This window comes from Pseudooceanicola nanhaiensis, assembly GCF_020171315.1.
Taxonomy (GTDB): Bacteria; Pseudomonadota; Alphaproteobacteria; order Rhodobacterales; family Rhodobacteraceae; genus Pseudooceanicola; species Pseudooceanicola nanhaiensis_A.
Map to the genome: position 1 here is coordinate 1 of NZ_JAIUZP010000017.1, position 56,116 is coordinate 56,116.

50 protein-coding genes (1 of these 50 cut by a window edge) are annotated in these 56,116 nt (G+C 65.8%); 19 read left to right on the plus strand and 31 right to left on the minus strand.

Features of this window, described 5'->3' with window-relative positions; translation table 11 throughout:
- Positions 1–347: 347 nt before the first annotated feature.
- Positions 348–1,211, minus strand: a complete 864-nt coding sequence (locus tag LCM32_RS20775; RefSeq protein ID WP_224822998.1) for a LysR substrate-binding domain-containing protein — start codon at positions 1,209–1,211, stop codon at positions 348–350.
- Between the two features lie 508 nt (positions 1,212–1,719).
- Between LCM32_RS20775 and LCM32_RS20780 the strand changes: the two genes are divergently transcribed.
- Positions 1,720–2,562, plus strand: coding sequence for a class I SAM-dependent methyltransferase (locus LCM32_RS20780; protein WP_224822999.1), 843 nt, complete (start codon positions 1,720–1,722; stop codon positions 2,560–2,562).
- A gap of 112 nt (positions 2,563–2,674) precedes the next feature.
- Here the strand turns inward: LCM32_RS20780 and LCM32_RS20785 are convergent, their stop codons facing one another.
- Together LCM32_RS20785 and LCM32_RS20790 are read right to left on the minus strand one after the other, a co-directional pair.
- Complete coding sequence (locus tag LCM32_RS20785; protein ID WP_224823000.1) at positions 2,675–3,466, minus strand: class I SAM-dependent methyltransferase; 792 nt, start codon at positions 3,464–3,466, stop codon at positions 2,675–2,677.
- 365 nt (positions 3,467–3,831) lie between these two features.
- Positions 3,832–4,521 carry a winged helix-turn-helix transcriptional regulator gene (locus tag LCM32_RS20790; protein ID WP_224823001.1) on the minus strand — a complete coding sequence of 230 codons (690 nt, stop codon included), beginning with the start codon at positions 4,519–4,521 and terminating at the stop codon, positions 3,832–3,834.
- 207 nt (positions 4,522–4,728) lie between these two features.
- Between LCM32_RS20790 and LCM32_RS20795 the strand changes: the two genes are divergently transcribed.
- The gene (locus LCM32_RS20795; RefSeq protein WP_224823002.1) at positions 4,729–6,174 is read left to right on the plus strand and encodes an FAD-binding oxidoreductase; all 1,446 of its coding nucleotides are present in this window, start codon (positions 4,729–4,731) and stop codon (positions 6,172–6,174) included.
- A gap of 94 nt (positions 6,175–6,268) precedes the next feature.
- Complete coding sequence (locus LCM32_RS20800) at positions 6,269–6,643, plus strand: group I truncated hemoglobin (RefSeq protein WP_224823003.1); 375 nt, start codon at positions 6,269–6,271, stop codon at positions 6,641–6,643.
- Between the two features lie 341 nt (positions 6,644–6,984).
- On the opposite strand, the gene LCM32_RS20805 is transcribed toward LCM32_RS20800, so the two are convergent.
- Complete coding sequence (locus tag LCM32_RS20805) at positions 6,985–8,106, minus strand: quercetin 2,3-dioxygenase (RefSeq protein ID WP_224823004.1); 1,122 nt, start codon at positions 8,104–8,106, stop codon at positions 6,985–6,987.
- Between the two features lie 100 nt (positions 8,107–8,206).
- Here LCM32_RS20805 and LCM32_RS20810 point away from each other — a divergent pair, with 100 nt between their 5' ends.
- The 5 genes from LCM32_RS20810 to LCM32_RS20830 all read left to right on the plus strand — a co-directional run bounded on the left by LCM32_RS20810 (position 8,207) and on the right by LCM32_RS20830 (position 11,559).
- The gene (locus tag LCM32_RS20810) at positions 8,207–9,085 is read left to right on the plus strand and encodes a LysR substrate-binding domain-containing protein (RefSeq protein WP_224823005.1); all 879 of its coding nucleotides are present in this window, start codon (positions 8,207–8,209) and stop codon (positions 9,083–9,085) included.
- A gap of 187 nt (positions 9,086–9,272) precedes the next feature.
- The gene (locus LCM32_RS20815) at positions 9,273–9,728 is read left to right on the plus strand and encodes a GNAT family N-acetyltransferase (RefSeq protein WP_224823006.1); all 456 of its coding nucleotides are present in this window, start codon (positions 9,273–9,275) and stop codon (positions 9,726–9,728) included.
- Positions 9,729–9,967: 239 nt separating this feature from the next.
- The gene (locus LCM32_RS20820; protein ID WP_224823007.1) at positions 9,968–10,255 is read left to right on the plus strand and encodes an ArsR/SmtB family transcription factor; all 288 of its coding nucleotides are present in this window, start codon (positions 9,968–9,970) and stop codon (positions 10,253–10,255) included.
- Positions 10,252–11,310, plus strand: a complete 1,059-nt coding sequence (locus LCM32_RS20825) for a permease (RefSeq protein ID WP_224823008.1) — start codon at positions 10,252–10,254, stop codon at positions 11,308–11,310. Before LCM32_RS20820 ends, LCM32_RS20825 begins: the two co-directional genes overlap by 4 nt.
- A gap of 12 nt (positions 11,311–11,322) precedes the next feature.
- Positions 11,323–11,559 carry a thioredoxin family protein gene (locus tag LCM32_RS20830; protein ID WP_224823009.1) on the plus strand — a complete coding sequence of 79 codons (237 nt, stop codon included), beginning with the start codon at positions 11,323–11,325 and terminating at the stop codon, positions 11,557–11,559.
- A 150-nt stretch (positions 11,560–11,709) separates the two neighbouring features.
- Here the strand turns inward: LCM32_RS20830 and LCM32_RS20835 are convergent, their stop codons facing one another.
- The 3 genes from LCM32_RS20835 to ggt form a co-directional block, all read right to left on the minus strand.
- Entirely contained in the window at positions 11,710–12,291 is a 582-nt protein-coding gene (locus tag LCM32_RS20835; RefSeq protein ID WP_224823010.1) for a DUF1190 domain-containing protein, read from the minus strand.
- Positions 12,292–12,331: 40 nt separating this feature from the next.
- A complete protein-coding gene (locus LCM32_RS20840) occupies positions 12,332–13,546 on the minus strand; it encodes a glutathionylspermidine synthase family protein (protein ID WP_224823011.1) in 1,215 nt (404 codons plus the stop codon).
- 99 nt (positions 13,547–13,645) lie between these two features.
- Positions 13,646–15,433 carry a gamma-glutamyltransferase gene (gene ggt / locus LCM32_RS20845; RefSeq protein WP_224823012.1) on the minus strand — a complete coding sequence of 596 codons (1,788 nt, stop codon included), beginning with the start codon at positions 15,431–15,433 and terminating at the stop codon, positions 13,646–13,648.
- A gap of 236 nt (positions 15,434–15,669) precedes the next feature.
- On the opposite strand from ggt, the gene LCM32_RS20850 reads away from it, so the two are divergent.
- Positions 15,670–16,740 carry a Fic family protein gene (locus LCM32_RS20850; RefSeq protein ID WP_224823013.1) on the plus strand — a complete coding sequence of 357 codons (1,071 nt, stop codon included), beginning with the start codon at positions 15,670–15,672 and terminating at the stop codon, positions 16,738–16,740.
- A 110-nt stretch (positions 16,741–16,850) separates the two neighbouring features.
- Here LCM32_RS20850 and LCM32_RS20855 read toward each other — a convergent pair whose 3' ends face one another.
- The 3 genes from LCM32_RS20855 to repA all read right to left on the minus strand — a co-directional run bounded on the left by LCM32_RS20855 (position 16,851) and on the right by repA (position 20,338).
- Positions 16,851–17,987, minus strand: a complete 1,137-nt coding sequence (locus LCM32_RS20855; RefSeq protein ID WP_224823014.1) for a helix-turn-helix domain-containing protein — start codon at positions 17,985–17,987, stop codon at positions 16,851–16,853.
- A 223-nt stretch (positions 17,988–18,210) separates the two neighbouring features.
- Positions 18,211–19,146: a plasmid partitioning protein RepB gene (gene repB, locus LCM32_RS20860; protein WP_224823015.1), complete on the minus strand. Its 936-nt coding sequence runs from the start codon at positions 19,144–19,146 to the stop codon at positions 18,211–18,213.
- On the minus strand, positions 19,136–20,338 hold the full coding sequence (gene repA, locus LCM32_RS20865; RefSeq protein ID WP_224823016.1) for a plasmid partitioning protein RepA: 1,203 nt from the start codon (positions 20,336–20,338) through the stop codon (positions 19,136–19,138). Before repA ends, repB begins: the two co-directional genes overlap by 11 nt.
- Before the next feature lie 577 nt (positions 20,339–20,915).
- Here repA and LCM32_RS20870 point away from each other — a divergent pair.
- A complete protein-coding gene (locus LCM32_RS20870) occupies positions 20,916–22,535 on the plus strand; it encodes a Na/Pi cotransporter family protein (protein ID WP_224823017.1) in 1,620 nt (539 codons plus the stop codon).
- Positions 22,536–22,585: 50 nt separating this feature from the next.
- Here the strand turns inward: LCM32_RS20870 and LCM32_RS20875 are convergent, their stop codons facing one another.
- The 7 genes from LCM32_RS20875 to LCM32_RS20905 form a co-directional block, all read right to left on the minus strand.
- Complete coding sequence (locus LCM32_RS20875) at positions 22,586–23,797, minus strand: M24 family metallopeptidase (RefSeq protein ID WP_224823018.1); 1,212 nt, start codon at positions 23,795–23,797, stop codon at positions 22,586–22,588.
- Positions 23,794–25,029, minus strand: a complete 1,236-nt coding sequence (locus LCM32_RS20880) for a M20 family metallopeptidase (protein WP_224823019.1) — start codon at positions 25,027–25,029, stop codon at positions 23,794–23,796. The genes LCM32_RS20875 and LCM32_RS20880 overlap by 4 nt, the downstream gene beginning before the upstream one ends.
- Complete coding sequence (locus LCM32_RS20885; protein ID WP_224823020.1) at positions 25,026–26,714, minus strand: dipeptide ABC transporter ATP-binding protein; 1,689 nt, start codon at positions 26,712–26,714, stop codon at positions 25,026–25,028. The genes LCM32_RS20880 and LCM32_RS20885 overlap by 4 nt, the downstream gene beginning before the upstream one ends.
- Complete coding sequence (locus LCM32_RS20890; RefSeq protein ID WP_224823021.1) at positions 26,714–27,532, minus strand: ABC transporter permease; 819 nt, start codon at positions 27,530–27,532, stop codon at positions 26,714–26,716. Before LCM32_RS20890 ends, LCM32_RS20885 begins: the two co-directional genes overlap by 1 nt.
- A complete protein-coding gene (locus LCM32_RS20895) occupies positions 27,525–28,475 on the minus strand; it encodes an ABC transporter permease (protein ID WP_224823022.1) in 951 nt (316 codons plus the stop codon). Before LCM32_RS20895 ends, LCM32_RS20890 begins: the two co-directional genes overlap by 8 nt.
- 10 nt (positions 28,476–28,485) lie before the next feature.
- Positions 28,486–30,027: an ABC transporter substrate-binding protein gene (locus tag LCM32_RS20900; protein ID WP_224823023.1), complete on the minus strand. Its 1,542-nt coding sequence runs from the start codon at positions 30,025–30,027 to the stop codon at positions 28,486–28,488.
- Positions 30,028–30,089: 62 nt separating this feature from the next.
- Positions 30,090–31,268: a M24 family metallopeptidase gene (locus LCM32_RS20905; RefSeq protein WP_224823024.1), complete on the minus strand. Its 1,179-nt coding sequence runs from the start codon at positions 31,266–31,268 to the stop codon at positions 30,090–30,092.
- 182 nt (positions 31,269–31,450) lie between these two features.
- Between LCM32_RS20905 and LCM32_RS20910 the strand changes: the two genes are divergently transcribed.
- From LCM32_RS20910 to LCM32_RS20925, 4 genes are all read left to right on the plus strand, one after another.
- The gene (locus LCM32_RS20910; RefSeq protein ID WP_224823025.1) at positions 31,451–32,101 is read left to right on the plus strand and encodes a GntR family transcriptional regulator; all 651 of its coding nucleotides are present in this window, start codon (positions 31,451–31,453) and stop codon (positions 32,099–32,101) included.
- Positions 32,098–33,399 carry a Zn-dependent hydrolase gene (locus tag LCM32_RS20915; protein ID WP_224823026.1) on the plus strand — a complete coding sequence of 434 codons (1,302 nt, stop codon included), beginning with the start codon at positions 32,098–32,100 and terminating at the stop codon, positions 33,397–33,399. The genes LCM32_RS20910 and LCM32_RS20915 overlap by 4 nt, the downstream gene beginning before the upstream one ends.
- 140 nt (positions 33,400–33,539) lie before the next feature.
- Positions 33,540–34,244 (plus strand): type 1 glutamine amidotransferase, encoded by a 705-nt coding sequence (locus LCM32_RS20920; RefSeq protein WP_224823027.1) that lies wholly within the window; start codon positions 33,540–33,542, stop codon positions 34,242–34,244.
- A 3-nt stretch (positions 34,245–34,247) separates the two neighbouring features.
- Positions 34,248–35,384 (plus strand): M24 family metallopeptidase, encoded by a 1,137-nt coding sequence (locus LCM32_RS20925; RefSeq protein ID WP_224823028.1) that lies wholly within the window; start codon positions 34,248–34,250, stop codon positions 35,382–35,384.
- A 101-nt stretch (positions 35,385–35,485) separates the two neighbouring features.
- Here the strand turns inward: LCM32_RS20925 and LCM32_RS20930 are convergent, their stop codons facing one another.
- The 7 genes from LCM32_RS20930 to LCM32_RS20960 form a co-directional block, all read right to left on the minus strand.
- Complete coding sequence (locus tag LCM32_RS20930; RefSeq protein WP_224823029.1) at positions 35,486–36,979, minus strand: M81 family metallopeptidase; 1,494 nt, start codon at positions 36,977–36,979, stop codon at positions 35,486–35,488.
- A 144-nt stretch (positions 36,980–37,123) separates the two neighbouring features.
- Positions 37,124–37,936, minus strand: a complete 813-nt coding sequence (gene hisN, locus LCM32_RS20935) for a histidinol-phosphatase (RefSeq protein ID WP_224823030.1) — start codon at positions 37,934–37,936, stop codon at positions 37,124–37,126.
- On the minus strand, positions 37,933–38,706 hold the full coding sequence (locus LCM32_RS20940) for a DeoR/GlpR family DNA-binding transcription regulator (RefSeq protein WP_224823031.1): 774 nt from the start codon (positions 38,704–38,706) through the stop codon (positions 37,933–37,935). The genes hisN and LCM32_RS20940 overlap by 4 nt, the downstream gene beginning before the upstream one ends.
- Positions 38,707–38,718: 12 nt before the next feature.
- Entirely contained in the window at positions 38,719–39,780 is a 1,062-nt protein-coding gene (locus LCM32_RS20945) for an ABC transporter ATP-binding protein (protein ID WP_224823032.1), read from the minus strand.
- Positions 39,781–39,802: 22 nt separating this feature from the next.
- The gene (locus LCM32_RS20950; protein WP_224823033.1) at positions 39,803–40,687 is read right to left on the minus strand and encodes a carbohydrate ABC transporter permease; all 885 of its coding nucleotides are present in this window, start codon (positions 40,685–40,687) and stop codon (positions 39,803–39,805) included.
- A complete protein-coding gene (locus tag LCM32_RS20955) occupies positions 40,687–41,589 on the minus strand; it encodes a carbohydrate ABC transporter permease (protein WP_224823034.1) in 903 nt (300 codons plus the stop codon). Before LCM32_RS20955 ends, LCM32_RS20950 begins: the two co-directional genes overlap by 1 nt.
- A 68-nt stretch (positions 41,590–41,657) precedes the next feature.
- Positions 41,658–42,959, minus strand: coding sequence for an ABC transporter substrate-binding protein (locus LCM32_RS20960; RefSeq protein WP_224823035.1), 1,302 nt, complete (start codon positions 42,957–42,959; stop codon positions 41,658–41,660).
- A 324-nt stretch (positions 42,960–43,283) separates the two neighbouring features.
- Between LCM32_RS20960 and LCM32_RS20965 the strand changes: the two genes are divergently transcribed.
- Positions 43,284–44,054 carry a phosphodiesterase gene (locus tag LCM32_RS20965; RefSeq protein ID WP_224823036.1) on the plus strand — a complete coding sequence of 257 codons (771 nt, stop codon included), beginning with the start codon at positions 43,284–43,286 and terminating at the stop codon, positions 44,052–44,054.
- Between the two features lie 27 nt (positions 44,055–44,081).
- Here LCM32_RS20965 and LCM32_RS20970 read toward each other — a convergent pair whose 3' ends face one another.
- The 6 genes from LCM32_RS20970 to LCM32_RS20995 all read right to left on the minus strand — a co-directional run bounded on the left by LCM32_RS20970 (position 44,082) and on the right by LCM32_RS20995 (position 50,953).
- On the minus strand, positions 44,082–44,870 hold the full coding sequence (locus tag LCM32_RS20970) for an undecaprenyl-diphosphate phosphatase (protein WP_224823037.1): 789 nt from the start codon (positions 44,868–44,870) through the stop codon (positions 44,082–44,084).
- A gap of 97 nt (positions 44,871–44,967) precedes the next feature.
- Positions 44,968–47,001, minus strand: a complete 2,034-nt coding sequence (locus LCM32_RS20975) for a bifunctional DedA family/phosphatase PAP2 family protein (RefSeq protein ID WP_224823038.1) — start codon at positions 46,999–47,001, stop codon at positions 44,968–44,970.
- A gap of 213 nt (positions 47,002–47,214) precedes the next feature.
- Positions 47,215–48,066 (minus strand): VOC family protein, encoded by an 852-nt coding sequence (locus tag LCM32_RS20980; RefSeq protein WP_224823039.1) that lies wholly within the window; start codon positions 48,064–48,066, stop codon positions 47,215–47,217.
- A 14-nt stretch (positions 48,067–48,080) separates the two neighbouring features.
- On the minus strand, positions 48,081–48,530 hold the full coding sequence (locus LCM32_RS20985; protein ID WP_224823040.1) for a DoxX family protein: 450 nt from the start codon (positions 48,528–48,530) through the stop codon (positions 48,081–48,083).
- Between the two features lie 80 nt (positions 48,531–48,610).
- Positions 48,611–48,922: a hypothetical protein gene (locus LCM32_RS20990; protein WP_224823041.1), complete on the minus strand. Its 312-nt coding sequence runs from the start codon at positions 48,920–48,922 to the stop codon at positions 48,611–48,613.
- A 156-nt stretch (positions 48,923–49,078) separates the two neighbouring features.
- On the minus strand, positions 49,079–50,953 hold the full coding sequence (locus LCM32_RS20995) for an amidohydrolase (protein WP_224823042.1): 1,875 nt from the start codon (positions 50,951–50,953) through the stop codon (positions 49,079–49,081).
- Between the two features lie 366 nt (positions 50,954–51,319).
- On the opposite strand from LCM32_RS20995, the gene LCM32_RS21000 reads away from it, so the two are divergent.
- Positions 51,320–51,622, plus strand: coding sequence for a hypothetical protein (locus LCM32_RS21000; RefSeq protein ID WP_224823043.1), 303 nt, complete (start codon positions 51,320–51,322; stop codon positions 51,620–51,622).
- The gene (locus LCM32_RS21005; RefSeq protein ID WP_224823044.1) at positions 51,619–52,812 is read left to right on the plus strand and encodes an HlyD family secretion protein; all 1,194 of its coding nucleotides are present in this window, start codon (positions 51,619–51,621) and stop codon (positions 52,810–52,812) included. The genes LCM32_RS21000 and LCM32_RS21005 overlap by 4 nt, the downstream gene beginning before the upstream one ends.
- A 204-nt stretch (positions 52,813–53,016) precedes the next feature.
- Here the strand turns inward: LCM32_RS21005 and LCM32_RS21010 are convergent, their stop codons facing one another.
- Positions 53,017–53,289 (minus strand): hypothetical protein, encoded by a 273-nt coding sequence (locus LCM32_RS21010; RefSeq protein ID WP_224823045.1) that lies wholly within the window; start codon positions 53,287–53,289, stop codon positions 53,017–53,019.
- 113 nt (positions 53,290–53,402) lie between these two features.
- Here LCM32_RS21010 and LCM32_RS21015 point away from each other — a divergent pair, with 113 nt between their 5' ends.
- Both LCM32_RS21015 and LCM32_RS21020 read left to right on the plus strand, forming a co-directional pair.
- Complete coding sequence (locus tag LCM32_RS21015; protein WP_224823046.1) at positions 53,403–54,290, plus strand: ArgP/LysG family DNA-binding transcriptional regulator; 888 nt, start codon at positions 53,403–53,405, stop codon at positions 54,288–54,290.
- Positions 54,291–54,509: 219 nt separating this feature from the next.
- Positions 54,510–56,116, plus strand: partial view of a DUF3604 domain-containing protein gene (locus LCM32_RS21020; protein WP_224823047.1) — the 5' portion only. It continues 313 nt past the right edge of the window; 1,607 of the gene's 1,920 nt are visible here — the first part of the coding sequence; its start codon is at positions 54,510–54,512; its stop codon lies beyond the right edge, outside the window.

Below are 56,116 nucleotides of genomic sequence, written 5' to 3' on the forward strand. Positions count from 1 at the left end.
CCGCCCCCACACGAGCCTCGACGGGCTTACCCCGTGGGAGTATCACCAACGGTCAATAGAGGACCAAATCCTGAACAGAGCGAACTAAAAAACGCGGACACTACGGGGAGCAGGTCACGCGCTGCAGCATCGTGAACTGGAACTGAAGGACAGCTCTGGGCCGTTCACGTCGGCTCGAACGCAGGGCAAGGGCGGGAAGCGGAAGTTCGCTGCGCGAAGTACGAGCGTCGGCAATGCGCAGAAGCAGCCTTTCACTGTCGGGCCCAGCGAGCCAAATGCCGCACACGAGCCTGCATTCTACGAAATCCCCAAGAACTGTGGAAACCGTTTCGCTCGTCCACGAGTTGCTACGCCAGACCCTCAAGCCACTTGATAAAGGCAGCGGTTGCCGGGCGCGGCTTCCAGGGAGGTGTCACGATGAAGAACTGATTGGTATAGTCGATCGGTATTGGCGCAACCTTGAGCGTTCCGCGTTGCACCTGAGCCCTTACGTCGCATTCAGCCTCCAGGACCAGCCCCACTCCCTCTTCCCCGGCTCGGACTTTCAGCGAAGGATTGCCCAAGTCCAACGTGCGGATGTGACTGGTATCAATGCCGCAGTGCTCAAGCACTGCTCTTTCCCAGAGCGCGTCTTCGGGGAACAACCAAGGCACAATGTTCCAATCAGTTGTGGGATCATCAACGAGGGAAGGCGACGCATAGGCTCGAATGGCCGTGTCCAGAAGAAGTCGTGATCTCAATCCCGGCCAATTTCCACGCCCCGCTCGGACTGCCAGATCGAGACCTTCCGCCACCAGGTCCACTGCAGCATCTGACGGCATGAACGAGACCTCGATTTGCGGATGCTCGCTCCAGAACGAAGCGATTTCTGGAAAGATTACGGCCTCGGCAAAGAGGGCCGTAGTCGTGACGCGAACTGGTCGGTTCGCGCCCTTTTCCTGAAGGAATTCCACCCCTTCCGCTATTGCCGCGAAGCCGACAGTCAGTGCCCGCGCCAGTTCGTGTCCCTCGAGCGTCAGGCTCACGCCACGTGGAGATCGATCCACGAGCTTCAAACCAATGTGCTCTTCGAGGGCCCGCACCTGCTGCGCTATAGCGGCATGGGTCACGTTCAGTGACCGAGCGGCTTCCGAGAAGCTCTTGGACTGGGCGACAGCCTCGAATGCCTTCAGAGCCGTCAGTGACGGGAGTTTGGTCCAGTCAAGCACCATGCTGATACCTCAGCTTTCAGCATTATAGAATTCCAGACTCAGAGTGTCGCAAGCAATATGCGACATATCCACTGAACATTAGACTTTCAGGGGACAAAAATGATATCCGTGAATACAGACCTGTTACGTGCAATGTCAGCTTTTGATGCGAGCGGACGCCCGCGACCCGGCCAGCGCGACACTCTTCGCCCGCCGCGCACGCTGCGGCGCCGGGAGCGTGCCTCTTCAGTTTCATTTGTCTTTCTGTCCTGGTGTAGTCTGCGCGCGCTTCATCTTTCCATGCCCGGGCCAAGGATCGCCAGAGACTGATGAGCCTCCATTGGGCCAAGAGCTGAATTTCAGGGCGATAGGTCCAACGGCCGCAATTCGCCGGGACCGACGGCGCATCTTGGGGGGCTCGCGTGCGCACCGAGCCGTAGCGCCGCATGTCCGGTTCGCACCCCATCTACGAGATGCTGCTTTTGGCATGAATACCTGCTATCCTGACCGAAAAAAGGGACAGCGTGTCATGGAAGCTAACAAGGCACAGGCTGACTACTGGACCTCACCCGCCGGCCTCAAGTGGATTGAACATGAACATGCTCTGGATACCGCGATGGCCGGTATGCTGGGCATGATGCTCGATACCGCAGACATTTCCTCAACGGATCGCATCATCGACATAGGGTGCGGAACTGGAGCGAGCACCCTCGAAGCGGCCCGACGGGTTCCAACCGGCAAGGTACTCGGGGTGGATATCTCTGAACCGCTTCTTGCGCGCGCTGCCCGCAGGGCAAAGGCGGAAGGCATGCAAAATGCGTCGTTCCTATTGGCCGATGCTCAAACGCATGACTTTTCGGCCCAACCTTTCGATCTTCTCGTGTCCCGATTGGGCATGAGCTTCTTTTCCGACACGGTCGCGGCGCTGAAGAATCTATCCAATTCACTGAGCGATGGCGGGGCAATGATCTTCGTTTGCTGGGCTTCGGTGGGGATGAACCCTTGGTTTGAGATTCCGAAACAAGCGGCAGAGGAAAGGCTGGGGCCACAGCCCAAAGGGGACCCCACCGCCCCAGGACCGACGGCCTTTCAGGATTGTGATCGTGTCGCCGAGCTGATGGTACGTGCAGGCGTCTCCAATATCGAAGCACGTCCAGTGGACGTTGTCCTCACACCTCCGGGCGGGGTTGCGGGCGCGGCGCGCGCAGCAAGCAAGGTCGGTCCCGCGGCGCGGATCATGAAAGCCTATGACGGGACGAAAGCGGATGAGGATGCCATTGAAGGCGCCGTCAGAGACGCCTTCGAGGAATTCGCAGCGGGCGATGTGGCACGGGTTCCCGCGGTGGTCAATTTATTCAGCTGCTCGCGCTGACTTGGCGACCGAAAATCTGCCGCTTAGCACCCCTCACTCCTCAAAGGGGCCAGCATCGCAGCACCGTCGCCAGACACTCATGGGTAACGGCATGCCGCTCCGGAGGCGTACGTTACCTGTGTCCGAGCGCGACATGCACCGCATCCGGGTAGACCAGCCTGTCGCCCCGCTCGTAGGGGGCCATCTCGGTCTCAACATCTTCGATCAGGGCAGCTTTCCGGTCGTCGGGAAGGGCATCGAATGCATCCGCGATTGGCATCGAGCCGAGATGAAGTGGAACGAACACGCGCGCCGCAGGTACGTCGATGCTAAGTTCCTGCCTGACGATCCGCACCTCCGAGAAGCCGGCCTCGCCGAGCTGGGCCGACAGCTCGTCCGCGGAAGGGGTCTGCCTCTGCGCCCGCTGCTTGCTTGCGATCTCTGGAGAGATATGGCGCTCCACGGCCTTGCACACGGCCCTGGTATAGGGGCTGTGCCCATCCCAGATAGAGAGGCCCATGCGTCCGCCCGGAGCCAAAACGCGCCGGGATTCGGCTAGAGCAGCAGGTTTGTCGGGGAAATAGTGGTAGCCGTGTTGCGACATGACGACGTCAACCGACCCGCTTGGCAGACCGCTGTCGGATGCGTCCCGTTCAAGCCATTCGATATCCTGCCCAACCGCGAGGCTTTTTGCCTTGGCAATCATGGCGGCGTTGACGTCGAGGCCTGTGACGGTTCCGCCGGGTGCCACCATGTCCCGGGACATCCTGGTCGTCACGCCCGTGCCGCAGGCGACGTCAAGCACGTTCTCGCCCGGCCGGAGCGCAAGCAGTTCCATCAGGGCTTCGGCCCAGCGTCCGAACCAGAGAGGCACCATGACCGTTTCATAGATTTCGGGCGCAGAGCCGGCCAATTGAAACGCCATTCGCCTTCCTCCCGATCAAGTGGCAGCTCAGCATCGCCGAGGCCGATCTTCCTTCCCGAATACCACAGGATGTCTGCATTGTCCGCATCAGCCACATTCGGCCCCGATTTTGCTGCGCCAGGCCTTGAACGTCCGTTTCGGGAAAGCCGCGCTGCGGCGGTGGATGCCTTGGGAATTGTCCGGCGGGGGCCGAAACGCGCCCTACGCTGCGCCTTGGGCTTGCGTCAGCAGAACGCGAAAAGCAGCCGGTTGCCCCGCGGGCAAGTGGGCGAGGGACACGGATGCTAAGGCGGAAGAGGCAGCGGGGCCCCCGGCCCGGGCTTCATCGGTGCAGCCTGCGCGGAGCGGCGGAGTGCCGACAATGCCTAAGACGCCAGCTTCCGTTCCTTGGCGAAGGGGCTCAGCCCCAGCCAACTCTGCATGGCGGTGGCGACCGCTTTGGGCCCGGTAAGCTCCAGCTTGTCGGCAGACTGAGAGACCGTTGTCAGCCCCATCCAGATCGCGGTCATGGTCCGCAGATCGGTTTCCACGTAGAGATCGACATCGAACCCCGGATCGGCCAGGCAGAGGTCCACCTCGCCGGTTTCCTCGACGATCAGCCACCAGGATCTCTTGCCGGCGGAGAGCTCGGGGAAGCGGAAGTTCAGCACGGTGCGCCCGGGCGGCAGCGGGGATGGGTCGAGATTGCGGCGCATGTCCCACATCAGGAGAGAGACATCGAGCCGTTCAAGGGAGGGTTCGGACTCGACCCACTTCTGGCCCCAGATCCCGAAGGCTTCGACGATCGGCAGCAAGTCCCGTCCTGCCGGTGTCAGAAGGTAGTCGACCGCTTGGGACCGCGGCACCGGCTGCCTCTCGACGATGCCGGCCGCCTCCAGTTCCCGCAGGCGCTGTGCCAGAAGGGACCGCGACATCCGCGGCACGCCGCGCCGGATGTCGTTGAACCGGGTCGAGCCCGCCACCAGTTCCCGGACGACGACCATGGTCCATCGCGTACAGAGCACTTCGGCGGCCATGGCGACGGGACAGAACTGGAAATAGCTGGCGTTGGACATTGCTGACCTCCTCACTGGCTTGTCTCAGAATAGCAGGTTTCCCCTGAAAAGTCGCAAGTCCAGTTTCTGGACCGGCTGGTCCAGTCCCGACACTGGTTCTGAAAGAGAGCCACCCGCATCCTCTTCCCGAGCGGTCGGACTAGGCTGATCGACGAAGGGTCTGCCCTGTCCGAAAGGGCCGTTCCAACACCAGAGTCGGAGGTAGTGATGAAAGACCAAATTCAAATGAACGACCTGAGCGGGGGACAGACGGTGATCGGCGCGGAGGCGTTGGAGCCGCTGGCGGCCGCATTGCGCGGTACCCTCCTGCAAGAGGGTGATCCGGGGTTCGATCCTGCACGCGCCATCTGGAACGGGATGATCGACCGGAAGCCGTCCCTGATCGTGCAGGCCGCCGGACCTGCCGACATCCGTGCCGCGGTGGATTTCGCGCGGACCAACGGGTTGCGCATGGCCATCCGCGCCGGCGGGCACCAGATCGCGGGGCTTGCCGTCGAAGAAGGCTCCATGATGCTGGATCTGTCCGCCATGCGGTCGGTCCGGGTGGACGCCAAGGCCGGCACCGTGAGGGTGGAGCCGGGCGCGACCCTTGGCGATCTCGATCACGAGACGCAGGCCTTCGGTCTGGCCGTACCGGTCGGGGTGAATTCGACGACCGGCATCGCCGGGCTGACCCTTGGCGGCGGCTTCGGCTGGATCACGCGCAAGTACGGCATGACGATCGACAACCTGATCTCCGCCGATGTGGTCCTGGCCAACGGGGAATGTGTCCGGGCCTCCGCGCAGGAGAACCCCGATCTGTTCTGGGCCCTGCGCGGCGGTGGCGGCAACTTCGGTGTCGTCAGCTCGTTCGAGTTCCGTGCCCATCCTGTCGGGCCAGAGGTCCTGTCCGGCCTTGTCATCCACCCGTTCGAGGCGGCGGCAGACCTGCTGCCGAAGTTCCAGGAGCTGTGCGACCGGGCCCCGGATGACCTGACGATCTGGTCGGTGCTGCGCAAGGCGCCCCCGCTGCCGTTCCTTCCGGAGGACTGGCATGGGCGCGAGGTCCTGATCTTTGCCGCCTGCTATGCGGGCGACATGGCGGAGGGCGAGGCCGCCATGCGTGAGCTGCGGGCCCTCGGCACGCCGATCGTGGACGTCATCGGCCCGCATCCGTTCACCGGCTGGCAAGCCGCCTTCGATCCGCTGCTGGCGCCCGGGGCGCGCAACTACTGGAAAAGCCGCGACTTCCTGCGCCTCGGCGCCGGGACGATCGGGGCCATCCTCGACGCGGTCGGCGATCTGCCGGATCCACAGAGCGAGGTGTTCATCGCGCATGTCGGCGGCGCCATGGCCCGCGTGGCGGCGGATGCGACGGCCTACCCGCAACGGGCGGGGCACTTCGTCATGAATGTCCACACCCGCTGGGACGACCCTGTGAAGGACACCGCCTGCATCGACTGGGCGCGGCAGCTGTTCCGTGACACCGCCGCCGATGCGGCCCCCAGCGTCTATGTGAACTTCATGCCCGAGGATGAACCCGACCGTCTCGGCGAGGCCTATGGCGGCAACATGCAGCGCCTGCAGGAGATCAAGGCGCGGTACGACCCGGGCAACCTGCTCCGGGTCAACCACAACATCCGGCCCATGCTCGCGCAACAGGCGGCCCAGTGATCGCGGCGTGATCCCAGTGTGATCCCGGCGCGGGCCTGCTGTCAGGCCTGCGTCTCCTCCCCAAGCGACGATCCTCAGCCAGGAGGCAAGACAGATGGAACAGACACTCTACACCCGTCTCGGTGGTCAGCCGGGCATCAAAGCCCTGGTCGACGACATCATCGAGGCCCACATGACCAACCCCACGCTTGGTCCGCGCTTCCTGCCCTATCGGGAAAGACCCGGCGATCTGGACGCAGCCAAGGCGCATCTTTGCGAATTTCTGGGGGCGGGGTCCGGGGGGCCGGAGGCCTACACCGGGCTGGACATGGTGGCGGCGCATCGTGGCATGAACATCAGTGCGGCCGAATACATGGCGGCCTTGGACGATATCATGGCCACCCTGGCCAATCATGAGATTGATGACCAGACCTGCAAGGATGTCCTGATGATCAGCTTCACGCTGAAGTCCGACATCATCGGGCAGTAACCAGACCGCACTCCTGCGGTCGTTCGGGCTGCCTGGATCGCCACGCTGCGCCTCGCTCGAGTGGCAGCGATGGGTTGGCCCCTTCATCCGCCGCATCAGGCGCGAAGGTCGGCTCTGGGCCAGGAGCGTCGTGACGTGCTTCCTGACTGGTCAGGCGACCTGCCCCAGAGCCTCATGATTTCTTAGAGCCCGCTATAGCCAATGATTGCCGAAGCCGATGCACCGCGCGAAGCGAACCTGTTGGCGCGTACGTTAGGGATGATCATCACGCAAACTGCGATCGGCCCCGGCGGAGGAAGGGCTCGCCTCATAGGCGGGCACTTCCTCCGCCGCACTTGCGGTCAGTCGTGAACCACCAGAACATTCAGATCCAGTTCGTCCATATGCGCCATGACCCGATCGAACCGGAACGCAGGCGGCTCTACCGGGAAGACGTGGATATCCGTCGGGTCCCCGATGTAGCGGAAAAATGGCTCGAAGACCGCAGGGACAAGCCAGCCGAAGAACTTGGTGTAGGGGGTGTCCAGGCGGTAGCTGTGAACCGTGCCCGCCGTCACCTGGCAAAAGTCACCGGGGTGCAGGGTCAGCTCCTGACCGTTGACCCATAGCGTCATCCGGCCTTCGAGACAGAAGAAGTTCTCGGTATGGTGCTTGTGGTAGTGCCACGGGATCGGGTGTCCGGCGGGGCCTTCGGTCATCACCGAGAAGAATGAACCGTCCGTCGAGGCGGATGTCTGCAGGAAAGAGAAGAGCTGATCGGCCGCCACCAGACGTTCCCCTTCGCCTTCCATGAGCACGTAGGGGCGGCGCTCTCCCGGTACGCCACGCTCGGTCACCAGGACGGGCTCGGCCGCAGGCAGGTCTCCCGCCCAAGTCACATCTGCGACCTGCGCGGCCGCGTCCAGGCGGTCCTGTCCGATCGTCAGGTCAGGCGCGTCAGGCTGGACCGGACGGGAAAACGGCGCACCGAGCGCCTCGTAGAACCCAGCGAGACCTGACCCGATGGACCAGGTGAGGACGCGCGTGCGCCAACTCTTCATGCGATAGCCGTGGACGGTCCCGGCAGGGACATAGGCGTAGTCCCCGGCCGTCAACAGGTGGACCTTGCCATCGAGATGGAGTTCCAGCCGACCGGCCATGACATAGAGCGCTTCCTCCGTTTCGTCATGGCGATGCAGCGGCAGGCCCGCCTCCATGGATCCCGTCAGAACTGCGGCCTGGCAATCGCCACCGGTGTCCTGGGGCCGCGCGATCAGCGTCGCGACATGACCGCCGATCAGGTGGTGCTCGCCCTCTCCGTCACGGAGCGCGTAAAGTTCAGGCCTGCCAGGCAGTTGACCATTGGCCTGCGCAAAGGGGATCTGCCCCAGCGGTGCATCCGCAAGGGCGACGTCGCCCGTGATCGCGGCGGCAGCCCCGCCGATCGCTGCGTTTCGAAAGAAGGTCCTGCGTGTCAGTTTCATGCCGTGTCCTAAGCATTTGATCGTTTCGAGCCGTGGGTATCGCGCAAGACAAATAAGGTATAATAGGTATTTCTGACCCAATGATCACGGATACTGATTTATGGAGCTTCGCCAGCTACGCTATTTCACGGTTCTCGCTGAAACCCTGCATTTCGGGCTGGCAGCCGAACGGCTGAACATCGTTCAGCCGGCCCTGTCGATGCAGATCAAGAAGCTCGAAGAGGAACTGGGGGTGGCGCTGTTTGCCAGATCAAAGCGCAAGGTCGCGCTCACCCACGCCGGCGACCTGTTTCGACAGGAGGCCCGCCGCTGTCTGCACCACGCCGAGCAGGCCCAATCCATTGCCCGTGCGGCACATCAGGGGATGGTCGGCACGCTTCGGCTTGGCATATCGTCGGGCGCGGTTGACTCCGGTGTCCTCAGAACGGTGATGCAGTCGTTTCGCGCGACCAGTCCAAAGCTCTTGGTTGAACCGGTCGAGATCCATCCGGCACAAGCCCCTGCCGCAGTGCTGGGGGGTGATCTCGACGCGGCCCTGGCCACGGTCGCCTCACTGACCGTACCTGACGGACTGTCGATGCAGGAGATGATCGCACAGTCAGCGGTCGTGGTTCTGCCCGACAATCACCCCCTCGCTGCGGGAGAGGACATCTCGCCCGATGACTTGCGGGGCGAAACCTTCATTGGGTTTGCCGGACCGGATGATATGTCCGGCCTCTCACTGACAGCGGGCGTCTTGGGGTATTGGCCGGCATCCTACCGGACCGTCAGCAACCCCTCGATGACCGTGGGCCTTGTTGCTGCGGGGCTTGGGGTTGCCATCATTCCTGAGGTCATGGCGCGTTCGGAAGCCGGCGCGGTCTTTCGAACGCTCAGGGACAGGACCTACGATCTCGACGTCACCTTGATATGGGCGCAGGATCAAAATCCCAGCGCAGCGGCCGCAATCAGGCGCATGCTGGATGGCGTTCCAAGCTGAGAGAGGCTCGCCGCACGTTCGGCATGTCGAAGGTCGTTGCTATTCCAATCGTCTCCACCAGTAGGCATCGTATCGTCATGCCTCGACCAGAGACCTCGGCGAAGATGCGCCGCCCTTTAAGCGCTTGCACATGGCTGCCACGTGGTTGAAGCTGAAGAGGAAATTTAACTCTCAATGGATACCAGGAATGCCGCGCCTCGCCATTCGACGCGCAACGCCGGCAGACGCCGATGTCGTTGCTGAACTCGTTTTCTCGCTGCTCGATGAGTTGTCCGGTGGGAAGGCTCCCGAAAAGGACGAAGTGCTGCGGCGAACGCGCATTGTTCTCGACTCTGATCGAGTGACTGCGCTTCTGGCCATTGAGGAGGATGTTCCGATCGGGGTGATCACTCTGAATGACTGCATGGCGATCTATGCGGGTGGCCCGTTCGGCCAGATTTCCGAATTTTACGTCGCTCCCGACAAGAGATCCCAAGGTGTCGCGCCACAACTCCTGCGCGCCGCCAAGGATGAGGGGCGGACCCGCGAATGGACGCGTCTCGAGGTTGGGGCCCCCTCTCAGCCGAAATGGAGCAGGTCCCTCGCATTCTACCTCGCCAATGGCTTCGAGGAGGTGGGCCCACGACTGCGGATTTCCATCTAGGGACCAGCGGGCACTGGAACCTGTTCGTTGTGGCCCGCATGCGAGACTTCTCTCCTCCTGACAGGAGAGCCGACTGATCAACGCGACAGAGGCGTCCTGAGGTCACAGCGCCACCCTGCGAGAAGACACGCTGGCGTCACCCGCCATGACCGGCGTGTCGCGATGACACGTGCTTCGCGGGTCCCCGCTCCTTGACATGGGTCAAGGAATATATGCGCGATCGCGCATATGATGTTTTCATGCAAGCTGTTCTGAACGCCATCTCTGATCCGACGCGCCGTGCCGCACTGGCCCTGTTGCAGGGCGGTGAAGAGTGCTGCGTTTGCGAACTCATGACACGGTTGAACGCGAGCCAAAGCCGGATGTCCCGCCACATGAAAATGCTTCAGGACGCCGGGCTCGTCATCGGCCGGAGAGATGCGAAATGGGTTCGCTATCGCAGGAACCGGGATCTGGCGCCGGAATTTGCAGCCGTCATCGACGCGGTATTGGCCGCCGAAAGACCCCTTGAGGAGGACATGGCATGAGTGCTGAAACACATGGCAGCATTGCCCGGCACGGCGTTCCCGAGTGGGTCTGGTATGTTGGCCTACCGGTGGCCGCAGGCGTATGGTGGCTGCTCTACAACCAGCTGATCCCGTTCTCCGAATGGGTAACGTCGCTCTTCCCGGTCGCTCCGGACAGTCACACCGGCGAGGCCATCGCCTTTTTCGTCTACGATGTGCCCAAGGTCCTGCTGCTGCTCACCGGCATCGTCTTTGTCACGGGTGTCCTGCGCAGCTGGTTCAGCCCGGAAAAGACCCGCGCTATCCTCGCCGGGAAACGGGAGTTCGCGGGCTATCCGCTCGCCGCGCTGCTGGGTGTCTTTACACCGTTTTGCTCGTGCTCTTCGGTGCCTCTCTTCATCGGCTTCGTCTCTGCCGGGATCCCGCTTGGCGTCACCTTCTCCTTTCTGATCGCGGGGCCGATGGTGGGTCCCGTAGGGCTGGGCCTGCTCTATGCGCTCGTTGGCTGGAAGATCGCCACCATCTACCTGGTGTTCGGCTTCAGCATCGCCACGGTCGCAGGCTTCGTCCTTGGTCGGATGGGGCTGGAACGCTACTTGCAGGACTGGGTGCGCGAGCTGAACGCGGGCCCGCCTGCCGACCTGCCGGACGAACGACTGACACTGGTCGACCGGTTGAAGATCGGGCTGGAACAGGTGCGCGAGATCGTCGGAAAGGTCTGGTTCTGGGTGCTGGCCGGCATCGGCATCGGCGCGGCGATCCACGGCTACGTTCCCGAGGAGATGATGCTGAGGGTCATGGGCGGCGAAGCGTGGTGGTCCGTGCCGGCCGCCGTGATCGTGGGGGTGCCGATGTACACCAACGCGGCAGGTGTCATCCCCATCGTCGAGGCGCTGTTGGGCAAGGGGGCCGCCCTGGGCACGACGCTTGCCTTCATGATGTCGGTGATCGCCCTGTCCCTGCCCGAGATGATCATCCTCAAGCAGGTGCTGACCTTTCGCCTGATCGGGATCTTTCTCGCCGTGGTCGCGGCCGGGATCCTTGCCACGGGCTACCTGTTCAACCTTATCCTCTGAAAGGCAAAAGCCATGAAAACCGTCAAGGTCTACGGCCCCGGCTGCAAGCGCTGCGAAGCCACCGAAACGCTGGTGCGAGACACCGCATTGAAGCTCGGAATCGAGGTCGACGTGGAGAAAGTGACAGACGCGAAGTCCATCGCCATGGCAGGCGTCATGTCCACGCCCGGCCTGAGCGTCGACGGCAAGCTGGTCCATGCCGGAGGGGTGCCGGATGCCGCGAAGCTTGAGGACTGGCTGAGCGCCTGAGGGGGCTGCCGCGACGTGTCCGGGGATGGGCCTCTTTCACTGCATCCTGACGGGCCGACAGCTGGCGATTGGGTCTCTATCGAGAAAGACGGATGATCAGCACTGCCGTGGCCGGTATCAGGCCAGCCCAAGCCCCGCTTTGCACCAGGCTCAGCCGCCGAAGCTGCTGCGCCCGCTCCCGGACGATCCGAAGCCGCCGCGCGACGAGGCGGTGGCGCGCGACATCGGGGCCTTGCCCACCGTCGACGTCGGCCGGACGAATTGCGAGGTGTTCAGCTTCGCCGAACCGGAGTTGGTCGAGAAGGTGGTCGAGCGCGACGCATTGGTGAAACGCCCGTCCGGCGTTTTGTAGAGCGGCTGTGCCGCCGCCATGCCCGAACGGCCCCCCAGCATGTTGCCCATCAGGTAGCCCGCGAGCAGCGGCATGAAGATGCTGCCCGACCCGCCGGAGGTGGCTTGCGCCTCGCTGCCGCAGGCGCCCTGGCCATGCTGTTCCTCGCAGACGGCGAGGCTGTCATAGCGCGGTGCGGCCTCGACATGCAGGGCCTCCGCCTCGCTGAAGGCGGTCTCGCAATCCTGCTGCGAGAACATGCCGCCGGACCGCGACTGGTCCACGCAGCTTTGCAGGTCGGGGAAGGCCGAGGCATCCACCTGCTCCTCGCGGCAGCCCGCGAGGGTGAAGGCAGCGGCGCCGACGATCGCGATGGCCACGTGTTTCGAGCGTTTGGTCATTTTACTCCTCCTTCTGCCGACAGATCGGCGGGGGCGCGGATCAGGCGGTGATGAAATGGGGTTTGAAGCGCGACAGGTCCTGCGTGATCCGCGACCGGTCCTCGCGGAGGCCGATGCCCGCACAGCTCTGCCCGACGATCCAGGCGCCCACCACGGGGCGGAAGCCGTCGAATTCAGGCAGCGGGGCATAGGCCTGCAGCACGCGGGGCTGCTCCGCGTAATCGGTGTTCTGGGAGGCCTCGATCACCTCGCCGCCCCGGTGGATCGAGACAGAGGCGCCTTCGCGCGACAGGATCGGTTTCAGGACATGCCCGGCCTCCAGCTGGGCTGCTGCCCGGGCAAAGGCCTCGGCCTGCGGGCCGCGACCGGCCTCTGCCTCGGCGACATCGGCCTCGAAGAAGGCGGGCAGCAGGTTGGGATGGCCCTCGAACATCTGCCAGAGCACCGGCAGGAGCCCCTTGTTCGACAGCAGCGCCTTCCATGCGGGTTCGAGGAACAGGCAGCCGGAGCCCATGATATCCGCGGCATAGTCGTCGCGCAGCAGGTCTTCCCACGGGTAGAGCTTGAAGAGCACCCCGATCCGTCGATCCTCGTCATCGACGAAATGCCCCTCGGCGCTGATCCCGATCTTGTCGAGGTCGCAGTAATGCGCCCCCAGACCGGCCTCGCGCGCGGCCCAGCCCATGGCCTCGACCGTGCCGTAGTCCTCGGGATTGCCCGCGGCGGCGGTGAAATGCAGGTCGCTGCCGGGCGCGAAGACCTCGCCGAAACGGGCCACAAGCGCCTCGTGGAGGCCGTTGAACTGGTCCGTCCCCTCGGGCAGGACACCGGCAGCCAGCTGATCCTCCAGCCACTGCCACTGAAACGCCGCGCTCTCATAGAGCGAGGTGGGCGTGTCGGCGTTGTACTCCAGCAGCTTGGCCGGGGACTGCCCGTCATAGGCGAAGTCGAAACGGCCATAGATCTCGGGATCGCCGTCGCGCCAGCTGGCCGCGATCAGGTCGCGGTGCGCCTCGGGAATGGCCAGTCGGTCCATCAGCTCTTCGCTGGCGACGATCTCGGCCACGGCCTCGCGGCACAGGCCGTGCAGTTCGGTGGCCGGGTCCTCCAGATCCTGCTCGATCTGGTCGAGCGAGAATTCATAGGCGGATGTCTCGTCCCAATAGGGTTCCCCATGCATATCGGCAAAGGTGAACCCGACCTCCCGGGCGTGGTCCCGCCAGTGGGGTCGTTCGGGCAGGATGATCTTTTGCATTGGTGGCTCCCCGGTCCTCCGGGGCGATATAGGCGGTCCGGGCCCCGACAACCAGACGCGATGGTGAATTCCGAACCGGGGCGTGGCGCAACAGCCCCCCTACTCCCCAAGCGCGATCCCCTCGCGCCGGGGATCGGCCCCGCCGGTCAGCCCCCCCTGCCCTATCGCGATCAGGTGCAGCCCACTGGTCAGCGCCCGGACCGAGGTCTTGTAGCCAGCCGCCTGCAGGGGTGCCTCCAGCGCGGCAGCGGCGGTCCCCTCCTCCAGCTCGAAGGTTCCGAAGCGGTTCAGCAGGTGCGGCGCGGCCACCGCCTGCTGCGGGTCCATGCCGAAATCGAGCGTGTTGATGATCGCCTGCGCGACATAGCCGATGATCTGGCTGCCCCCGGGCGAGCCCACCACGAGGCGCGGCGCGCCGTCCTGCATCACGATGGTCGGCGCCATGGAGGACCGCGGGCGCTTGCCCGGCTCCAGCCGGTTGGCGATGGGGCGGCCCGCGTCATGGGTGCGGAAGGAGAAATCCGTCAGCTCGTTGTTCAGCAGGAAGCCCCGCACGAAGAGCCGCGAACCGAAGGCATTCTCGATCGTCGTGGTCATGGAGAGCGCATTGCCCGCGCTGTCCACGATGGAGATATGCGAGGTCGAGGGCAGCTCCAGCGCCGCGTCATCGCCCCAGAGCATGGCGTGATCCCATCCCGGTTCGCCGGGCAGGGCCTCCTCCAGCGCCCGGTCGGGCGAAAGCTGCCCTGCCCGCTCCGCAAGGTAGGGCGCCGCGACCAACCCTTTCAGCGGCAGGGGCACGAAATCGCTGTCGGCGATGTAGCGGCCGCGATCCGCGAAGGCGAGGCGCGAGGCATCCCCGATCAGCGTCCACGCGGCCGGGCTTTCGGGCCCCAGTGCCGCAAGGTCCGTGCCCTCCAGCATACCGAGGATCTGCCCCACGGTCAGCGCGCCCGAGGAGGGCGGCCCCATGCCGCAGACCTCCGCCGCGCGATAGGGCACGCAGACCGGCGGTCGTTCGATCACCCGGTAGGTATCGAAATCCTGAGCCGAGAGCAGGCCGCCCTCCGCCTGCACCCGTTCCACGATCGCCTGCGCGATGGGGCCGTCGTAGAAGGCCGCACTGCCGCGCTGCGCAAGGGCACGCAGCACCTGCGCGTAGTCGGGATTTCGCAGCACATCGCCCGCCGCAATCGCCGTGCCGCCAGGGTAGAAGTACTCCGCCGTCTCCGGGAAGCGGCGCAGCCTGTCCTCCGGCTCCTCCGCGACGAGGGAGGCCAGCCGCGGCGTGACGGTGAACCCCTCCTCCGCGAGCCGGATCGCGGGATCGAAGAGCCCGGCCCAGTCCTGCGTGCCCCAGCGATCATGTGCCGCCTGCAACAGCGCGGGAGTGCCGGGCGTGCCGACGGAGCGCCCCCCCACGACCGCGTCGTAGAAGCCGAGCGGCGCGCCGGTGTCATCGAGGAAATGCGTGGGCCGTGCCGCCAGCGGTGCCGTCTCGCGCCCGTCGAGCGTGGTCAACGCGCCGGATGCGGCATCGTACCAGACGAGGAAAGCCCCGCCGCCGAGGCCCGAGGATTGCGGCTCCACCAGCCCGAGGACCGCCTGCACCGCGATCATCGCATCTGCCGCACTGCCCCCCCGGCGCAGCACATCTGCGCCCGCTTCCACGGCCAACGGATGCGCGGCAGCGACCATCCAATCGTCTGCGGTGACCGGCAGCCCCTGCCCCTTGAGGTCCAAGGCCTCCTGCGCGGCGGGGCTGAGCCTGACGAAGGCGGTCTCCTCGGTGGCCGCCTCGGGCGCCACCGCGTCGGCGGATTGCTGGGCGAGTGCCGGCGCGGCCAACAGTCCCGCAATCACCAGTGCCATAAACCGTGTCGTCATACCGCCCTCCTCGCCTCTGCGTTCTGACATCAGCTTGCGGTGTCCCGGCGCATCGGGCAACCACCGATGCTCTCCTGCGGCGGAGCCATGCCGCTGGCCCGGGGCCCCTCATATGTCACGGAACAGGTACCGGCCGATGAGGCAGGAGAAGCCCGAGGCGCAATGAGGCGATTGAACCATCCTATTCGCATCAAAAAAACTTGATTTATGAGGCGAAAAAGCGGATCAATCCCCTCATGCAGATCTGGAACACCTCCGCCTGGCCCCACTTCCGACACGACCCGGCCGCGACCGAGGCCCCCCTGGCCCGCGTCATGGGGCGGCTTGGCGCGATTGACGGGCTGCATGCGGGCCTTGCCCCCGACGACCGCGCAGAGATCTTCTTGCGCGCTGTCACCGGCGAGGCGCTCGCCAGTTTCGCGATTGAAGGGGCCCCCCTGTCCTCGGCCGAGATCGAGGCCTCCGTCGTGGCCTCGCTCGCCCATCGGCAGGCCCTGCCCCAGCGACGCAGCGACGCGATTGCAGAGCTGATGCTGGAGGCCCGCGCCGGTGATCCCCCGCTGACGGCCGCTATCCTGCATCACTGGCATGACCTGCTGTTTCACGGGATCGAGGTCGAGGACCGCGGCCAATGGCGCAGCTTCCCCATGGAAATCGTACGCGGCCCCAGTGGCCGGCGCGAGGATGTGCTCTACACCGCGCCCCCGCCCGAGCGCGTGGCTGACGAGATGTCCCAATTCTTCGACTGGCTTGAGACGGATCGCCACCCCCTGCCCCTGCGCGCGGCCATCGCGCATCTGTGGTTTGAATCGATCCACCCCTTCTCTGACGGCAACGGCCGGATCGGCCGGGCGATCATGGAGCATGTCTTTGCCCGCGAAGGCGCCCTGCCCTTCTCCCTGTCCCGGCAGATCGAAGCCGACAAGCGCGGCTATTACGCGGCGCTGCAGGCCGGGCGGCAGGTCTCGGGCGCGATCATCGATGCGACGCCCTTCGTGGTCTGGCTGCTGGAAAGGCTCGACGCTGGCGTGACGGAGGCCGAGCGCGAGGCGCGGTTTCTGGTGCGTCGCAATGCGTTCTTTGCGGCCCAAACGGATTTGCCGGATCGGGCGCTGGCGGTGGTGCGGCGTCTCTTTCAGGAAGGCGAGGAGCGGATCGCCCTTGGGCTTTCTGCTGGTCCCTACGGCAAGATCGCCCGCGTCTCACCCGCCACAGCGACGCGCGATCTGGCGGAGTTGGAGCGGCGCGGGATCATCACCCGGGCGCCGGAAGGCGGGCGTTCGACGCGCTACTTCCTGAACTGGTAAGAGCGTTGCGGTGGTAGTCCCCGACATGAGGGCTTCAGGAAGTTGGCCATGGCCAACAAGACTCTGCCCCGACCGACGACGTTACCTGAACCATGGTCTTCGACCGGCTTTCAGCACAGTTGGCCATGGCCAACTCGCTCACTTCTTTCGCCCCGCAGCATGGCCTGAAGATATCCGTCCGGCCGTTCGATCTCGTGTGCCTTCGATGCAAGCTGATCGAGCGACCGAAGCGTCGCAAAAAGCCCGTGAGAGCGAAGAGCGGCGATGAGGGTGCCTTGCCCTATTCTCAGCATGGCTGCGAAGTCGTGCAGGATGGTCCTGAGAGCCTGTGGCGTTTTCGGCGGTTCCGGGTAAAACATCGAAAGTGTCGGCAGATCGGGCCAGACATCGACTGCGGTGACATCGCCCCTTTTTTCAGGATCTGAATTTTCTGGTTCTTTGTGCCGGTCATTTCGTCCGTCCGTGGCGGTCATCTTAGCTGTCTTGACGGCACTCTGAGGCTCGACCGCGTCCTGCATTGCTTGCTCGGCGGGTGGCGTCTCCACGGGGTCCAGAAGCGCGGCCAGGTCATCCATCATCCGGATCGCTTCCTGCCGGGTCAGGCCGACGCGGCGCAGGCTGTTGCGCAGCCCCTCAACGAAGGCCGCCGTGGCCTGATCGAGGTCCAGCGCAAGGCACCGCGCGCGCAGCTTGTGAATGCAGGCCTTCAGGCCCTTCAGTTCCTCTGCTTCGCGGCGGCGGGACTCTGCGCGGGCCAGAAGCTCTTCCGACCGGGCGAGGAGGGGGGACAGATCCAGCCCGAAGGCGCCGATGGTCTTGCCGCCGCGCTGGACCGGGAACCGCTTGCCATTCGCGCTGTCGCGCCGGGCCAGCAGGCCGATCTCCTCGAAGCGTTCCAGGTGACGGCGCAGCTGGCGCTCGGTGATGCCCTTGGCGCGGAAGCACAGCGTCTCGTTGGCCGCGTAGACCGTCAGCAGGGTGAGCGGCGTGATCGGCAGCTCGGCCCCCGTCTTGGGCTCCTTGCAGGGCAGGCAGCTGAGCAGCGCATCCAGCACCATGACACCCGAGGCGCGGAGGCCCAGGTCTCGGGCCAGCGTATTGACCGCGGCCATCAGGTCACGTCGCCGGACGGCCTTGAAGTAGGGTTGCTGCGCAATCGTTCCAAGCCCCGCGAAGGCAGCGCCCTGCGGGTGAGCACAGTGCGACTGTGCCTCGGCCGAGATGGCCGAACCTCTGATCTCTTCCATGTGATTTCAGCAGGCAAAGCGTCGCCGTTCACCGAAATGGTGTTGCAGGATCCAAGCTTTGGGGGTACCAAGATAGTGCTAGTAAATCGGGACCCTCTGGAGTGCTTAACCGCCTTCGGGGGGTTTCTTTTTGCCTGTATCTGCCTCCTGGTTGCTCTGTCTTGCCTCTGTTTTTGACCGGGTTGGCCGTGGCCAACCAAGCCTTTTCAATGCGTTACGCGATCTATCTCTGTGACGACTTCCATTCGTCGTACAGGGCCTGAAGCCGCGCTTCCACAAAGCCAATGAACTCTCGCTCCGCCTCTGCCGCGACCTCGATGGTCATGCGGCGGCCGCGGGCCTTGCTGGTGACCGGACCGGGGGCCGTCGCGGCCAGCGGGGCAGGGGAGGGGGCCGGGCGCCGCTCACCGGCCTGCAGCGCCGTGATCAGCTTCGACAGCTTCTCCGCCGGCTCACCCGCCTCGGGCACGAGGTCGCACAGGGCAGCACCGTCCGGCGCGCCCTCCAGCTTCACCAGACGGCGCAGCTCCAGCCACGGCCTCCGGCCTGCGTCATGGGCGGCCCCGATGCGGTAGATCACGGCGTCGGGCACATCGCGGGCGACGCCCACGAGCTTGCTCAGCGTGCCCTTGTCCACCGCGAGGACCTCGCCGATCTCGGCCCGGGTGAACCCCTGGTCCTCGAGCCGCGTGGCAAAGATCGCCTGTTCGATGAAGCTGCGTTCCAGCCGGGCCGAGTTCTCCAGCGCCTGCGAGACGAGGGCCTCGCGCTGGTCCATCTCCTTGACGTAGGCCTTCACCTTGAGGCCCAGTGCGCGGCAGGCCGCGATCCGGCGGCGGCCATAGACCACCTCGTACCGCGGTCCCGATCCGCGGCGGTACCGCAGCAGGGCAGGGAGTTGCTGGCCAGAGGTCCGGATCGACTCCATCAGGTCCTCAAGCCCCACCGTCACGTCGAACCGGTCGGCGATCTCGCTGTCCGCGATCTCGGCCGGGTCGATTTCTTGCGCGGCCTGCGCGGAGACCTGCGAAAGAACGTCCGACATGCTCTTGAGAGACCGCGGCGCCGTCTCGGGCGCCTTCGCCGGGCCGGACGGTCCGTCCTCGGTCTTGCGGGTGCCCATCTGCGACAGGCTCTTGGACAGCAAATCACGCTTCATGGCTGGCTCCGCGGTTCCATGCGGCCTGGATCATCTTCTCGATGTCGTTGGAAAACCCGATGACGGACTCGAGCGCCCGATCGTAGGTCTTGCGGTTCTTCGACCCGCTCAATTCCACCTCGAAGATCGTCTTCTGGGCCAGACCGGCCTCGCTGACGGCCGAGGATTTTACGAAGGGGGTCGGGATCACGCTGTCGCCCAGCAACTCGCGTATCCACTCGGACAGATCCTGCTGCGTGCTGATCGCGGTGTCGAAGCGGGTCAGCAGATAGGCGAAATTGTCGTAGGTCCCGACAGCGCCATTGGAATGGAGCACCTCGAGGATGCCCGACGCCATGGTCAGGAACTGGCTGGCCGAGGCGAGGTCGACCCGCTCGGGGATGATCGTCATCAGGAGCGAGGTCGAGGCGCAGACCGCAGACATCGTCAGGTAGCCAAGCTGCGGCGGGCAGTCAATCAGGACGATATCGTAATCGTCCTCGACTTGTCGCAGGGGCTCCCGGATCCGGTTGAAGAACACCGGCTGCTCGCCCCGGCTGAGGGCTGTGGGGGTCTCTGTCTCGAACTCGGACAGCATGATGCCCCCCGGTACGAGATCGAGATTGGGAAAATAGGTCGACTTGAGCACGTCGATCAGGGGCACGCGGGTGGTGTCACCCTCGTTGTAGCGGATCGCGTCATAGAGCGTGCCGCCCTCGCGGAAATCAATCTCGGGCTGGTAGCCGAAGAAGGTCGTCAGCGAGGCCTGCGGATCCGCGTCGATCAGCAGCACGCGGTAGCCCCGCAGCGCCAGCCGCATCCCCAGCGTGACCGTCGTCGTCGTCTTGCTCGACCCGCCCTTGAAGTTCACCGTCGACCAGATCTGCAGTTTGTCGCCCGGCTTGCGCCCGGGAAGGAACTGGTAAGGGTCCTTCGCCGTCTGGGACAGGATCTGGCGGATGTTCAGGATGTCATCGCCGGTATAGAGCCGCTTGTTGCCCGGCCCCTGGAAGACCTCCGGCAGCTTGCCATCGAAATGGGCCTTGCGCAGGTAGCCGTCGGACACACGCAGCAGTTCCGCCACCTCGGAGGTGCTGAAGCTGCGCAGGGTCTTTTCCTCCTTGGGGGCAAGGAAGAGTTTCGACATGTGTTCGAGCGCCTCGGAGAGACGCTCTGCATCGGCCTTCAGCTTGTCGTGCAGCACCGGGTGCATGGAATTCCGCCTGTCGCTTGCCGCTTCTTTCTGCGTTACTTTGACGAGGAGGCTGCTCAGGCCGCTCAGGAAACGCGTTGGTCGGCGTTAGTATGGTTTTCGCGTTACTAGGTATGACGGGCACGTGATGAGATCTCAAGTATATTCGTGTCTATGCTTGAAGGACCATCTCCAATACAGGCTCTAACAAAGGATTTCCGGCTTCATTCTCTGCGACAGGCCCTGCGCGGAAGCCTTTGAAATACGGTGGTTTTGCCTGAATTAGAGACACATGCTGAGGCCGGTCTCGCAGGGCAGGGGCGGTATGGCGACGGGTGACCTGAGGGTCATGGTAACGCTCTTTCGCCGGATTGTCCGCCACGCTGTCCCCCTTGCTACCCGCGTGCGATTCTGGTTCGGGGACAGCTCCGACAGTTGCGGGCCTCTTCTGCGTTACCCGACCTGAGACCCGCCACCGATGGCGGATCCGCGAGGCAGCCCGCGCCTGCCCGCAGGGGCGGGCTGCGCGCCGGATCAATCTGACCCGACCTGCCAGCGTCCGCTTGCCAGCGGCCCGGGGCGGGCGAATACTCGGGCCATGGTCACGACGACTCTCAACGCCCTGGGCGGGATCGGCCTGTTTCTCTTCGGCATGATTTGGCTGACCGATGGCCTACAGGCCTTGGCCGGGCGGCGGATGCGCGTGGCCCTCGCGCACTTCACCAACACGCCGGTGAGCGGGGCCGCGACCGGGGCCGTGGTGACGGCGCTGATCCAGTCCTCCAGTGCCACGACGGTGATGGCCGTGGGGTTCGTCGGGGCAGGGCTTCTCACCTTTCCTCAGGCGCTCGGGGTCATCTTCGGGGCCAACATCGGGACCACCATGACCGGCTGGATCGCCGCGATCCTCGGGTTCAAGCTCGACCTCGGCGAGGTGACGCTGCCGCTGGTCTTCGTCGGGGCCATGGCGCATCTCTTCGGGAACGGGCGGCTGGCACAGGCGGGCACGATGCTCGCGGGCTTCTCCCTGATCTTTCTCGGCATCGAGGTGCTGAAGACGAGCCTATCCGGCCTTGAAGGTGTGCTGACGCCCTCGGACTTTCCGGCAGATGACCTGATCGGGCGGCTGCAACTCGTCGGCATCGGCGCGGCCATTACGCTGGTCACGCAGTCCTCCAGCGCCGGGGTGGCGACGGCGCTCGCCCTGATCGGGGCCGGGGTGATCAGCCTGCCTCAGGGCATGGCCCTCGTGATCGGCATGGATGTGGGCACCACGGGCACGGCGGCGCTTGCCACGCTGGGCGGGTCAACGGCCGCGCGGCGCACGGGGCTGTCCCATGTGATCTACAACTCGCTGACCGGCGTCATGGCCTTTGCGCTTCTTGGCCCGTTCCAGCGAATCGTCGGGCCGGAGGGGCTGAACCTCGACAGCCAGATCGCCCTCGTCGCCTTCCACTCCGGGTTCAATATCCTCGGGGTCGTGCTGATCCTGCCCTTCACCGGGGCCTTTGCCCGTCTCGTGACGGTCCTTGTGCGGGACAGGGGGCTGGGCCTGACGCGGCGCTTGGGCAAGGAATTGCTGCGCGATACCCATTTGGCCGTGGAGGCCGCGGTGGGGACGCTGGACGCCATCGTGGCGGCGCAATTCGGCCTGCTGTCAGGCTGTCTCTGCGAAGGAGAAACGCCGCGCGTGAGGCGGGAGGAACTGAAGGAGATCGACCTCGCCCTGTCCGAGCTTCATCGCTTCGTCGACCAGATCCCGCCCATGGGCGCGGATACTGCCGAGGCACAGCGCCTCGCTTCGCTGCTCCATGCATCGGACCATGCCCGGCGGCTCTATGTGCGGCTGACTGAAGAGGCCCGGATCGCGGCGCTGCCCGGAGACAGGCGCCTGCACCGCTATGGCCGAATTCTGGGTGGGTTGGCGCAACAGGTGCTGTCGACGGGCGATCCGGTGGCGATGGAGCCGCGTCTCAACAAGGCGCGGCGCCGGATCCGCGTCTATCGCGAGCGCTACAGGACCAGCCTCCTCGCCGGTGTGGCGCAGAGCCATCCCCCGGCCGAGCTTCTCGCACTCCGGCTCGACGCCATGCGATGGCTGCAACGGGTTTCCTACCACATGTGGCGGATCGAGGTGCACATGGCGAAGATCCACGCCGGGGCCGCGCCGACGACGCAGCGGCTCGAAACGGCGATGGACGTGCTTGAGGGAGGGTAGGGGCCGCGCATCCGATATTCGGCTGCGCGACCCGGAGGGCAATCCCTCGGTCAGACGGTCCAGAGCTGGAGCGGCAGGTCGCTGAACGTCTCGACGCCGCGGCCCTCCTCTCCGATGGCAAAGGTCTGGCCGACGCCGGCGACGAGGCCGGTTTCGGTGTCGGGGATCATGATGTGGACGAAGAACACCATGCCCGGGGTCAGCACCAGCGGGTTGCCGGTGTAGATCATCGGCGGCACGTCCATCCATGTCGGCTTGAAGGTACAGCCGAGCGCATAGCCGCAGGCGGCATAGCGCGCCTTGGCAAAGCCCGCGCCGTCCAGCACGCTGCGGTGGATGTCGTCCAAAGTGCCCAGCCGTTCACCGGGCACGGCGGCCTCCTTGATCCGTTCCAGCGCCTCGATGGCGACGCCCATCTGGCTGACCTGCCGCGGGTCGGTCTTGCCGACCGAGACGGTGTGTTCGATCACCACGTGGTAGCGGCAGGCAGAGCCCGCCAGCTCGATGAGGACCTGATCGTCCTCCTCGATCCGCCGGGGCCCGCCAATGCCGCGCCCGAAAAGCGCGCGGGGACCCACGTTCACCAGCGGCCCGCCCGAGGGCATGTCGGCCCCCGCGCCAAGCATCGCCGTGACGGCGGCGCCGGAGAGGGCGGAGTCAAAGGCGCCCGGGCGGGCGGCCTCGATCGCGGCCATGGTCGCGGTATCCGCAAGGCGCCCGGCGGCGCGCGTATAGTCGAGCTCCATCGGCGATTTCACCAGACGCTGCCCGCGCACGATATCGGAGGCATCCTCCAGCGTGCAGAAGCCTGCCATCGCCGCCTCGACCGAGCGGCCATTGGCGGCGGTCAGGCCGTAGGTGGCGAATTCCACGCCCACCTTGGCCCCGCGCAGGCCCATCTCGTCCATGAGGTTGCGCAGGTCGATGGCGGGGTTCGCATCCTCGGCATTGAGCCAGATGCGCACATCATCATAGAGCGAATTGACCTCGGCCTGACGCTTGTCGGGCGTGCGGGTCAGCAGGGTGAGGGGGCCATCGGCGGCGGTCAGTATGCCGACCTGAAAGAAGACATACCCCGCCGTATCGAACCCGGTGAGGTAGAAGTGGCTTTCCTGCGCAAAGACCAGCAGCGCGTCGATGCCGCGCGCAGCCATCAGGGCACGGGTGCGGGCGATGCGGGCGCGGTACTCTGCTTCGGGAAAGCGCAGCGAGACGGCGCCATTGGCGCTCTGGCCGGTGTATTCGAGGGCGAGGTCGGTCATGCCAGCTCACAGATATCGCAGAGGGTCATCAGGTAGATGCGGATGCAGTCGAGGTAATCGGTGATCTCGACCCGCTCGTCGGGCATGGTGTTGAACTTGCCGCCCGGCCCGCAGACGATCCCCTCCATGCCGCCATGTTCATAGAGGTGGCCTGCATCGGTGCCGAAATAGCCCGGGGGCGTGATCGCCCCGGTGGGTTGGGGCACGCCGCGCACCGCCTCGTAGGCCGCGTTGATCGCGGTGACGATGCGGCTGTCGCGGGCGACCTCGAAGGCGGGCATGATCGGGCGCCCTTCCTTGGCCTCGGAACGCACGGTGGCCTTGAGGCCCGGCATCCGCGCCACCAGCCCGTCCAGCACGCGCTGGATGTCGGCGAGGGCATTCGCCTCCGTCTGGCCCGGTCCGTAGCGGCCCGAGCCCTTGAGCCGCACGAAATCGGCCACCTGCGGAGGGCGCCATTCATGCAGGTCGCGGCCAAGCGCCCCGTGCATCACGCCGACGTGGACGCGGTTGATCGAGCGGTGTTCCTCGCTCGGCGCGTCGGAGAAGGTCATCTCCGTCAGTTCGGGGATCAGGGTGCAGGCCGCGAGGATCGCATCCACCGCCGCTTCGCGTTTCGAGAGGTGACGGGTGACGCCCTCCAGCTCGATCACGAAGGTGAAGGCGGCGGCATGCATCGTCACGGCCTGAAGGTCCGAAGGCTCGGAGTTGATGAAGTAATCCGCGCGCAGCCCCGCGTTCACGGCGGCCAGCGTGCCGACGCCGCCCTGAAGCTCGCCGATGACGAAGGTCAGGATCACGTCGCCCTTGAGGCGCACGCCGTTGCGGATCAGCGTTTCGACGGCCGAGAGGTATGCCGCATCGCCCGCCTTCATGTTCGACACGCCGATGCCGTAGATGAATTCCTCGTCGATCTTCCCTTCCCAGGGATCGACCGTCCAGCCCTCGGTGACGGGGTTGGTGTCGAGGTGGCCGTTGAACAACAGGCTCTTGCCGCCGCCTGTCCCGCGCCAGATGCCGATGGCGTTCACGCGCTCGCCCTCGACCGGCATCAGGTAGGCCTCGTCGAGGCCGATCTCCTGCATCACCGCGACCATTCGCTCGGCCAGCACGCGCTCGCCCGGGGTTTCCGAGTAGCTCTTGTGCTGGACCATGTCGGCGAGGCGCGACAGGCAGGCGGGGGCGTCGATGCTGTCGGCAAGCGCCTTGGGGTCGATCTGGGGGGCAGTCATGCTTGGGGCTCCATCAGGTCCGGCTGGTCTTCGGGACGGTGCGGTACCGGCACCGCGTTCAGCAGCGCCTGCGTGTATGGGTGCCGCTCGGGCGATCCGGCGTCGGCCACGTCGAAGGCATCCACCAGCGCGCCGCGCTGGAAGACGACGATGCGGTGGGCCAGCTGGCGGATCAGGTTCAGGTCATGGGTGATGAAGATGCAGGCCGCTCCGGACCGCTTTTGCAGGTCCACCAGCAGGCGCGCGACCGCCGCCTGCACCGAAACGTCAAGCGCGGCGGTGATCTCGTCGCAGATCACCAGCCGGGGTTCGGCGGCAAAGGCGCGGGCAATCGCCACGCGCTGCTTCTCTCCACCGGACAGCTGGTGCGGATAGCGGCTGGCATAGTCCGCCGGCAGCAGCACCATCTCCAGCAGTTCGCGCACCCGTTGGCGCACCTCGCCCGCGGGGCAGAGCTTGTAGAGTTTCAGCGGGCGCGAGAGGATGCCGCCGATGGTTTCACGCGGATTCAGGCTCGAATCCGGGTGCTGGAAGATGATCTGCACATCGCGGCGATACTTGCGGTCGAAGGCGTCGCGGGAGGCGAAGCTGCGCCCGACGAAGCGGATTTCGCCCTCGAAGGGGTTCAGCCCGGTTGCCGCCTTGGCGATGGTCGACTTGCCCGATCCGCTTTCGCCCACGATGCCCAGCAACTCGCCCGGACGGACGTCCAGCGTGATGTTGCGCGCCCCCCAGTGGGCGGCGGCACTCTTGTCCAGCAGGCGGGTCAGCCAGCCGGGGGCGTTGTATTGCACGCCCACGTCGCGCGCCTCGAAGAGCGGCGTGTCCTCGGTGGGGGCGGGCAGGGCCAGCCGGTCCTCGGGACGGGGCAGGGCGGCCAGCAGCTTGCGCGTGTAGGGATGTTCCGGCGCGCCGAAGACGGTTTCCAGATCGCCCTGTTCGACGATCTTGCCCTTGTGGATGACCGACACCTTCGAGGCGATCCGCGCCACCAGCCCCAGATCGTGAGTGATGTAGAGCGCGGCCACCCCGGTCTCTTCCCGCAGGCGGATGAAGAGGTCGAGGATCTGGTTCGCCGTCAGGATGTCGAGCGCGGTGGTCGGCTCGTCAAAGATGATCAGTTCGGGATTGCAGGCGAATGCCGTGGCGATCACGACGCGCTGCTTTTCCCCGCCCGAGCATTCGTGCGGATAGCGCATCATCATCTCGGCGGGCTTGACGATGCCGGTGCGAGCCAGGGCGGCCTCGCCCTCGACCCAGGCTTCGGTCTTGGTCATGCCGCGGTGCCGGATCAGCACCTCGGTCAGCTGTTCCCCCAGCCGCATGGTCGGGTTCAGCGACGACGAGGGGTCCTGATAAACCATGGCGATGCGGCGGCCGCGCAGGGCCTCCAGCTCGGCCCGGCCCTTGCCGATCATGTCCTCGCCCGACAGCAGGATCGCCCCGCCGGTGTCGCGGGCGTTTTCGGCCATGTAGCGGGTGATGGCCCAGGCGAGCGTCGACTTGCCCGAGCCGCTTTCGCCGACGAGGGCGTGGGTCTCGCCCCGCCAGATCATCAGCGACACGTCGTCGAGCGCGGTGGTGGTCCCGGCCTCGGTGTCATAGGCCATCGAGTAGTGGCGCACGTCAAGGACGGGGGCCTCGGACTGCGGTTTGCCCCGGTCGGTGCGGATACGGCTGCCCATCAGTGGCCCCTCTTCGGATCGAAGGCGTCACGCAGGGCGTCGCCGAACAGGTTGAACCCCAGCGCGGTGATCGCGATGGCGAGGCCCGGCACGGCCACGCACCAGGGGTTGCGGAACATGAACTGCCGCGCCTCGGCGACCATCAGGCCCCATTCGGTCGAAGGCGGCTGCGCGCCGAGGCCGAGGAAGCCGAGCGTCGCGCCGATCATGATGGCAAAGCTGACGCGGATCGTCGCCTCGACGATGATCGGGCCGAGGGCGTTTGGCAGCACCTCGCGGCCCACGATCCAGGCGCGGCTTTCGCCACGGGCCTGGGCGGCGAGGACGTATTCGCGGGTCCGGACGGACAGGACGGCGCTGCGGGCGATCCGGGCCATGCCGGGGGTGAAGGTGACGGCCACGGCCAGCATCGCCTGCGTGGTGCCGCCGCCCAAGAAGGTGACGATCAGCAGGGTGAAGAGCAGCTCGGGCATGGCCAGCATGCCATCGAGGATGCGCATGATGATGCTGTCGGTGCGCCCGCCCGCGACACCGGCGATAACCCCGATGACGGAACCGACGCCGACACCGAGGATCGTGGCGCCGAGGCCGAAGGCCACGGTGGAGGGCGCGCCGCTGAGGATGCGCGAGAGAAGGTCACGGCCATATTGGTCGGTGCCCAGCCAATGCGCCATGGAGGGTCCCTGAAGACGGGCGCGGGCGTCGAAGGCCTGCGGGTCATAGGGCGCGATCCACGGGCCAAAGACGGTGGCGAACAGGACGATGGTCAGCAGGATCACCCCGATGATCCCGGTGGGAGACTTCAAAATCTTACGCATAGCGCACCCGCGGATCGAGCTTGGCGATGATCAGGTCCGCAATCAGGTTGGTGATGGCATAGACCACCGCCAGCAGAAGGGTGACGGCCTGAATGACGGGCAGGTCGCGGTTTTGCAGCGCGTAGATCAGCAGCCGGCCGAGGCCGGGCCAAGCAAAAATCTCCTCCACCACGATGATGCCGCCCAGCAGGTAGCCGATGTCGAGAGAGATCACCGCGACGGCCGGGGCCAGCGAGTTCGGCAGCGCGTGGCGGCGGATGACGCGGCCCTCGGGCACGCCCTTGAGGCGCGCGGCGCGGACGTAGTCGGAGGTCAGCACCTCGGACAGCTCGGAACGGACCTGCCGCGAGATATGCGCCATCAGGATCAGCCCCAGCGTTGCCGAGGGCAGGATGGCATGTTTGATGAAGCCACCGAAATCCTCCGCCGGGGCGACGAATCCGCCCGCGGGCAGCAGTTGGCGTACCGGATCGGCGAAGAAGACCAGCAGCAGCGTGGCGGTCACGAATTCAGGCAGCGCAGTGCCGACGTAGGAGATCAGGCCGATGCCAAGATCCCAGATCGTGCCCCGCTTCAGCGCCGCGAAGGTGCCAAGCGGGATCGCGATGACGGTGACGCCCACAAGGGCGATCGCCGCAAGGGCCATGGAGTTCCAGAAAGCCTCGCCCACGATCTGGGCGACTGGCAATTGCAGCCTCAGGGAGGTGCCGAAATCGCCGTGCAGGACACCGCCGACCCAGTGCAGGTATTGCACGAGAACCGGCTGGTCGAGCCCGAGCTGGCGTTCCATCGCGGCGAGGTTCTCGGCAGAGGCGTTCTCTCCGAGGATCATCAGCGCGGCGTTGCCCGGCAGGATGGTGGTAATGGCGAAGACGGCAACACTGACGATGCAAAGCACCGCCAGCACTGCGCCGAGTCGTCTGAGGAAGTAGGCGAGACTCACTGGTGTTTCCTCAGGCCTTGTTCATCCAGACATCCTCGATGAAGAAGAACCGCGAGATCGGCGCGATGTGCCAATCGACGGTGGTCTCCCGCGAGGCGGTCAGCACGTCTTCGTAGAAGGGAACGATGTAGGGGCTTTCGTCCAGTTCCAGCGCCTGCGCCTTGGCATAGATCTCGGCCCGCTTCTCGGGATCGACGGTCGAACGGCCCTCGGCGACCAGCGCGTCGAACTCTGCGTTCTTCCACTCGGTGTCCTGATAGGAGGCGTCCGAGGTCAGCAGCAGGTTGTAGGTCGCGTCGATGGTGGGCTGCATGCCCCAGTAGCCGATGTAGAAATCGCCCTTCATCCATTCCTCGGCGAGGTAGGTGTCGTGCGGCATCGTCTTGATCTCGACGTCAAAGCCCGCGGCGCCGGCGGTCTGCTGGATCGCGATCGCGGTCTGGGCGCGGATCGCCGGACGGTCGGAGGCGACGAGGGTCACCTTCAGGCCATCGGGGTAGCCGGCCTCGGCCAGCAGGGCGCGGGCGGCCTCGGGATCATAGGGGATCACGGGCTTGTCGGTGGCATATTCCAGCTCGGGCGCGACGATCGAGTCGTAGGCCGGACGGCCGAGGCCTTCGAGGATGACATCGACGAGCAGTTCGCGGTCCACGGCCATGCCGAAGGCCTTGCGGACGCGGACGTCGTTCCACGGTTCCTGATCCTGACGCATGACGACGCAGACATAGCGGCCCGAGCCGACCTGCTGCGCATCGACACCCGCGCTGTCCGAGATGCGCTGGAAATCTGCCTGCTGCACGGTCAGCATCACGTCGGTCGCGCCGGACAGGAAGTTGGCGGTTTCGGCGGCGAGGTCGGGGAAGAGCATCATCTCCACCGCGTCCAGATAGGGCTGGCCGGGCTTGTAGTAGTTCTCGTTTTTCACGAGGCGGACCATGCGGGCGCTGTCATAGGTTTCCAGCTTGAACGGGCCGGTGCCGTTCGCGGTGGTGTCCAGCTTGGTCAGGTCGCCATCGAGCGCCGCGCGCGAGACGATGCGGGCGTTTGCATGGGCGGTGGAGTAGGGCAGGTCGGCGAAGGGTGCGCTGAGGGTGAATTTAACCGTCAGGTCATCCACGGCCTCGACTTTCTCGACCATCTTCAGGACCGAACGGGCGGCCGAGGGGATGTCGGGGTTCAGGATCGCCTCGTAGGTGGCGACCACGTCATCGGCGGTGAAGGGCGTGCCGTCGTGGAAGGTGACGCCTTCGCGCAGGATGAACGTGAATTCGGTTGCGTCGTCGTTCGCGCTCCACTCGGTGGCGAGATCGGGGTGCGGCTGGTTGTCCAGACCCGTGCGGGTCAGGCCGGAATAGAGCATGTCGATGCAGGGGTATTCCGCCGGGCCCGACAGGCTGAGGACGTTCAGCGTGGCAATCCGGGTCGAGTGGCTGATCTTCAGCGTGCCGCCCGAGACGGGCGTGGCCCCTTGGGCAAAGCTCATGCCGGGCAGGGCGGTGCTGGCCGCGAGTCCCATCAGGACGTGACGGCGGGAGAGGGTGAAGTGGCTCATGGTGGTCTCCGTGCTGGTGTGCCCTCGCGGGCGCTTTTGTTGTTAGAGAGGGGTCTTCGGGATCACGTGATGACGGTGAGGTCGTCCGGCAGGCCGGTCAGGACCTCCGGCGCGCCCTCGGTGACGAGCAGAGTGTGCCCGACGCCCATGGCGAGGCCGGTGTCCCCGTCGCCGTTCATCACGTGGTAGAAGAGGGTCATGCCCGGCTCGCAGCGCATGGCGGCGCCCGGGTAGATCATCGGCGGCACGTCCATCGAGGTGGGCGCATAGGAGATGCCCACCGAATAGCCCGTGGCGCCATAGCGCGCGCGGCCATAGCCCGCGGCATCGAGGCCATTGGCATAGGCATCGAAAATCTCGCCCAGCGTGGTGCCGGGGCGGGCGAGGTCGGTCATCTTGGTCAGCACCTCGCGGCCCACGTCGTACATGTGGCGCTGCTTGTCAGGGACTTGGCCGAAGAGGATCGTCCACTCGGTCTTCACGTTGTAGTGGCGGTAGGCCACCGGGTACTCGACGAGGATCTGGTCCTGCGCCTCCAGCTTGCGGGGCTTGGTGACGCCCCGGCCAAAGACCGCGCGTTCGCCCGAGTTGAAGAGCGGCGCGTTCGGCGGCATGTCCGCCCCGTCGCCGAGGATCGAGGCGAGGTAGGCCGCCTTCAGGTCGCTGTCGAGCAGGCCGGGGCGCGCCGTTTCGATCACCGCATCGAGGGCGCGGTCGCAGATCTGACCCGCGGTGCGCATGATCTCGATCTCGGCGGGGCTCTTCACCAGCCTCAGGAAGCGCAGCATCTGTTCGTCATGTTCCAGCCGGCACCAGTCGCCGAAGGTCTGCTGGCAGCGCCAGAGGTTCCAGCCCGTCAGCCCGTGGGTGTTGAGCTCGATCAGCACGCGGCCGCCCTGCAGCCCCAGCTCGCCCAGAATGTCCTTCAGGTCGGCGGCGGGATTGGCGTCGTCCGCGTCCTGCCAGATGCGGATGTCCTCGATGGTCGAGGTCATCTTGGCCTGCAGCAGGTCGGGCCGCCGGGTCAGCAGGGTGATGGGCCGGTCATCGGCCGTCACAACCGCGCACTGGAAAAAGACAAAGCCGCCCGAATCATAGCCGGTGAGCCAGAACAGGCTCTCCTGACTGAAGACGAGCATCGCATCTGCCCCCCGCTCGCGCAGCTTGGCGCGCAGCCTGTCTTGCCGGGCAAGCAGGTCTGTCTTGGGGAAGGGCAGCATGGATTGGGGCGTCACGGACACGGGGCAGGCTCCTTCAGGCGCTTTGGCCTTCACCTCGGAAAGTCTTTGCACTGACGTTATGCGCTCGGTATACCAGTGGTCAACCGACGGAATACATTTCGAAGACCGAGATCGCGCAACTTGCCCGATATGGGGCATTTCGGGCAGAAGGCTGCAACGCGCGCACAATCGGAGACCGCCTGATGCTGACCACGCCCGACAAACGACTCGCCCTGCAGGCCTATGACCGGCTGCTCGAACTGATTCAGAGCGGCGAGTTGAAACCCGGCGACGTCATCAACGAGCGTCGCATGGCCGAGGTGCTGGACATGTCGCGGACGCCCGTGCGCGATGCGCTCCTCATGCTGGAAGGCGAGGGGCTGCTGATCCGCTACGGCCGGGCGCTGCAGGTCAAGCAGATGCGGATCGAAGACTTCATGGACACGCTCCAGATCCGGATGCTGTTGGAGCCCGCGACCGCGCGCATGGCGGCGGGCAATATGGCGGCGGAAGAGATCGCGGCGCTGCGCGCGGATCTGGAACAGGTTCTGGCCTCCGAAGTGGACGGCCGCGCGGACCGGTCCCTCGTGCGCGGGATCGACGAGCGGCTGCACGGCGGGATCGCCGACGCGGCGGGGAACCCTCAGCTGGGCCAGCTGATCCGCACGCTGCGGCGCCAGACCCAGATGTTCGACCTGCGCGCCGTCCCCGAACGGCTGACGGACACCTGCCGCGAACACGGTGACATCCTCGACGCCATCGCGCGTGGCGACGGCGAGGCGGCGGCGGTCGAGATGAGCGCCCATCTTCAGGGCGTCCGAGACAGTATTATCAAGAGATTGAGCAAAGCATGACAGTGACTGCCGCACCGGCGCAGCTTTCCCCGACCCAGACGGCCATCGTACCGGACATCGCCCTCGCCGCGCGGCTCTTTGACGAGTTGCGCGCCCGCACCGGCGGAACGAACGGCATCAACCGGGTGTCCTACGGGCTGGGGGAGCAGATCGCCCATGACATGGTGCGGCGCGAGGCGCTGAAGCTCGGCATGCGGGCCGAGATGGACGCGGCCTGCAATCTCTACCTGACCATGGAGGGCGCGGGCGACGGCCCCGCAATCATGATCGGCTCGCACCTCGATTCGGTGCCGTCGGGCGGAAACTTTGACGGGGCAGCTGGCGTGCTGGCTGGCCTTGCCGTGGCGGCGGGCTTCCACGCGGCGGGTCGCAAACCCCCGGTGGATCTGGTCATCATGGCGGTCCGGGCCGAGGAAAGCACGTGGTTCGGCGCGTCCTATATCGGCAGCCGCGCGGCCTTCGGCAAGCTGACGGGCAAGGAGCTGGACGAGGTGCGTCGCGCCGGGGACGGCATCGCACTGGGCGTTGCGATCGACGCGGCGGGCGGCGACAGTCAGACGCTCAAGGCGGGCACGCCTCATCTGGACGCCAAGCGCATCGGTCTCTTCCTTGAGCCGCATATCGAACAGGGCCCGGTCCTCGTGGCCGAAGACCTGCCCATCGGCATCGTGACAGGGATTCGCGGCAGCTTCCGCCATCGCCATGCCTCCTGCCGGGGGGAATATGCCCATTCCGGCGCCACCCCGAAGCGCGTGCGGCAGGATGCGGTGCTGGCGACCAGCCAGCTGATCGTCGCCATGGACGAGGCCTGGCAGCGGCTGGAGGCCGAGGGCCGCGATCTGGCCGTCACCTTCGGGCAGAACGCCACCGTCGCGGGCGAGGCTGCCTTTTCCAAGGTCGCCGGACGCACCGATTTCGCCCTCGACACCCGCAGCGCCGAGCCCGAAACGCTGGACCTGATGCGGGGTGAGCTGAAGCGCATCGTGCAGGGCATCGAACAGCGGCAGGGCGTGCGCTTTGAGCTGGGCGCCGAAACCGGCAGCACGCCCGCCCGGATGGATGAGGCCGTCATCACTCGGCTGGAAACCATTGCCGAGGCCAAGGGCATTCCCGCCAAGGTCATGGCCTGCGGCGCCGGGCACGATGCCGCGGTCTTTGCCGCGCAGGGCGTGCCCACGGCGATGGTTTTCATCCGCAACCGCAACGGCTCGCACAATCCGCATGAGGCGATGGAGATCGCAGACTTCGCCGCCGCAGCGCAGGTGATCGCCGGGCTCTGCGAAAGCTGGTCCGCCTGACGGCGCGCACCCGTCCCTGATCGAAAATCAAGCAACGCCGCCCTTGCCCCAGCGTGGCAGGGGCCCCGCGACCGGTTTCGGTTGCCGACCGGAATTCCCTTGGTATACCGAATTTGACGCCTGAATCGAGAGGACCCGACATGGCCAAGAAACGCCTGCTTTACCTGGGCAATGGACGCTCGCTGCAATCCGTGGCGAAGCTCGACGACCGCTTCGAGAGCTGGGGCCTCGCCGTGGATCGCTACTGGGCCTACAACGGCGAATTTCCCGCCGCGCTCGACGGCTATGACGGCATCTTCCTCTCCGGCAGCCCGCACGGCGCCTACGAGGAGATCGACTGGATCGATCGCGAACACGACCTGATCCGCGATGCCGCCGAGAAGGACATCCCGCAGCTTGGTATCTGCTTCGGCAGCCAGATCCTCGCCTCGGCGCTCTGCGGCAAGGACCAGGTCTTCCGCCGCGATTTCTGCGAGGTCGGCTACAAGGACCTGACCGTGCATCCCGCGGCCAAGGACGATCCGCTGGCCGCCGACTGGCGCGAGACCGTGAACATGTTCGTCTGGCACAACGACGAGGTCCGGCACGGGCATGAGGACATGGTGATCCTCGCCAGTTCCGATCTCTGCCCGAACCAGGTCTGGCGCCACCGCACCGCCCCCGCCTGGGGCATCCAGGGCCACCCCGAAGTCACGCAGGCGCAGGCGCCCGAGTGGTTCGAGGGCAACCGCGCCCGCATGGTGCAGGACGGCGGCGACGTCGACGATTTCATCGCCTCCGCCCATGATGCGGCCGAGGCCAAGACAATGATCACGCGGTTCGTCGAACTGGTGGAACGGGGCTGAGACATGGTCGAGACGAATTACTGGTTCGAACCCGCCGAATACCACGCGCGCCTTGCCCGCGTGCAGGCCGCGCTGAAGGAAAAGGGGCAGGACGCCCTCCTCGCCTTCCTGCCCGAAACGGTGACATGGCTGACCGGCTATTTCACCCGCGCCTACGGCACCTTCCAGTTCGCCATCATCCCCGCCGAAGGGCAGCCCACGCTTTTCGCCCGCGATGTGGAGGAATACTACCTCGACAGCACCTGCGTCTTCCCCGACCGCGTCCTCTGGACCGACAGCGATGACCGCACCGCCGTCGCGGTCGAGGCGATCCGCAGCCGGATCGGCGCCACGGCCCGGATCGGGGTCGAGATGGACGCCTGGGTGCTGAACGCCAGCCGCTGGGAGGCGATCCGCGCCGCAATGCCCTCGGCCGAGTTCGTGAACGAGTCGGCCCTCGTGCCGACGATGAAGCTGATCAAGTCCGAGGCCGAGATCGCCTATCAGCGCCGCGCCGCCCACGCGGCTGAGGCCGGGATGCAGGCCGGGATCGACACCGCCGGCACCGGCGTGACCGAACGCGAAATGGCCGCCGCGATCTGTGCCGCCATGATCCGCGAAGGCTCCGACCTGCCCGGGCCGGGCGTGCTCTCCTCGGGGGAGCGGGCCTATCACCTGCACGGTGGCTACTCCGACCGGGTGATGCAGCGCGGCGATATCGTGCAGCTGGAGGTAACGCCGAACAACCACCACTACCACGCCCGCTTCATGCGCCCGATCCGCGTGGCAGAGGCAAGCGACGCTGACCACCGCCTCGCCGAGCAGCTGATCGCGATTCAGGACGCGGCGCTTGCCGCCGTTGCCCCCGGCGTCGCGGCCACCGTGCCCGACAGCATCTACCGGGACGGCATCCTCTCGGCCGGCCTGCGCGAGACCTACACGAACAAGACCTTCTACTCGGTCGGTCTCCTGCTGCAGCCCAATGGCGGCGAACCGATGGAAGCGCATCCCGGCGCAGAGTGGAGCTTTGCCGAGGGCATGGTGTTCCACAGCTACGTTCTGGCAAAGGGCTTCGGCATGTCCGAGACCATCGTGGTGCGCAAGGACGGGGCCGAACGGCTGACGAACTTCCCGCGTCAGCTCTTTGTCACCAAGACCTGAGATCGTCCCGCGGGCGCAAGGCTCTTTCGCCTGCGCCCGCATCCTTTGCCCCCTCGGGCTCGCGCATCAGGTAAGGCGCCTGTCGCCGTTACGCGGGTCCGTCAGGCGGTGCTTCCGGCCGGTTTGCGCAGGGCCAGCTTGTAGTCCAGCAGCGTCAGATCAGACACGACGCAGCCGGGTGCCACGCCCATGACGATGGCCCGCGCCATGTCCTGATACGCCCCCCGGAAATGGACCGAGCTTTTCAGCACGAGGATCGCCTGCTCTTCGGGCACCAGCCCCAGATGCATCAGCAGCCCGGGCTCCGAGGCCTGCATCTTGCGCGGCGCAACGATGACGCGGACACCGTCCCGTTCCAGCAGAGCGACCGGCCCAAGGGCAATCGGGTTGCCGCGGTACATCGGGCCGACACCGGTGAAGGACCCGTCCCCCAGCGCCACCACCGTCCAGGGGCCGGGCACGGGATCGCCATACTCCCGCGACAGGCCCGCACCGATGGCGAGATCGACCACGCCGCCCAGACCGGCCGCATGGGCAGCGAGGCTGGCAGGTTCATCCGCGATATGCACCATGACGGCACCCACGGCCTTGCCCGCCAGCAGCGCGTGCAGCATCCCCGTGGTGTCGCCGGAGCCGCCCCCGCCCGGATTGTCCTGCGTGTCCGAGATCACGACAGGCCCCGTGCCGGGACCGGCGGCCAGGGCCACCGCCTCGGCCACCGCCTGGGCGGCGGGGACACGGCGGGTGTGGAACGCGCTCTCGGCCCGGCACCAGAGGTTCAGCATATGCTCGGCCGCGGCCTCGACCGCGGCCGGGTCCTGGCCCTGCACGATCATCGCGGGGCCGGAGTCCGGCACATCCGCCAGCGGGAAGCCAAAGAACTGGCTGATCTCCTCGATCCCCGGTGTCGCGGCAATCAGCGCGTCGGCCGCCGCCAGTAGGCCCTTGGTCGGCTCGAGGAAGGTGCATTGCTCGGGCGCGGGCACGAGGAAGGGCACGGCGCGGTAGGCCAGCACCGGCGCGGGCGCCCCATCAAGATGCGCGATCAGCCGCTCCATCGTGCGGGCGCCGGTGTCCTTGAGATCGGTGTGCGGATAGGTGCGGTAGCAGTCCAGCAGCGTCAGGTCGCGCACCATCGCCTCGGAGATGTTGCCATGCAGGTCGAAGGAGGCCACGATCGGGAAGGGCGCGGGCGCGATCTTGCGCAGTCGGCGGATCAGTTCGCCCTCGGCATCAGGCCAGCTGACGGCGGCCATGGCACCATGGAGATCGAGGTAGAGCGCCTCGGCGCCTGCCGTGAGGGCCGCTTCGAAACCGCGGCAAATGTCGCACGCGATGTCGTCGAAGGCCGCATCCTCGACCGGCCCGGACGGCAGGCCGATGCACCACAGGATCGGCACCACCTCGACGCCCGCCGCGTCCGCGACCCGCAGGGCCCCCGCCATCGGTGTGCCGGTCCCGCGCATGATGCGCCCCATCTCCTCCCCGCGGCAGAAGGCCGGCCAGCCGCCCGGGCGGTCGAACTCCGACCGCGGCGTCCTTCGGCCGGCAAAGCTGTTGGTTTCATGCTGAAATCCGGCGGCGGCGATCTTCATTTCGGGTCCATCCCTGCACAAGGTCGAGGCACCCTAGCGCAGCCCGCCCGGCGTCGGGAACACGGGCAGAAGGAATTGCCCGCCGAACGGGCAGGCGGCTGGCCCCGGGGGGCCGTTTTTTGGGCAGACGCCGGGCGCTTCAGATCACGGCAGAGCCGCGCGCGCTTTCCCCGCCAGGCGTGCAAGGGCTGCGGCATGTAGCGCAGGCGTTGCGGCGGCCAGGACCTGTCCGCTGGACTGCAAGGTCAGCGCCCGCCCCTGCCAGTCGGTGATGACACCGCCTGCGCCTTCGACCACCGGAACCAGCGCGAGATAGTCGTAGGGCTGAAGCTCTGCTTCGAGGATCAGGTCTATGTGCCCCGAGGCCAGCAGCCCGTAGCTGTAGCAATCCCCGCCGAAGCGCCGCGCAGCACAGGCCGCACTGAGCGTCTCGAAGACGCGGGTTTCCTGCGCGGTGAACTGGTCGGGCGAGGTTGCGAACAGGATCGCTTCTGACAGCTCTGTGCAGCGCCCGGCGTGGCAGGACGCACCGTTGAAACGGGTGGAGACCCGGCCCGCCCCGTCCCGCTGACCGATCCAGGTTTCCCCCAGCATCGGCATGTCGATGACCCCCAGCACCGGCACACCGTCCTCAAGTAGCGCGATCAGCGTGCCGAACAGCGGCACGCCCGAGATGAAGCTCTTCGTCCCGTCGATCGGGTCCAGCACCCAGATGTAGCGCGCCTCGGCGCCGCTCAGACCGAATTCCTCGCCGAGGATGCCATGCCCGGGCACCTCCGCCTGCAGCACGGCCTTCATGGCCTGCTCGATGGCGCGGTCTGCCTCGGTCACCGGGCTGCAATCGGCCTTGCGGGTGACGGCGAGCGGCGTGCGGAAATGCTGCCGGGCAACGGGGCGCGACGCGGCGAGCAGTTGCTCGACAATCTCGACGACGCGGGCGTAGCCTGCGCCGCTCAAGGGGTCACCTGTGCCGCGGCTGCAGGGGTCAGTAGGTGGCCGTGGTCGATCTGTTCGGCGATCTCGGGCGGGGCTGCATCGGTGACCAGCACGTCGACCTCGGACCAGTCGCAGACATGGATCAGCCCGGACTTGGAGAACTTGCCGCTGTCCATCATCACGATGGTCTCGTCGGCCCGTGCGAGCATGGCGCGCTTGAATTCCACCTCGAAGAGGTCGAAATCCTGCACCCCGCGCGGTGACCCGGAGACGACGGACATCACGAAGTAGCTGGGCGTGAAGCCCGAAAGATAGCTGATGGTGCCCGCGCCGGTCAGCGTCCGGTCCGCCTTGCGCAGCTCGCCGCCCGGCAGGATCACGCGGTGCTGCCCGCCGCCCGCGTTCAGGATCTGCGCGATCTCCAGCGAGATCGTGAGGATCGTCATCGGCTCGCGCCGGGTCAGCTCCTGTGCGAGGAAACAGGCCGTGGTGGAATTGTCGAGGAGCAGCGTGGCGCCCTCGCGGATGTGGTCCGCGGTACGGGCCGCGATGGCGGCCTTGGCGGCCGCGTTCTCGTGCAGGCGACGCTCGAAGGGGGGTTCGGTACGGGGCAGGGACAGGCGCACGCCGCCGTGGAATTTCTCCACCAGCCCCTCGGCCGAGAGGGATTTGAGATCACGCCGGATCGTTTCGTCCGAGACCTCGAACTCCTCGGCGAGGAAGTTGATGGCGGCCTTTCCCCGCGCACCGAGATGCGCGAGGATCTGTTCCTGCCTGTGACTGCGTGCCATGTCCCCTCCCTGTCAGGCGCCGATGTGGAGCGCGCGCCCGGTGTCGCGATCAAAGACTCGCATCCGGTCCAGATCGAAATCAAGCCCCACCTCCTCGCCCGCGGCGGGCGCCCCCAGCACGGGGCTCTTCACGACCATCCGGTCCGCGCCCAGCGATACCTCGACCAGCGCCTCGGCGCCGATCAGCTCGCAGCGCTCGACGCGGGCGCGGGCCATGCCGGTGGGCGACAGCGTCACCTCTTCCGGGCGCAGCCCGATCAGCACGTCGCGCGGCAGCGAGGCGGACAGCGACAGGTCCTGAGTGAAGGCGCCATGCCCCAGACGCCCCGCATCGGCGCGGCAGGGGATCAGCGCCATTTCCGGCGATCCGATGAAGGTGGCGACGAAGGTGTTCGTCGGCTTCATGTAGATGTCCATCGGCGCGCCCACCTGTTGCAGATGGCCCTTGGACATCATGGCAACGCGGGTGCCCAGCGTCATCGCCTCGATCTGGTCGTGGGTGACATAGATCACCGTCAGGCCCAGTTCGGAATGCAGGCGTTTCAACTCGCCGCGCATCCGGTTGCGCAGCTTGGCGTCAAGGTTCGACAGCGGCTCGTCGAAGAGGAAGACCTTGGGCTGGCGCACCAGCGCCCGCCCGATGGCGACGCGCTGACGCTCGCCGCCCGACAGCTCCTTGGGGCGGCGGTCCAGCAGGTCAGTGATCGAGAGGATCTCGGCCGCTTCGCGGATGCGGGCGTCGATCTCGGCCTTGGACAGCTTGGTCGTCTTCAGCAGGCCGAAGGCCATGTTCCGGTAGGCCGTCATATGCGGGTAGAGCGCGTAGGACTGGAACACCATGGCGATGTCGCGCTTCTGCGGTTCGGCGTCGGTGACGTCCTTGCCGTCGATCAGCAGCTGGCCCGAGGTGATCTCCTCCAGCCCCGCGATCATGCGCAGGGTGGTGGACTTGCCGCAGCCCGAGGGGCCGACCATCACCATGAACTCGCGGTCCTCGATGGTCAGGTTGATGTCATGCACGGTCTGGCGATCGCCGTAGGACTTGCAGACGTTGTTCAGTTGGACGGTCGCCATTGCGCGTCTCCGGTCTGTGGCGTCACTTGACGCCGGTATGCATGAAGCTGTCGATGAAGCGGCGCTGGAAGATCACGAAGAGGATCAGCAGCGGCGACACGACGATGGTGGTGCCCGCCATCAGGCGCGGCCAGTCGGCCCCGCTGTCGGCCTTGGCCAGCAGCCCCAGCCCGATCGGCAGCGTGCGGATGCCTTCGGAGTTCGTCACCAGCAGCGGCCACATGTAATCGTTCCAGTGCGTCACGACCGAGATGATGCCAAAGGCGATCAGCGTCGGCTTCACCAGCGGCAGGTAGACATGCCAGAGGATCGCCATATGCCCGCAGCCATCCAGCCGCGCGGCGTCGGACAATTCCGAGGGCACCTGCCGGAAGCTCTGGCGCAGCATGAAGGTGCCGTATCCCGAGGCGACGAAGGGCACGATCATCGCGGGAATGGTGTTCACCAGCCCCATCTCGCGCAGCGTGACGAAGTTCGTGAGGAAGATCGCGTAGATCGGGAACATCACCTGCAGCAGGAACAGCGTGAACAGCAGGCCCTTGCCGGGAAACGTCAGTCGCGCAAAGGCATAGGCCGCCAGCGTGATCGTCACCAGCTGGCAGGCCAGGATCGTGGCGGTCACGATGACCGAATTGATCAGGTAGGTGCCGAAAGGCGCCACCGACAGCGTGCTGGGATAGTTCGAGAACTTGGGGCTGGCCGGCAGGAAACCGGCCGCCTGATCGAAGACCTCTGTATTGGTCTTGAGCGAGGTGACGAGGATCCAGATCAGCGGGCTGAGCCAGAGCAGCGCCAGCGGCGCCATCAGCAGGTGCAGCGCGTTCTGGCGCGCCAGCTTGCGCCAGCGGGGCCGCGGGGCAGGGCGCGACACGGCGGGGACAGGGGCGGGATGGGTGGCGTCGCTCATCAGCGCTCTCCCAGGTAGTGGACCTTGCGGCCCAGCGTCATGGCAACCAGCCCGATGAGGCCCAGAACGAAGACCAGCAGCACGTTGGCCAGCGCCGAGGCATAGCCGATGTCCTGATACTGGAACCCGTTCTGGTAGATGTAGAAGGTCAGCACGTTGGTACTGTCGGCGGGGCCGCCCTGCGTCATTACGTAGACGTAGTCGAAGATCTGGTAGCTGTGCAGCGTGCCGATGATGATGACGAAGTAGAGCGTGGGCGAGACCAGCGGGATCGTGATGTGCAGCAGGCGCTGCCAGCCGCTGACACCATCCAGCCGCGCGGCCTCGTAAAGGTCCGAGGGCACCAGCTTCAGCGCGGCCAGCAGGATCAGCATGAAGTAGCCCGAGTATTTCCAGACCGCCATGATCATGATCGCGGGCAGTGCCCAGGTGCTGTCATAGAGCCAGTCGAGGCGCGGCAGGCCGACGGCGGTCAGCGCCTCGTTGATCGGGCCATAGCCGGGCGCGTAGAGGAAGACCCAGACCATGCCGGCCGCGACCGAGGGGATCATCACCGGGTAGAAGAAGGCCGACCGGTAGATCGCCATCCCGCGCAGCTTGCTGTCCAGTGCCACCGCCAGCAGCAGTGCCACGACGATCGACAGCGGAATGGTGATCATCGTGTAGAACGCCGTATTGCCCAGCACCTTCCAGAACAGCCGGTCCTCCAGAAGCCGCAGATAGTTCTCGGCCCCCAGCCAGTAGATATCCGGGTCGCCCAGCAACACGTCGTGCAGGCTGAACCAGATCGACCGCAGGATCGGCCAGTAGGTGAAGGCGGCCAGGAAGATCAGAGAGGGCAGCAGCAGCGCGTAGGCCAGCCACATCTCTTTCCGGCGCGCGCGGGCAAAGGAAGGCGACATCAGGGTTCCCCGGAGAAACGAAAAAGAGGACGCGGGCCGATGACCCGCGTCCCCGATGCGTGGCGTGATCAGCCGCGGCGGCGCATGACGCGGGCGATCTCGCGGTTGACCTCGGCGGTGGCGTCCTTCAGCGCGGCCTCGGGGGCCACTTCACCGGCCAGCGTGCGGTCGATCGCGCTTTTCAGCGTGTCGCGGGCGCGCGAATAGGCCGGCACCTGCAGGAAGGCGCCCGAGAATTCGGACTGCTTCATCGCCACTTCGGCCTGCGGCACCTCTTTCAGGTACTCGACCATCTCGGGCTGTTCCCAGGACGACTTGCGCACGGCCAGATAGCCGGTTGCGCGGCTCCAGGCGGCCTGGTTTTCCGTGTTGGTCATCCAGCGCGCGAAGGTCCAGGAGGCCTCTTTCTTGGCGTCCGACTGGTTCTTGGCGATCATGATCGGGCCACCGCCTTGCGAGGCGCCGAACTGCTTGCGCTTGGGCATGAAGGCCACGCCGACCTCGAAGGGCGAGGAGGTGCGCAGGTTCGTCAGCGACCCGGTCGAGTGGTAGAGCATCGCGGTGGAGCCAGCCATGAAGTCGTTGGCCGAGCCCTGCCAGGTCGAGGCCGGTGCCATGCAGCCCGCGTCGACCATAGCTTTCCAGAATTCCAGCGCCTCGACGGATTCCGGACGATCCCACAGGACCTTGTCCGCTTCCCACGGCACCAGGCCGTTCTGGCGGCAATAGCCTTCGAACATCCAGTCATGCCAGCCGCCGCCGATGATCAGGCCCCAGCGTTTCAGCGCGTCGCCGTCGCGCACGGTCAGCGCCTTGGCCGCCTGGAAGAGCTCGTCCCAGGTTTCCGGCGCCTTTTCGATACCTGCCTCGGCATAGGCGTCCTTGTTGTAGTAGAGCACGGGGGTCGAGGGCTGGAACGACAGGCCATAGAGGCGATCCTCGGACACGGCCGTATCCAGGAACCCACCGATGAAATCGTCATAGATGTCGTCGGCCTTGGCCTGCTCGGTGATGTCTTCCAACGCGTCTAGACCCAGGAAGGTCTGCAGCGAGGAGTTGATCGGCAGCCACAGCGCCGGCGGCTCACCCACGCCGAGCGCGGTGATCACCTTCTGCTCGGTGTTGTCGTAGGAGCCGGCATAAATCGCCTCGACCTCGATACCGTCGTGGGTCGCGTTGAACTCGGCGATCATGTTGGAAATGATCGTGTTGATGTCGCCCGAGACGCCGACGGGATACATGAACTGGAGCTTCACGGTCTCGTTCGCGCGCGCAGGCGTCAGGACACCGGGCATCGCGCTGACGAAGGGGGCTGCAAGGCCCGACGCCAGCAGACGGCGGCGCGTAAGGTTGGAAATTGTGGATTTCATGTCGGTCTATCTCACAGATGTGGGTTTTGATCGCATTCAATTCACCAGGGCACACAAAAACGACGCGATGCCCGGGCCGTGATCTTGGGATAAACGCGAAATGTCACAGGATTATGAAGCAATCCCCGAGCCATACAGCGTCTATCTGGCCGTACATTACAGAGTCATCTTTTGTGTATATTGTGGCTTTGATAAGCGGAAACACAAATTTCCACGCGTCTTTCTGGCCTCTGCACAGAATCGTTGCATTTGTCTGGCAGGGTTCCGGGCTAGGATCGGCTCGTATTCGCCGCGAAACTCTCAAATACCTCAGGAGACCCCCACATGCTCATCGCGCATCTGAGTGATTCCCACGTCCTGACCGGCGGGCGCAGGCTGGCTGATCGCTTCGACACCGGGGCCGCCTTCGACCGGCTGGTCGCCAGCCTTGCCGCCCTGACCGTCCGGCCGGATGTGATCCTCTTCTCCGGTGACCTGGGAGAGGACGCGACGGAAGAGGAATACGCCCACGTCGGCGCCGGGCTGCGCAGCCTCGGTCTGCCCGTCCTGGCCGTTCCCGGCAACCACGATGCCCGCGCGCCGATGCTGGCCCAGCTGCCCGACATGGTACGTGAGACCGGCAGCGGGCACCTCTGCCTGTGCGAAGACCTGGGTCCGCTGGTGGTGATCGGCCTCGACACTCTGGTGCCCGGCACGCCCCACGGCGAACTCTGCGCAGACCGGCTGGCGTGGCTCGACACCCAGCTGAAGACACATCAGGACCGGGACGTGCTGATCATCATGCACCACCCGCCGCTCGAGACCGGACTGCAGGACATGGATTCCATGGGGCTGCTGTCCGGGCGCGATGCCCTGGCTGCGCAGGTGGCCGCCCATGGCCGTGTGCGGGCGATCCTGTGCGGGCACATGCACCGCGCGATCCAGGGCAGCTTTGGCGGGGCGCCCGTGCGGGTGTCACCCTCGGCCTCGCACCAGATCGCTTTCGATCTGCGCCCGGGCGTGCCCTATGCCTTCAGCGACGAACCCGCGCAGTTCATGATGCACCGTTTCGGCGCCGACGGCAGCCTGGTCTCGCACGTCGTATCCGTGGGCTGATCCGGCACGCTCCGCGAAGACGCGGCCTCAGCCGGCAGTTGAGGCCACGACCAGCAGCACCGCCCCGAAGATCAGCCGGTAGATCGCGAAGGCCGTGAACCGGTGCGTCCGGATGAAGCCGAGCAGCCATTTGACCGCGATGAACGCCGTCACGGTCGAGAAGGCAAGCGCCACGCCGAGGGCCGTCCAGTCTTCGCTCACTCCGCCGTCCTTCATCTGGGACAGCAGTTCATAGCCCGACGCGGCGTACATCGTCGGGATACCGACGAGGAAGGCGAACTCCGTCGCAGCAGAGCGGTTGGAGGTTCCCAGCAGCATCGCAACGAAGATCGTCGTGGCAGAGCGCGAGGTACCGGGGAAGACGCCCGCCACGATCTGGGCCACGCCAACCGCGATGGCCACGGACCAGGTGATCCGGGCGCTGTCGGGCAGCCCCGCCGCGCGTTTCTCGGCCAGCAGCATCCAGACACCGCCGATGATCAGGGCCCAGGCCACCGGGGTGATCTCGGTCGGAAGCTCAAAGCCCATCTTCTTGACGATCAGCCCCAGCACGCAGGTGATCAGGAAGGCAACGACGATCTTCAGCAGATAGTCCCGCGCCTCGGGATCGGACCAGCCGGTCAGCAGGCTGACGATCCGCTTCCAGTAGATCAGCGTGACAGCGAGGATAGCCCCGGCCTGGATCACGACGTTGAACAGCTCCGACCGGGCGCCCAACCAATGCTCGGCGATGATGAGGTGCCCGGTGGAGGAAATCGGGAGGAACTCGGTGATCCCCTCGAGGATGCCCAGCAGGGCGGCGTTGATCAAATCCATCTGAAGTCTCTTTCGTGGTCTGTCCCGGGCGGGACAGGACACCCCGGGCCACTTCGATCTCGGGGCAGGACAGCCCGCGGGGACACGGGGCCGACGGTCAGGGTTTTTTCGTCGCGGGTGGGGACTGCGGCAGTTTCAGCAGCGCAAGCTGGCCGTCGGTGCTCCATGGCGTGCCATGCAGGTCGGTCTTGCCCTTCAGCGGCTTGGTCGGAACCCGCTGCACCGTGCCGGGCAGGAGCGAGAGCACATCGCGACGGACCTCCGCCTCCGACCACTCCGCTAAATCGCCCTCGGGAGAGAGCGCCACGGCGACGATCTCCGCGCCCGTCTCGCTCTGCCCCGCGGGCCAGAGCCGCAGGATGCTGTGCCCCGAGGGCGCGCGCAGGGTGAGGGCGGCCGGCAGCGCGTCCCGGAAGGCGGGCAGCGCGGTCGCATCGGCACGGGCCTGGTCGGCAAACTCGCCCCGCAGCGCCGCGACGACAGAGGTCACGCCCGGCGCAGGCACCGGCGTCCAGCCGCCGGCGCTCAGGTGAGCGGCAAGCGCCTCGGGCGTCGCGCCCTGAACGATCAAGGTGACCGGGGGCAGCGCTTCGCCGGTCAACGTCACGACGTCCAGCGGAAGCGTCCCGTCCGTCGCCGCCTGCTCCAAGTCGGCCACGATGGTCTGGGGCGCGGTCTGTGCGTGTTTCAGCACCGGGCGCTTTTCCACCGCCAGCCAGCCCGCCACGCCCAGAGAGAGCGCGGCAACGCCGAGGGCCAGGGCCGGGCGCGCCGCACGGGCGGGCAGGGACGTCCGACGCAGCCTCTCCGCCACACCGAAGCCGACCACCAGCCAGATGCCCCCGATGATCCATCCGTTCAGCACGTCCGAAAGGTAATGCTCGACGAGGTATATCCGCGTCAGCCCGATCGCTGCCGCCACGGTCATCCCGCCGACAAGGGCAACCGTCGGCCCGATGAAGCGCTCACGCCACAGCATCACGAAGAGGCAGGCATAGAGCGCAACGGAAATCGCCGCGTGGCCCGAGGGGAAACTGTGACTGGTTTCGAGGAAATACCCCAGTTCCGGGCGCGCCCGACCGAAGGCGAGCTTCAGCACTGTCACCGTCACCGCATCGCCCGCGACCGAGACCGCGAGGCCAATGGCCGCCGCCGGCCGCCCCCAGAGCGCAAAGAAGGCAACAGCCCCGGCGGCCACGGTCGTCGCGACGGGCACGTGCCCCAGCTGCGTCAGCCAGCCCGCGATCGTCAGGCCCGTATCGCTCCAATAGGCGTGGGCGAGGTTCGCGATCCGCGCATCCAGCGCCGCCGTCTCGGGCAGGAACGTCAGGTCGAAGGCATTGTCGACAAAGACCCCCACCAGATAGATCAGCAGCACCACGATTGCCGTGGTCAACAGCCCTCCGCCGTGGGTCAGGTGAAGGCGCTTGGCCAGCACCGCCGTGATTCGGGGATGCCGTGCGCTCAGCCGCTTCATCGGCGGCCACTCCGACAGGTGCCGTGCCAGCCCCTCCAGCGTCACGACGATCAGCGGCCAGCCGCGCCGGATGTGACGGACCAGCAGCCAGGTGATCGCCACGATGACGGCGAAGAGGCCCAGCGGCAGGACGATCCGCGGCAGGTAGGGCGTGATCCGGGCGAGGATGTCACCCGCGATATAGCCCATGGACACATGGGCCAGTGCATAGAGGATGCCGCCGACGATGTTCCAGACGACGAACTGACGGCGGCTCAGGCCGGAAAGCGCCGCGGCAAGGGCCGCAAGACCGGCGACCGGGCCGAGGAACCGGCCCATCACCACCGCGACAGGCCCGCGCCGCCGCACGAGGTCCTGCGCGCGCTCGAAGGTCTTGCCCTGCGGCAGGCGCAGCCGCCCGCCGAGCCACCGCCCCGTGTGCCAGCTGACCTCGCCGCCCAGAATGGCGCCGATGGCGACGAACCACACGAGGTCGAAGAAATCGAGATACCCCAGCCGCACCAGCGCGCCCCCGGCATCGACCACCAGCGTGCCGGGCGCGATGACGCCGGTGACCCACCACCCCTCAAGGAAGGAGAACAGGCCGACGATCCAGTAGGACCAGACCCCAAGGGATTCGAGCGTCGGCAGGATGTGGGAGAGGAAGCTGTGCATGGGCGTCCGGCGCGGCAGGCGAGGCAGAGGAATCCCCGGTCCGGCAGGCGCGCACCGGGAAAGAGGCTGAGGCACCCAACCTCGCGATTTTCCTCGGCCGATCAAGGCCCGTCCGGTCACGATTGCGAGGATCGCAGCCCGCCCGCCTTGCACGACAGCATGCTCAGGCACCGGGGACGGTGTCGCCGTCGGTCACGGCGACACCGCAAAAGGTCAGGAGATCCGGATCGTGGTGCCCCAGTCGTCCTCGTAGACGCTGGCCTTCGCGGCGACTCGGCTGCGCAAGGCGACGAAGTCGAGGCCAGTCTCGCGGTCCGGTCGCCGCCCGGCACCGGCGCTCAGCCATTCGTTGACCGCCACGTGGTGGTGATAGCCCCCGGTCGACAGGAACACGGCATCGTCCCGTGTGCTCGCCGCGTCGAAGCCCAGCGTTTCGCGCCACCAGTTCCCCGCCCGGGTCGCATCGCCCACCTTCAGGTGCACATGCCCCACGCAGGTGCCCGCGGGCGCGCCGCGCCAGCTCGGCGGCAACAGGCCCAGCGTGCCCATGATCCCCTCGACGTCGAGGGGATAGGTGCCCATCTGCACCTCGCCCTGGACCCACTCCCAACTGTCCTGCGGACGGTCGGCATAGATCTCGACGCCATTGCCCTCGGGATCGGTCAGATAGATCGCCTCGCTCACCCGATGATCCGCGGTGCCGGACACGGGAAGCTGCCGCTCGATCGCCATGGCGATCCACTGCGCCAGGTCCCGGCGCGAGGGCAGCAGGAAGGCGGTGTGGAACAGCCCGGCCTCCCGTTGGCCCGCCAGCGACAGCCCGGCCTGTTCGGTCAGCGCCAGCAGGCGCTCCCCGCCGGCGCCCATCCAGATCGTCGTATCCTCGCGGGCGACCTCCTGCAGGCCGACGGCCGCGCGGTACCAAGCCGCGAGGGCTTCGGCGTCGCGAGTGCGCAGGCCGACGGCGCCCACGTGCACCGGCGCCTGCACCGGAAGGCTGTTCGCGGCCCGCACCGCCTGCGGCAGGGTGGAGGCGAGCGCCATGGCGCCCACCCCCTTCAGCATGCTCCGCCGCCGCATCACAGTTCGCGCCCGATCAGGCGGTCGACCGAGAAGCGTCCGCCGCCCTTGGCCAGGAAGGTCAGCGTCACCGCGGACCAGATCAGCGACAGCTCCGCCCCCCGGTAGCCCTGTTCGAGCACGACCCAGTGGAAGTAGACCGTCACCAGCAGGATGACGGTGGTGCCGCCTGCGGCGATGCGGGTCAGAAGGCCGAGGGCCAGCAGCAGCCCGCCGGTGAATTCCGTCACCGAGAGCAGGATCGACCAGAGCCAGCCCGGCGCAAAGCCAAGGCCCGAGACCATGTCGGCCGCGCCGGTGGGGTTCTGGATCTTGGGCCAGCCGTGGACCATCAGCGCAACGCCGCTGATGACGCGAAGCCAAAGCTCCGTCAGGGGGGCGGCCACGCGGTAGAGCGGGCCGAATACCGGCAGCAGCAGCGCCGGGCGGTCAGATGTGGATGTAATCATGTCGTATCTCCATAGCATGCGAGCGCCGTCTGGCGTCGCGAAAACGGGGCACCGGGGTGCCGATACAGCTGTGATGGAGATCAGGCGCGCGGTGGCCTGCGATCTGGGCGGATGGTCCGGCCCGGCGTTTGGGACATGTCGGGAAGGCGGTGCAGCGATGCCGCCACGCGGGGCGCGAAGGTCAACTCGCTCCCCACCGGAACGGCGCAGGTGAAACAGGGTTTCTTGGCTGGCACCCGCTGGGAGAGCGAGACGCCCGGCGCGATGCAAACGCCTTCGACCTCGACCCCGGAGCTGCTCGCGCAGCCGGTCGAGGATTGCGCCTGCACCGGCGTCAGCGCCGAGAGGAGCAGGATCGAAAGGGTCACGCAGAGAGTGGCGTAGCGCAGCATTCGCGGTCCGTGAGGTGGGTTGCCCCGTGGTTGTCGCGTCAGGCGGCGGTCAGGGCAAGCCATGCGACATGTCGGTCACGCAAACGTCAGCACGAAACGGGCGGAAGGACGCCCCGCCGCGCAGATGTGCAGCGGGGCGATGGCAGGGCGCGCGACCTACAGGGGCGCCAGAACGCCCCCGGACGGCGCCGGGCAATGCGGGTCAGCCGACGGGCAGACCGGCGAGGACTCCACGCCCATCCCTTCGCTCATCGCGTGCAGCGCGTGGTGGGCCATGTCAGGATTGCCGAAGAAGGGGAAATTCCGCATCTCGGTCTTCTGCACACCCTCCGGCGCCTCGTAGACAACGGTGTCATCCTTGATCGTGACGCGTATCTGCAGTTCGGCCAGCGTCTCGGGGTCCACTGCGGTGGGGTCGTCGGACAGGATCACGAAATCCGCCAGCTTCCCGACCTCGATCGAGCCCTTGCTGTCCTCCTCGAAATGCTGCCACGCAGGCCAGAGAGTCAGCGCCTTGAGCGCGTCCATCACGCCGACACGCTGTGCCGGTCCGAGGATATCGCCCGAGCGGGTGCGCCGGGTCACGGTGGCGGACAGGATGCGCATGCTGTCGGGGAAGGCCACCGGCGCATCGTGGTGCGAGCCGAACATCATGCCCCGCTGCCGGACCCATCCAGTGGGCGAGATATTCTCGGCATTCACCGGGCCGACGGTGTGGTCCCGGTGCCAGTCGCCCCAGTAGAAGGTGTGCATCGGGAAGAGCGAGGGGAAGATACCCAGCTTCTGGATACTGTCCACCTGGTCTTCGCGCAGGAACTGGCCATGGACCAGCACGGGCCGGTTGGTCGGCGGGCCGTATTTCTCCTCTGCCGTGCCAATCGCGGCGATCAGCATGTCGGACGCCCCTTCGCCATTGGCATGGGTGAGGATCTGGAAACCATGGCTGAAGCACCAGTCGACCGCATCGTTCGTCTGCGCCTCGGTGATTGCGGAATAGCCCTTGTAGCCCGGCGGGTAATCCCCCACCGGGTCGTAATAGGGCCGGTCCCGCAATGCGGTGAAGCCCTGCGGCGAGCCGTCGATCGTCAGCTTGCAGCCGCCGACCCGCACGTGGCCGTCGTAGTCCTGAGAGACGTTCGCCTCGATGAAGTCCCGCGCCTCCAGCACGTCAGGGAAGGCGACCACGTCGATCGGCAATTCGCCCCGGGCGTCCACTGCCTTGAGGGCAGCCACGTTGCCCGCGCTGGAACGGCCTTCCTGCGCGGTCGTATAGCCGAAGCGCGCCCACAACTCCGCCCCGGCCTTGGCAAAGGTCTCGAACCCCTCCGGACCAAGCTGGCCCAGCAGGGGCATCAGCGCTCCGAAGAAGGCGTATTCCTCTAGCACCCCGTTGGGCCGTCCATCCTCGCCCCGGCGGATCACCCCGCCGGCCGGGTTCTCGCTCTCATCGGTGATCCCGGCAATCTCCAGCGCCTTGGAGTTGGCGACACCCAGATGCCCCGACTGATGGATGATCATGATCGGCACCTCGGTGGAGACCGCGTCCAGCTCGTCCCGCGTCGGATGCCGGAGTTCGGCCAACTGCGCGTTGTCGTAGCCGAAGCCGATGATCAGGTTCACCGCGTCCACGGCCTCCTGATTGGCCGCGACCCAGTCGCGCAGCCCCTGTTGCAGGCCCGCGATATCGCGCACGTCGCCGTCCGGCGGCGCCAGCATGTTGGCCGACAGCGCCTGAATGCCGCCGAGTACGACATGACCGTGGCTGTCGACGAAGCCGGGCAGCATCGTGCGCCCGGCGAGATCGAACATCTGCGTGTCGCCGCCCTGAAGCTTGGAAATCTCCTCCAATGTGCCGACGGCAAGGATCGTGCCGTCCTTCACGGCCACAGCCTCGGCCGTGGGCGCGGCGTCGTTGATGGTGAGGATGGGGCCGCCCGAATAGATCGTGTCGGCGCTGTCCTGCGCCAAGGCGCCCCCATGGGTCAGAATTGTTCCCAGCAGCAGCGCTGCGGGACCTGCAAGAACTCGCATGGCAATACTCTCCTGAATCACTCGTATGATGCACAATCTAAACAAGAAAACGCGGCGCAATCTGCGCGTTTGAGGGAAGTCTAGCGCGGGGTCTCCCTCCCGTCATCAAAATTGGGCGGGCGTCGAAGCGACAAGATCACTCCAATCCGCATTCGGTCCCCGCTCCGCCGCTGCAAGCCCGACGCAGCATGTAGACAGCCATATGGGCGCAAGTTACGGTTCGGGGAATTTTGATTTTAGGCGCGTAATACTATGACGAGTGAAACGGATATTTCGCACGGAGACCCCTCCTGGTTCGCAGGCCCGGGTGAAACCGATCTTCTGGCGTGGGTTGCAATTCTTCTGCTGGTCCTTGCGATTTTCGGATTGGTCACCCTCTACGCGGCCTTCGACCGATGGGCGGAACACAGGGCCAAGGGCACGCCGCTGGCCAAGACCATTCCCACCCTGCTTGCCATCGCACTGATCTACGAGGTCTTCCCGATCGAGCACTTCAGCCTGTTGCTTCCGCTCAGTGCGATCCTGATCGCGCTCATGGCCGACTGGTCGCGGTTCCACTCGCTGATCGGCGTCAGCACCCCCGGCCACGATGAGACAGCGCATCCCGATGCGTCGATAGCCGCGGCGCCCGCCGATCCCGTGCCCTCCGACAAGGGGTCCGCGCTATGATCGAGCTTCTTCTGACGTCGTTCCCCGTCATCATCCGGTACTTCCAGCTCAAGCGCCGGGGCGAACCCATGTCCGTCTGGAACATGAGGGTGGCCGTCTTCATGTGGGCCGCGATGGCCTTTGCCCTGTTCGTGGTCATCTTCTACTTCCACCCCAAGTCCTACTCGGGCGTGCTGCCGTTCCGCACCGTCTCTGTCGTGTCGCAGGTCAATGGGCCGGTTACCGAGGTGGCGGTCACCAACGGCCAACACGTTTCGGCGGGCGATCTGCTCTTCCGTATCGAGGACAGTGCCCAACGCGCCGATCTGAACCGCGCCGAGGCCGAGCTTGCCGCACTCTCCTCGGACGAAGCGAAGGTCCGGAACGAGTTGCTGGCCGCTGAGGCCTCCGTCATGGAGGCAACTGCCGCGCTCGACCTGGCCAAGGAGGACCTCGGCCAGGCGATGACATTGCTGGAGCGCAACGTGGGCACGCAGGACGCGGTGCGCACCTTGCAGGCAGAGGTTGCCGTGGACGAGGCACGCCTTGCCGCGGCGCAGGCCAGTGTCACCCTCGCGCAGTCGGAGATCTCCGAGGGGCTTCCGGCCCGCCGCAGGATCGCCGAGGCCTCGCTCGAAAGCGCCCGCGCGGCATTGGACAAGACTTCGGTTCACACCGTGACCGACGGGGTGGTGACGCAGCTCGCGCTTGGTCCCGGCAGCCCGGCCTCGCAGCTCATCCTCAGCCCGGCGATGGTCATCATCCCGGATCGCGATCCGGAGATGCCAGTGCGGATCACGGCGGGGTTCTCGCAGGTGGCGCGCTCCACGCTTCATGAAGGCATGGCTGCAGAGATCGCCTGCGATTCCAACATGGGCCTCTCGTTCCGGAACACCGTGCTGCCGGCGCATATCTCGTCGATCCAGCCCGCGGTGGCCGCAGGCCAGATCGTGCCGGGGGGGCGGCTTCTTGAACCTCAGAACCTCGTCGCCCGCGGCTCGCTCGTGGCGTATCTCGAGTTGGTGCACCCCGAGCATGAGGCCATCATGCTCAACGGCAGCGGCTGCCTCGTACAGACCTACACAACCACGCTGCCGGGCCTCACCGGCCATATCATCGCCGCGACCGGCGTCGTGAAAGCGGTGGGCCTGCGGCTGAAGGTCTGGGGCGCCTTGATCGCCGGGATCGGGCTGTCAGGCGGCGGACACTGACGGACACGAGATTTAGCATAACTATGCTTCTGCGTCGTTTGGAAGGTCCCCCGGCTCGGCGCACCACCTGAACCGGCAGAACAGGCTGAGAAACCGTATTACGCGGCACCGGGCGCTTTACGTTCCGGTGCCGCACTTGATAATCGGAGCAACGGTCATTTGTGATTGACCGACGTCTGCGAAAGTAATTGCCGCGCCCGGGTTCTACTTTTGCGCGAATGTCTGAAGAGCTTCGGGCATCGGGCGGGCCCGCCGGCCGGCGTTGCGCCCCTTGGATACCGGGGCCGGAGCCGCTGCGGAGGTTTTCCAGCTACGGGCGCCTCTTACACAATTCCGGCCCTTGCAATTATCATGCGCGTTTGCATCATGATTGAGATTGACCTCCGGAACCGCGATCGCCGTGGTTTGATTGCCCGCGAAAGCGGGAACGGCGAACAGCACGGCGGCCGACAATACGGCAACTTTGAATTCTTGCATTTGACTGGTCTCCTTCGGGACTGGCTATTGAATAATGACTATTCCAGCACCTTAGGAGACACGCCCCAGGCTTGGCGAACGCGCTTTCCTTAAGGCCCATTAGGAGCACGCGCTTGCATCTGGACCTAAAGCATGTCGAAGCACTTGCCGCAGTCCTCGGGACAGGCAGTTTCGAAGCTGCGGCCAAGCAGCTCAACCTCAGCGCGTCGGCGCTCTCGCAAAGGGTCCGCTTGCTGGAAGACAGGATCGGTGCGGTGCTGTTGACGCGGGATACCCCCTGTGCACCGACCGATGCGGGGCGGCTTGTGTGGCAATATGCGCAGGAGATCATTTTGCGCGAACAAACCCTTGTCGCCAGCCTTGCCCTCGATGCAGGGAAGGCGCGTGCACCGGTCGCGATCGCGATTTCGCCGGACACGATGGCAACATGGCTGCTGGACGCGCTCAAGGACGTGCCCGACCGGCTCTTTGTCCTCAAGGTCGACAATTATGCGCAGGGCACGCGGCTCCTCGCGCGGGGCGAAGTGCTGGCTGCGGTCACATTCGGTCAACGCCAGGTGCAGGGCTGCGACGCTTTCATCTTGGGGGCCTTGCAGTACATCCCCGTCTGCAGCCCCGCCTTTTACACGCGATGGTTCTCGCAAGGCCTGACGGCGGATGCCTTACAGGCGGCGCCCTGCCTGACCTATAATCCTGACGACCGGCTCCAAATCGACTTCGCGGAGAGGTCAACGGGGCAGAAACTGGTCCCACCGACACATTACATGCCGGACGCGAGAGGGCTTGCCGACGCGGCCGCCATGGGGTTCGGATGGGTGATGTTGCCCCATTTGCTGGCGCAACCCTTGATGGCAAAGGGGCGCCTGACCTGTATCTCCGAGGACAATCACATCTTTTCGGAGCTGACATGGCAGGTGACGCGGGCATCACGAAGCATCATGCAGCCCCTGACGCGCGCCGTGCGCAAGTCCGCACGCGACCTGCTGGTGCAGGAGTACTGACAGGCAGGATGGGACGAATCTTTCCCTTTTGAAACTGCCAGTTTGCGCCTGCTTCGCCGCAGTTCCCCGCAAAGACATTCGAAAGAAATGATTGATTTGTATCCGGTTATCGCATTGGCTGGATACACTTTAAGGTAGTTTACGAGTCGTCCCGAATGGGACCGACGGCCTATTGAAGACGTGAATTTCGATCTGCCACCCGCAGAGGAGAGAACTCTCATGGCACGACGCATCTGTTTCATTGCATTCGCCGCTTCCCTATCCGCAACCCCGCTCGCCGCGCAGGTGACCACCGACGCGGGCACCATCACCGCCGAGAAGATCGAGCGGTTCTTCAACCAGCCGGGCTACTCGCCCTATGCGGGCCGCAGCTACCCGACACAGCCGCTCTGGGGTGAGCAGCACCTGCACACCTCATGGTCGCCCGATGCCTTTGGCGGCGGCACGCGCGTCGGGCCGGATGAGGCGCTTCAATATGCCAAAGGCGGCGAGATCACCTCAAGCACCGGCCAGCAGGTGAAGCTGTCCCGCCCCTATGACTGGATGGTCGTAGCCGATCACTCCGACGCGCTCGGCGTCGTGGCCAGTATCTACGAGGGCGATCCGGCCTTCATGTCCGATCCGACGCTGAAACGCTGGCACGATGACATGCGCAAGGGCGGCGAGGCCGCGACCGCCGTGGTCATGGAAATGATCACCCTTCAGGGCGAGGGGAAAGTTCCTGCCGCAATGACCGATCAGACCACGCAGATGGATATGTGGCAGAAGATGACCGAGATCGTCGAAGGCCATAACCAGCCCGGCGTGTTCACCGCCCTGATCGGCTATGAATGGACGTCGAACTACGGCGGCGGGAACAACCTGCACCGCAACATCATCTACCGAGACGGCAAAACCCTGGCGGACATGGTCCGGCCCCTCACCACCTTCGACACCGAGATTCCGAACGAACTCTGGGATTGGATGGAAAACTATGAGGCTGAGACCGGCGGCCGCCTGCTGGCGATCCCTCACAACGGCAACCTCTCCAACGGGCTGATGTTCGCCACCGAGACCCCGGACGGCAAGCCGATCGACGCGGAATGGGCCAAGAACCGCGCCCGGTGGGAGCCGCTCTACGAGGTGACGCAGGGCAAGGGCACCTCGGAACAGCATCCGTCGCTGGCGCCCTCCGATGAATTCGCGGACTTCGAGATTTGGGACAAGGGCAACCTGAACGTGGTGCCCAAGGAACCCGGCATGCTCGACTTCGAATACGCCCGCGAGGCCCTGAAGCGCGGGCTCAAGCTGGAGGACGAGTTAGGGACCAACCCGTTCAAGTTCGGTCTGCTCGGCTCGACCGATGCGCACACCGGCATCTCCTCCACCGAGGAGAACAACTTCTTTGGCAAGTTTCCGGCCTCTGAGCCCGGCGTCGAACGCTCCACCGGCAACGCTTTCGATTTCGACGGGCGCACCGTGAAGGACTGGAAACTGGGCGCATCGGGTCTGACCGCCGTCTGGGCGGCCGAGAACACCCGCGCGGCGATCTGGGACGCGATGAAGCGCAAGGAGGTCTATGGCACCACCGGTACGCGGATCGGCGTGCGTTTCTTCGGCGGTTGGGACTTCGCGGAGGAGGACGCGCTTGGCCGCAACCCCGGCGCCATCGGCTATGGCAAGGGCGTGCCCATGGGCGCCGACATGCCCCCCGCCCCGGATGGGGCAGAGGCGCCCAGCTTCCTCGTGGCGGCGATCAAGGACCCCTACTCCGGCAACCTCGACCGCATCCAGATCATCAAGGGCTGGGTCGATGCCGCGGGCGAAATGCAGGAGAAGATCTTCGA

What these genes read in the sequence shown, in the direction of transcription:
- LCM32_RS20815 (WP_224823006.1), top strand. Translation starts at nt 9,273, where the DNA reads ATGCCGCGCCTCGCCATTCGACGCGCAACGCCGGCAGACGCCGATGTC.
- LCM32_RS20870 (WP_224823017.1), top strand. Translation starts at nt 20,916, where the DNA reads ATGGTCACGACGACTCTCAACGCCCTGGGCGGGATCGGCCTGTTTCTC.
- ggt (WP_224823012.1), bottom strand. Translation starts at nt 15,433, where the DNA reads ATGACGACACGGTTTATGGCACTGGTGATTGCGGGACTGTTGGCCGCG.
- LCM32_RS20910 (WP_224823025.1), top strand. Translation starts at nt 31,451, where the DNA reads ATGCTGACCACGCCCGACAAACGACTCGCCCTGCAGGCCTATGACCGG.
- LCM32_RS20940 (WP_224823031.1), bottom strand. Translation starts at nt 38,706, where the DNA reads ATGGCACGCAGTCACAGGCAGGAACAGATCCTCGCGCATCTCGGTGCG.
- LCM32_RS20945 (WP_224823032.1), bottom strand. Translation starts at nt 39,780, where the DNA reads ATGGCGACCGTCCAACTGAACAACGTCTGCAAGTCCTACGGCGATCGC.
- LCM32_RS20830 (WP_224823009.1), top strand. Translation starts at nt 11,323, where the DNA reads ATGAAAACCGTCAAGGTCTACGGCCCCGGCTGCAAGCGCTGCGAAGCC.
- LCM32_RS20880 (WP_224823019.1), bottom strand. Translation starts at nt 25,029, where the DNA reads ATGACTGCCCCCCAGATCGACCCCAAGGCGCTTGCCGACAGCATCGAC.
- LCM32_RS20780 (WP_224822999.1), top strand. Translation starts at nt 1,720, where the DNA reads ATGGAAGCTAACAAGGCACAGGCTGACTACTGGACCTCACCCGCCGGC.
- LCM32_RS20960 (WP_224823035.1), bottom strand. Translation starts at nt 42,959, where the DNA reads ATGAAATCCACAATTTCCAACCTTACGCGCCGCCGTCTGCTGGCGTCG.
- LCM32_RS20950 (WP_224823033.1), bottom strand. Translation starts at nt 40,687, where the DNA reads ATGAGCGACGCCACCCATCCCGCCCCTGTCCCCGCCGTGTCGCGCCCT.
- LCM32_RS20790 (WP_224823001.1), bottom strand. Translation starts at nt 4,521, where the DNA reads ATGTCCAACGCCAGCTATTTCCAGTTCTGTCCCGTCGCCATGGCCGCC.
- LCM32_RS20925 (WP_224823028.1), top strand. Translation starts at nt 34,248, where the DNA reads ATGGTCGAGACGAATTACTGGTTCGAACCCGCCGAATACCACGCGCGC.
- LCM32_RS20875 (WP_224823018.1), bottom strand. Translation starts at nt 23,797, where the DNA reads ATGACCGACCTCGCCCTCGAATACACCGGCCAGAGCGCCAATGGCGCC.
- LCM32_RS20810 (WP_224823005.1), top strand. Translation starts at nt 8,207, where the DNA reads ATGGAGCTTCGCCAGCTACGCTATTTCACGGTTCTCGCTGAAACCCTG.
- LCM32_RS20800 (WP_224823003.1), top strand. Translation starts at nt 6,269, where the DNA reads ATGGAACAGACACTCTACACCCGTCTCGGTGGTCAGCCGGGCATCAAA.
- LCM32_RS20930 (WP_224823029.1), bottom strand. Translation starts at nt 36,979, where the DNA reads ATGAAGATCGCCGCCGCCGGATTTCAGCATGAAACCAACAGCTTTGCC.
- LCM32_RS21005 (WP_224823044.1), top strand. Translation starts at nt 51,619, where the DNA reads ATGATCGAGCTTCTTCTGACGTCGTTCCCCGTCATCATCCGGTACTTC.
- LCM32_RS20975 (WP_224823038.1), bottom strand. Translation starts at nt 47,001, where the DNA reads ATGCACAGCTTCCTCTCCCACATCCTGCCGACGCTCGAATCCCTTGGG.
- LCM32_RS21010 (WP_224823045.1), bottom strand. Translation starts at nt 53,289, where the DNA reads ATGCAAGAATTCAAAGTTGCCGTATTGTCGGCCGCCGTGCTGTTCGCC.
- LCM32_RS20850 (WP_224823013.1), top strand. Translation starts at nt 15,670, where the DNA reads ATGCAGATCTGGAACACCTCCGCCTGGCCCCACTTCCGACACGACCCG.
- LCM32_RS20855 (WP_224823014.1), bottom strand. Translation starts at nt 17,987, where the DNA reads ATGGAAGAGATCAGAGGTTCGGCCATCTCGGCCGAGGCACAGTCGCAC.
- LCM32_RS20840 (WP_224823011.1), bottom strand. Translation starts at nt 13,546, where the DNA reads ATGCAAAAGATCATCCTGCCCGAACGACCCCACTGGCGGGACCACGCC.
- LCM32_RS20820 (WP_224823007.1), top strand. Translation starts at nt 9,968, where the DNA reads ATGCAAGCTGTTCTGAACGCCATCTCTGATCCGACGCGCCGTGCCGCA.
- repB (WP_224823015.1), bottom strand. Translation starts at nt 19,146, where the DNA reads ATGAAGCGTGATTTGCTGTCCAAGAGCCTGTCGCAGATGGGCACCCGC.
- LCM32_RS20785 (WP_224823000.1), bottom strand. Translation starts at nt 3,466, where the DNA reads ATGGCGTTTCAATTGGCCGGCTCTGCGCCCGAAATCTATGAAACGGTC.
- LCM32_RS20985 (WP_224823040.1), bottom strand. Translation starts at nt 48,530, where the DNA reads ATGATTACATCCACATCTGACCGCCCGGCGCTGCTGCTGCCGGTATTC.
- LCM32_RS20995 (WP_224823042.1), bottom strand. Translation starts at nt 50,953, where the DNA reads ATGCGAGTTCTTGCAGGTCCCGCAGCGCTGCTGCTGGGAACAATTCTG.
- LCM32_RS20900 (WP_224823023.1), bottom strand. Translation starts at nt 30,027, where the DNA reads ATGAGCCACTTCACCCTCTCCCGCCGTCACGTCCTGATGGGACTCGCG.
- LCM32_RS20955 (WP_224823034.1), bottom strand. Translation starts at nt 41,589, where the DNA reads ATGTCGCCTTCCTTTGCCCGCGCGCGCCGGAAAGAGATGTGGCTGGCC.
- LCM32_RS20825 (WP_224823008.1), top strand. Translation starts at nt 10,252, where the DNA reads ATGAGTGCTGAAACACATGGCAGCATTGCCCGGCACGGCGTTCCCGAG.
- LCM32_RS20965 (WP_224823036.1), top strand. Translation starts at nt 43,284, where the DNA reads ATGCTCATCGCGCATCTGAGTGATTCCCACGTCCTGACCGGCGGGCGC.
- LCM32_RS20890 (WP_224823021.1), bottom strand. Translation starts at nt 27,532, where the DNA reads ATGCGTAAGATTTTGAAGTCTCCCACCGGGATCATCGGGGTGATCCTG.
- LCM32_RS20775 (WP_224822998.1), bottom strand. Translation starts at nt 1,211, where the DNA reads ATGGTGCTTGACTGGACCAAACTCCCGTCACTGACGGCTCTGAAGGCA.
- LCM32_RS20915 (WP_224823026.1), top strand. Translation starts at nt 32,098, where the DNA reads ATGACAGTGACTGCCGCACCGGCGCAGCTTTCCCCGACCCAGACGGCC.
- LCM32_RS20970 (WP_224823037.1), bottom strand. Translation starts at nt 44,870, where the DNA reads ATGGATTTGATCAACGCCGCCCTGCTGGGCATCCTCGAGGGGATCACC.
- repA (WP_224823016.1), bottom strand. Translation starts at nt 20,338, where the DNA reads ATGCACCCGGTGCTGCACGACAAGCTGAAGGCCGATGCAGAGCGTCTC.
- LCM32_RS20805 (WP_224823004.1), bottom strand. Translation starts at nt 8,106, where the DNA reads ATGAAACTGACACGCAGGACCTTCTTTCGAAACGCAGCGATCGGCGGG.
- LCM32_RS20980 (WP_224823039.1), bottom strand. Translation starts at nt 48,066, where the DNA reads ATGCTGAAGGGGGTGGGCGCCATGGCGCTCGCCTCCACCCTGCCGCAG.
- LCM32_RS20990 (WP_224823041.1), bottom strand. Translation starts at nt 48,922, where the DNA reads ATGCTGCGCTACGCCACTCTCTGCGTGACCCTTTCGATCCTGCTCCTC.
- LCM32_RS20835 (WP_224823010.1), bottom strand. Translation starts at nt 12,291, where the DNA reads ATGACCAAACGCTCGAAACACGTGGCCATCGCGATCGTCGGCGCCGCT.
- LCM32_RS20885 (WP_224823020.1), bottom strand. Translation starts at nt 26,714, where the DNA reads ATGGGCAGCCGTATCCGCACCGACCGGGGCAAACCGCAGTCCGAGGCC.
- LCM32_RS20795 (WP_224823002.1), top strand. Translation starts at nt 4,729, where the DNA reads ATGAAAGACCAAATTCAAATGAACGACCTGAGCGGGGGACAGACGGTG.
- LCM32_RS20920 (WP_224823027.1), top strand. Translation starts at nt 33,540, where the DNA reads ATGGCCAAGAAACGCCTGCTTTACCTGGGCAATGGACGCTCGCTGCAA.